We start from the raw sequence: 57,671 nt of genomic DNA, 5'->3' as shown, positions 1-57,671 counted from the left end.
AGCCTTTATCCGTGATAATACGTAATAAACCGATAGCAGCACGACGTAAAGCAAACGGGTCTTTATCACCTTTAGGTGCTTGACCAATACCAAAGATACCCACTAATGTATCTAGTTTATCAGCTAAAGATACGGCACAAGCAACTAATGAAGTTGGTAGTTTATCACCAGCAAAACGTGGTAAGTATTGTTCGTTTAATGCAACAGCAACATCTTCATGTTCACCATCAAAACGAGCGTAATACATTCCCATTACACCTTGAACGTCAGGGAATTCCATTACCATTTCAGACATTAAATCAGCTTTAGATAATAGACCTGCACGTTGTGCATGCTCAGCATTAGCATCAATTTTAGCCGCAACTTTTGCAGCAACTTGACTAATACGTTCAGATTTCTCTTTTAATGTACCCAGTTGTTTTTGGAATAATACAGTTGATAGAGAGTCTAAACGGCTTTCTAATGTTTTCTTTTTATCTGTTTCAAAGAAGAACTCAGCATCCGCTAAACGAGGGCGAACTACTTTCTCATTACCTGAAATAACCTGTTTAGGATCACGACTAACAATGTTTGAAACAAAGATAAAGCGAGGTAATAAATTGCCTTCTTTATCTAATACTGGGAAGTATTTTTGGTTGTCTTTCATTGTGTAGATAAGCGCTTCAGAAGGAACATCTAAGAATTTCTCTTCAAAAGAACCCACCAGTGTAACAGGCCATTCAACTAATGATGTTACTTCTTCTAGTAGCTCTTCATCTATTGCGGCAACGCCATTTTCATGCGCAGCAACGGCTTCTACTTGCTCACGGATAATAGCTTTACGACGCTCATAATCAACGATCACTTTACCTGAATCATCTAGTAGTGATTGGTAATTATCTGCATGGTTTAAAGTAAGCTCAGCTTCACCTAGGAAACGATGACCTCTGATTACTCTATCTGACGCAACACCCAATAGCTCACCTTGGATTAGTTTGCTACCAAATAGCATAGTTACCGTGTGTACAGGACGAATAAATTGCGTGCTTTCACTACCCCAACGCATTGGTTTAGGAATAGGCAACTTACTTAAAGCAGTAGCAGCGATCCCAGGGATTAATTCGCTGATTTCTTGACCTTTAACCGATGATTTAAACAATAACCATTCACCTTTATCAGTCACTAAACGTTCAGCTTGTTCAACGCTAATACCGTTAGAGCGTGCCCACCCCTGTGCAGCTTTAGTCGCTACACCAGCATCGTCAAAGGCAACATTCACAGCTGGACCACGTTTTTCTACGATCTTGTCGGCTTGAGCAGCTATTAAGTTAGTAACCTCTACGGCCAAACGTCTTGGAGAAGCTAACCATTCAACTTTATCAAAGGCCAGTTCAGCTTTAACTAATTCTGCTTCAACATTACTAGCAAATGATGCAGCAAGTTTACGAAGTGATTTCGGTGGTAACTCTTCAGTACCCAACTCAATCAATAAATTTTCATGTGACATTAAACTTGCCTCTATTTATCTAAATTTTTACAAAGTGGGAAACCAAGCGCTTCACGTGCACTGTAATAAGCTTCTGCAACTGCTTTTGAAAGTGAACGAACACGTAGAATGTAACGTTGGCGTTCTGTCACAGAGATAGCATGGCGTGCATCTAACAAGTTAAATACATGTGATGCTTTCATAACTTGCTCATAAGCTGGTAGTGGTAAACCTGCTTCAATTAACTTTTGGCTATCTTTTTCACATTGATCAAACTGTACAAAAAGCGCATCAACATCGGCATGTTCAAAGTTATAAGTTGATTGTTCAACTTCATTTTGGTGGAAAATATCACCGTAAGTCACTTTGCCCATTGGGCCATCAGTCCATACTAGGTCATAAATACTATCAACCCCTTGGATATACATAGCTAAACGCTCTAAACCGTAAGTAATTTCACCAGTAACAGGAGAACACTCAAGTCCACCTACTTGTTGGAAGTAAGTAAACTGTGTTACTTCCATACCGTTTAGCCAAATTTCCCAGCCTAAACCCCAAGCTCCTAACGTTGGTGATTCCCAGTTATCTTCTACAAAGCGAATATCGTGTATCGACGTATCGACACCAATCTCTTCTAGTGATTGTAAGTATAATTCTTGAATATTTTTCGGAGATGGTTTTAACACAACACTGGAACTGGTAGTAGTGTTGTAAGCGGTTAGGGTTTTCACCGTAACGGCCATCTGTAGGACGACGACATGGTTGAACATAAGCACTGCTCATTGGCTCAGGACCAATTGAACGTAAGAATGTTTGAGGGTGGAATGTGCCAGCCCCAACTTCCATATCGAGTGGTTGTACAATGGCACAACCTTGACGAGCCCAGAAGTCTTGCAAAGCAAGAATTAGCCCTTGGAATGTTTTTGTATCGAATTTTTGCATGATTTAGGCTTCGAGTTAATTAGAAAAAATAAAATTTATTATACCCATTTGGCGACAATTATACCAATGACAATCAATTACATCGCTTAACTTGGTAAGTCAATATAGAAAATAATCCAGGTCATAAAATATCCAAGAGAGATGTACTAAACATTTACATGCTAATAGGCTAAAAACAATAAATTATTATGTTATATTTTTACTATTAAACTCATTAATCTTAGCCAATTGGCCGATAAACATGCCCACTAAACTTCAAGAATCCGATCTTTATTTACCAATTAAACACTATTTAACAAATTTAGGTTATCAGGTGAAAGGGGAGATCAAAGATTGCGATATTGTTGCCATTCAAGATGATCAATTATTAATAATAGAGTTAAAACTAACATTGAATATCACACTGTTATTACAAGCAGTAGAGCGCTTTACCTTAGCTGATAATGTGTATATAGCGATCCCTAAACAAGCGACTATTTTTAAAAAGAAACAAAAACAGGTTAAAAAACTGATTGCACGACTAGGATTAGGTTTAATTGTGGTTGATATACAAAAATCACAACAGTATGTAGAGGTCATCAATGACCCTAAATATTACACGCCAAAAAAGAATACACGCAAACAAAAAGCCCTATTAAAAGAGTTCCATTCACGCCAGGGCGACACTCAAAAGGGTGGTTCGACGAATAGTAATGCAGGATTAACAGCATATAGACAACGTGCAATTCGAATCGCAGAATACCTATCAATATCCTCACCAAATTCAGGCTCTTCAATCAATAAAGCCATTGATGAACCACAAGCGACACAGTTTCTCTATAACAATCATTATGGCTGGTTTGATAAAGTACAGCGAGGTTTATATAGCTTATCTGAAAAGGGAAAAATAGAATTAACCGATTGGCAGAAAAAACAAAAATTACAATCAATTAAATGAGTAATAAAAATAAATTAATTATTTGATCGGAATTTTTTTGTGATATCTTGCGTCCAGTTGACAATACATTGATTGTTAATATACATATATAATATAAGGACTCATTATGAAATCTATCGCTAAATTCGCAGTTGCTGCTGTTGCCGTTGTTCTTCTTGCTGGTTGTACTGGTACTACTTACAACAGTGCTAAAGACTGTTCAATGGACTACTTACTAGTTCCACAACTATCTATTCCTGCTGCTATTGGCGCATGTGGTGAATAATACTTGATATCTCCCCGATATTAAAAGAAGCGTGGCTCTTTGAGTGCGCTTCGACTGCTCTAAACTTCAACTCCCCCATTAAACCTGACCACTATTAACAAACCAGTTAATCAACGACTCTTAGTCTCTTAATACCAATCAACTACTCTATTCGACTACTTCAAAGCTTAAATTACGCCTTAAACTAATACCAATCATAGTAAGTAACTGATCTATTTTACTTGTTAAAACAACTTATTTTTTCGTTGTAAGTTTCGTATAGGGAACAACCATTTACATCAACTTACGCCTCAAACTAAGCCATTTTTCCGGCGCAAAATTTAGATCAGTTATTTAATACAATTGGTATAAGTCATTTTCCCTGAGAGAAATTTAAATAACATTATTTGATGTAGTTGGTATAACCCCAAAAATAGCCAAAAAAAGGCGACCTATAGGCCGCCTTTTTAATGAAAGTGTAAATATCTATTTACGTGTTAACTTAATAGCACGTAACTGAGCAACCGCTTGCGCAAGTTGAGCCGTTACTAATGCAAAATCAATATCCTTATTAGGACTAGACATTTGCGCTTCAGCAGCACGCTTAGCTTCTTCTGCTTTCGCTTGGTCAAGATCTTGACCACGAATTGCAGTATCAGCTAAAACAGTAACGCCACCTGGCTGTACTTCAAGAAAACCGCCTGAGATATAAATGACTTCTTCGCCACCATCTTGTTTCACTAATTGAACCATTCCTGGTTTAATTGGCGTCAATAATGGTGTGTGACCATGCATAATGCCTAGTTCACCTTCTTGACCTGATACTGATAAATGCGAAACTAATCCTGTAAACAGTGATTTTTCTGCACTTACAACATCTAAATGTGTGGTCATTGCCTTAGCCATAGTTACCTCCAGCTATTACATTTTTTAGCGTTTTCGACAGCTTCTTCAATTGCACCTACGTATAGGAACGCTTGCTCAGGAATGTCGTCGTATTCACCAGCGATTAAACCTTTAAAGCCAGCTAATGTGTCTTTAAGTGGTACGTAAATACCTGGGTCACCTGTAAATACTTCTGCTACGTGGTAAGGCTGAGTTAAGAATTTCTCAACTTTACGTGCACGAGATACAATTTGCTTATCTTCTTCAGAAAGCTCATCCATACCTAAGATAGCAATGATATCTTTCAGCTCTTTATAACGCTGTAAAATACCTTGAACACCACGAGCAATATCGTAATGCTCTTGACCAACAACTAAAGGATCAAGTTGACGAGAAGTTGAATCTAACGGGTCAATCGCAGGGTAAAGACCCATAGATGCGATATTACGGTTAAGTACAACAGTTGCGTCTAAGTGAGCAAAGGTTGTTGCTGGAGATGGATCCGTTAAATCATCGGCAGGTACGTATACCGCTTGGATAGATGTAATAGAACCCACTTTAGTTGATGTAATACGCTCTTGTAATACACCCATCTCTTCAGCAAGTGTTGGTTGGTAACCAACGGCTGATGGCATACGACCTAATAGTGCTGATACTTCTGTTCCCGCTAGTGTGTAACGGTAGATGTTATCAACAAATAATAGTACGTCTTTACCTTCATCACGGAAACGCTCAGCCATAGTAAGACCAGTCAGGGCAACACGTAAACGGTTTCCTGGTGGCTCATTCATTTGACCGTAAACCATTGCTACTTTTGATTCTTCAGGTTTTTCAACGTTTACAACGCCTGCTTCCTGCATCTCATGGTAGAAATCGTTACCTTCACGAGTACGCTCACCAACACCAGCAAAAACAGACAAACCTGAATGTTTAAGTGCGATGTTATTGATAAGTTCCATCATGTTTACTGTTTTACCAACACCAGCACCACCGAATAGGCCGATTTTACCACCTTTTGCGAATGGACAAATTAAGTCGATAACTTTAATACCAACTTCTAGTGTTTCAGCTGATGCCGACTGCTCTTCATAAGAAGGTGCTGCACGGTGGATCTCGTATTGCTCATCAGAAACAACTGGACCACATTCATCAATTGGCTCACCCAATACGTTCATAATACGGCCTAGTGTAGCCGTACCAACAGGTACTGTGATTGCTTGTTTAGTATCAGTAACTTCTAAACCACGACTTAAACCTTCTGAAGCACCCATTGCGATACAACGTACAACGCCGCCGCCAATTTGTTGCTGTACTTCCATTGTAAGGTTCTTTTCAGTCACGATCAGTGCACTGTATATATTCGGTACGCTATCTTGTGGGAATTCAACATCCACAACAGCACCGATAATCTGTACGATTTTACCTGAACTCATTTCTGATCCTCTAAAATCTTTATTTTAAAATTATACCGCAGCCGCACCACCACAAATCTCAGAAAGCTCCTGAGTAATTGCAGCTTGACGTGCTTTATTGGCAACAAGTTGTAAATCATCAATCAAGTCACTTGCGTTATCTGTTGCAGCTTTCATTGCAACCATACGTGAAACTTGTTCACACGCTAAGTTTTCTACTACCGCTTGATACACTTGAGATTCAACATAACGAACTAATAATGAGTCTAAAATATCTTTAGCGTCACCTTCGTAAATGTAATCCCAGTGATGGGTAGCTACTTCATCATCGTTTTCTGCTTTTGGCAGAGGTAATAATTGACTGACAGTAGGTTCTTGTACCATGGTACTAACGAATTTATTGTTCACTATGTACAAGCGATCAAGTTTTCCTGCATCATAAGCGTCTAACATGATTTTTACCGAACCGATTAAATCATCAACGGTTGGTGCATCACCTAAGCTTGTTGCTTGTGCAACAATATTAGCGCCTAAGCCACCAAAGAAACTAGCTGCTTTAGAACCGATAACGGCTAAATCAACTTCAACACCAGCTTCGCTGTGTTTTTTCATTTCTTGGATAACCGGTTTAAACAAATTAATGTTTAAACCACCACATAAACCACGATCACTTGAAATGACAATGTAACCAACACGCTTAACTTCACGTTCTTGAAGATAAGGGTGGTGGTATTCCAAGTTACCTAGTGCGATATGACCGATCACTTTGCGCATAGTAGATGCATAAGAAAGACTGCTTTCCATGCGCTGTTGCGCACGACGCATCTTAGATGCAGCTACCATTTCCATCGCACCAGTGATCTTTTGAGTGTTTTTAACACTCGCGATCTTATTTCTAATTTCTTTATCGCCGGCCATTTCTTACTCCTAATTAATGCTTAATTAACAACTATTGTTGTTAATTAATTACCAGGTTTGCGTCGCAACGAAAGATTCCAAGATAGCCTTGAATTGTCCTTCGATTTCTTTGCTGTAAGCGCCAGTTTCATTAATTTGAGCATAGAACTCAGCATGCTCATTTTTAGCGTAAGAGATTAAAGATGCTTCAAAGTCTAATACTTTTTCAACATCGACATCATTTAAGAAGCCTTTCTCTGCAGCAAATAATGACAACGCTTGTTCAACAACTGACATTGGAGCATATTGTTTCTGCTTCATTAATTCAGTTACTTTTTTACCATGGTCAAGCTGTTTACGAGTTGCTTCATCTAGATCAGATGCGAACTGAGCAAACGCCGCTAATTCACGGTATTGCGCTAGTGCAGTACGGATACCACCAGAAAGTTTCTTAATGACTTTACACTGAGCAGAACCACCAACACGCGATACAGAGATACCTGGATCAACAGCTGGACGAACACCATTATTAAATAGTTCAGTTGTTAAGAAGATCTGACCATCGGTAATAGAAATTACGTTAGTCGGTACGAATGCAGATACATCGCCCGCTTGCGTTTCGATGATTGGTAATGCTGTTAATGAACCAGTTTTACCTTTCACTGCACCTTTAGTAAATGTTTCAACGTAGTGCTCGCTTACACGAGAAGCACGCTCAAGTAGACGTGAGTGAAGGTAGAAAACGTCACCAGGGTATGCTTCACGACCAGGTGGACGTTTAAGCAGTAGTGAAATTTGACGGTAAGCAACAGCTTGCTTAGAAAGATCATCATATACAATCAGTGCATCTTCACCGCGGTCACGGAAGTATTCACCCATTGAACAACCAGCATATGGTGCTAGGTATTGTAGTGCAGCAGCTTCAGAAGCAGATGCAACAACAACAATAGTGTTTTCTAATGCGCCGTGCTCTTCAAGTTTACGTACTACGTTAGCAATAGTTGACGCTTTTTGGCCAATTGCTACATAGATTGAGTATAAACCTGTTGATTTTTGGTTAATGATTGCATCGATTGCAATAGCAGTTTTACCTACTTGACGGTCACCGATGATAAGCTCACGTTGACCACGACCGATTGGAATCATTGAATCGATTGATTTCCAGCCCGTTTGAACTGGTTGATCAACTGATTTACGATCGATTACACCTGGTGCAATTACTTCGATTGGAGAGTAACCATCGTTTTCGATTGGTCCTTTTCCATCAATTGGCTCACCCATTGTGTTTACAACACGACCAAGAAGACCTTTACCTACTGGTACTTCAAGAATACGACCAGTTGATTTTACCTTTTCACCTTCTTTAAGGTCACGGTAAGGTCCCATTACTACCGCACCTACCGAGTCACGCTCAAGGTTAAGTGCCATAGCAAAGCTACCATTTGGTAGTTCGATCATCTCACCTTGCATACACTCAGCAAGGCCGTTGATGCGAATAATACCATCGCTTACAGAAACGATTGTACCTTCATTTCGCGCTTCGCTTACCGCTTCGAATTGTCCAATTCGTTGCTTGATAAGATCGCTAATTTCAGTGGAATTCAGTTGCATGCTAACTTCCCATTAAGATTGTAAAATATGTGATAAACGAGTTAGTTGACCGCTAGCTGTGCTATCAATCACTAAGTCTCCAGCAGTAACTACCATTCCGGCAATTAATGACTTATCAATACTACAATTTAGGTTTACTTTTCGTGCGAGACGTTTTTCTAGCGAAACACTTAATTCTTTTTGTTGTTCTTTAGAAAGGGCATAAGCAGAAACGACATCAGCGTCGACCTCTTTTTTATACTCGGTTTCTAAATCAGCAAAAAGTTGTGCAACGCGAGGCAAAACACTCAAACGTCCATTTTCAGCTAATACTTTAATCAAGTTTTGACCATTCTCATCGAGTTGATCGCCACAAACATTAATAAACAGTTCAGCTAACTCTTGTGGTGCTTTATCGCGTGTTAATACATTTGCCATTGTTGCATCTTGTGCAACTTCAGAGGCAAAGAACAGCATTGCAGACCAGGCTTCAATGTTGTTATTACTCACAGCAAATTCAAAAGCGGCTCTTGCATAAGGACGAGCTACAGTAGTCAATTCAGACATAAGCGAGCTCCTTATAGTTCAGCAACTAATTTATCAATAATGTCGCTGTTCGCTTCTTTATCGATAGAACGCTTAATGATTTTCTCAGCACCAGCTATCGCTAACGTAGCAACTTGTTGACGTAACTCTTCACGAGCACGGTTACGCTCAGCTTCCACTTCTGCTTCACCTTGAGCAATAATTTTACTGCGCTCAGCTTCACCTTCATTTTTAGCTTCTTCAACAATTTGTGTACGACGCTTATTAGCTTGATCAATTATTTCTGCCGCTTGTGCTTTAGCTTCTTTCAGCTTTTCAGCTGCTTTAGCTTGCGCAAGTTCTAGATCTTTTCCTGCACGCTCAGCTTGAGTTAAACCATCCGCAATTTTCTTTTGACGCGCTTCAATCGCATCTAAAAGTGGTGGCCACACGTACTTCATGCAGAACCAAACAAATATCGCAAATGCGATTGCTTGGCCAATTAGGGTTGCATTTATATTCATAACAGCTCCTTAGTTAATTAAGTTAATTAGGATCCGTTATTAGCCCGCTAGTTGAGCTACAAATGGGTTTGCAAAAGTGAAGAATAATGCAATACCAACACCGATCATCGCGATTGCATCGATAAGACCAGCAACGATGAACATTTTAACTTGTAACATAGGTGCCATTTCAGGTTGACGTGCAGCACCCTCTAGGAATTTACCACCTAAGATACCAAAACCGATAGCTGTACCAGCAGCGCCTAAACCAATTAGAAGTGCTACAGCGATTGCAGTAAAACCTAATACTGTTTCCATGAAAAATTCTCCAAAAATAAAATAAATTGTTTTAATGTTTAAAAGTAATTACTTAAAAAGTAAATATTAATGTTATACCCAAATTAATTAATGATCTTCATGCGCCATGCTGAGATATACAATCGTCAACATCATAAAGATGAAGGCTTGTAGAACAATAATTAAAATATGGAATACGGCCCACGGGAAGTACAGTGGTAATTGCCAGTAACCCAATAAAGCTATCAATATAAAGATTAACTCACCAGCATATAAGTTTCCGAACAAACGTAGACCTAATGAAACAGGTTTCGCTAATAGCGTTACGGCTTCAAGAAGGAAGTTTACTGGAATAAATGCCCAATGGTTAAATGGTTGCATAGTTAGTTCTTTAACAAAACCGCCTACACCTTTAACTTTGACAGTGTAATAAATGATTAAAGCGAACACACTCAATGACATACCAAGTGTAACGTTTAAATCAGTTGTAGGTACAACTTTAAGATAAGGTATCCCGATGGTTTGCGCAGCGTGAGGCAGTAAATCAACAGGAACTAAATCCATTAGGTTCATTAAGAAAACCCAAACAAAAATAGTCAATGCTAATGGAGCTATCAAGGCATTTTTGCCATGAAAAGTATCCTTTACATTCTCATCTACAAAATCGATAACCATTTCAATGAAACACTGTAACTTACCAGGTACACCGACAGTCGAACGTTTTGCAACACTACGAAACAACCAAAGAAATAATACACCGAGGCCTACTGCAATCAGTAGAGAATCGACGTGAAAAGTCCAAAAACCAGCATCATGTGCATTCCAACCACCATCAACACTCCAAGTAAGGTTTGTTAAATGATGTTGAATATAACTTGATGATGTTAGAGCTTCACCTTGACCAGCCATGTTTTATCCCATCGTTGTTATAAAAAAGAAAGGCGCTAACCACTGCGACACTACTAATAATGCAAATGAGATATAATAAGCGGTTAAAGATAACGCTCCATATTTCAAAAACACCACAAGTAACAACACAGTTAAAAAGAGTTTTATAGCCTCCCCTGCGTAAAACCCCCTAAGCACCTTTTTAGCCTGCCTAGCGCCCGCGTGAGCGAATGCTAACAGAACAAAAATAAGATTAGGAAGTAAAAAAGTGATTCCTCCAAATAATGCTGAATAGCCTGCTTTATTCGAAAAAAACACTGTTGAAATCAATGCAAAAAATAGCACTAATAAAAATTGAAAAGCCACCAGTTTCAATCCAGAAACCTGACTTTTTTTGCTAGTTTATCAACCACTTTGATTTCCCTTTACTAGCTAACTTGAAGTATAGAAAAATGATTTATTCAACCAGACTTTTCCTACAAGCTAAAACCTGCGCAAATTATACCGACAAAGCCATTCAATGCAATATAACCATTGAATTAGAAGACAACAGGTCTGCTAGTTTATTAGGTTATATTACTAGTAAATGACTCAATTCGAATTTGATTCAGATTAATAATGACTCAGATCTATTAACTTTTTCAATTAATGTGATCAATGCATCTAAGTCTGTAATAGAAGTGTAATCTATAACCAACTTGCCACGTCCATTTTGACTATTTTTAGCCGTAGCTTTGAGACCAAATTTATTTTCTAAAGTTGTAACTAATGACTCAGTTTTAGAACAAACTGGAGGAGATATTTTTTGTTTTTCTGGCTTGTGCGCTTGTTTCACTAATTTTTCAGTATCACGGACGCTTAATGCTTTGCTCACAACAATACTGGCTAACTCAGATTGTAGTTCACCTTCACAGGCTAATAATGCTCTGGCATGCCCCATTTCTAGGTCACCATGCTCTAACAGTACCTGTACATCTGAATTAAGATGGTTTAAGCGCAATAAGTTACTCACTGCTGTACGAGACTTACCTACCGCTTTCGCCACTTCTTGATGGGTCAGTTCAAACTCATCAACGATTCGCTTTAAAGCAATCGCTTCTTCCATGGCATTTAGGTTTTCACGTTGAATATTTTCAATTAATGCAATCGCAATAGCCGCATCATCTTCAACGTTTTTGATTAAACAAGGGATTGAAGTTAAGCCAACAATTTTAGCTGCACGCCAACGTCTCTCACCGGCAATAATCTCATATTTTTGATGACCGGTCTCACGAACTACTAAAGGTTGAATAATCCCTTGCGCATGAATCGAATTAGCAAGTTCTTGTAATGCATCTGATGCCATATCACGACGAGGCTGGTATTTGCCCACTTGTAACTGATTGATATTAAGATCCTGTAACGCACCTTGTTCATCACTTACCAGTTGTTGTGTTTTTTGGGCATGGATATCATGTGACACTTGTTTATTACGTGTAACAGTACTGCTACTTAACAAAGAATCTAATCCTTTACCTAAGCCTCTTTTTTTACTTAGCATCTTCAATGACTTCCTGATCTGTACTAATAGATTGCTCTTCTCGTCTTAATATTTCACCTGCTAAAGATAGGTAAGCTCTTGCTCCAGTTGAACTTTTATCATAAAACATCACTGGTTTACTAAAACTTGGAGCTTCAGCAAGACGAATATTACGAGGGATGATTGTTCTGTAAACTTTATCGCCAAAATGTTTCTTAAGCTGATCTGATACATCACTTGATAAGCGATTACGAGGATCGTACATGGTACGTAAGATCCCTTCGACTTTAAGATCCGCATTAACCACGGCGGTTAATTTACTGATCGTATCAATCAGCGCCGTTAAACCTTCTAAAGCGTAGTATTCACATTGCATAGGTACTAACACTGAATCAGCGGCAGTCATCGCATTCACTGTTAACATATTCAACGAAGGAGGGCAGTCTATGAAAATATAATCATAAACGTCTCTAGCACCTTCTAAAGCGGTTCTTAAACGAGTTTCACGGGCGAAAAAAGTCATTAACTTAACTTCAGCTGCCGTTACATCACTATTTGCAGCTACCAAGTGAAAACCACCACTGGTTTCAGTTTCAACTACATCAGCTAAAGGCAGTTCGTCGATCAATAGATCATAAGCAGTATGGGCAACTTCATATTTATCGATACCACTACCCATGGTTGCATTACCTTGCGGGTCTAGGTCGATAATCAATACTTTACGTTTAGTCGCCGCCATTGAGGCAGCTAAATTGACGCACGTAGTTGTTTTACCTACGCCACCTTTTTGATTTGCAATTGCAATTATTTTACCCACAAATACCTACCTAAAAAATTATAGTCACTACGATACACGCTTAACTTTCACTAAACAGCGTTCACCATCTAATTGTGGGACTTGTAAGGTAACTGACTCTATAAATTCAAATTTAGAATCTAAATGAGTGATCTCAGATTCAGGGTATTGTCCTTTTAGCGCTAAAAAATGCCCATTTTCATTGGGTAAATGATGGCACCAAGACAACATATCTTCTAATGATGCAAAAGCACGACTTAACACACAGTCAAACCCTTTCTCAGGTTGAAACTCTTCAACTCGACTTTGCACTATCTCAACATTTTTAAGACCTAAGCTTAATATAGCTTGTCTTATAAAACGCAATCTTTTTCCTAAACTATCTAACAACACAAACTGTTTATCTGGATTTAAAATAGCCAAAGGTAGACCGGTAAACCTGGGCCAGTTCCAACATCAATAAAACTATTACCCGATAAATGCGGAGATACGACAATGCTATCCATAATATGTTTCACCAACATTTGTGAAGGATCACGTACAGACGTTAGATTATAAGCCTTATTCCACTTGGTCAATAACTCAACGAGTTCAACTAATTGTAATGTTTGTTGCTCAGTGATATTTAAACTTGTTTGTGCTAATAAAGCATCTAATTCAGAACGTAAACTCATTAAACTGCCTTACGACGCACGCCGCTCTTTTTCAAATGAATCAAGAGTATTGAGATAGCAGCCGGTGTAATACCTGACACTCGTGACGCCTGACCGATACTTTCAGGTTTAATATCATTTAACTTAGTAGTTACTTCATTCGATAAGCCTTTGATCTCTGAATAATCAAGATCGCGCGGTAATACCGTATCTTCATGACGCTTCAGTTTAGCAATTTCATCTAACTGGCGATCAATATAACCTTGATATTTGATCTTAATTTCAACTTGTTCAGCAGCGATTGGATCTTCGATAGCAGGACCAAGACCCTCTACTTTCATTAATGTTTCATAATCCACTTCAGGACGACGTATCATAGCTTCTAACGTACTTTCACGTTGCATTGGTGTCTTCAAAAGTGAGTTAATCTGCTCTGCATTGGTTGAACCTGGGTTTACCCAATGAGTTTTTAAACGTTGTAACTCTTTTTCTACCGATTCTTGCTTTTCACTGAATGCTTTCCAACGAACGTCATCAACCAGCCCTAATTCACGGCCTTTTTCAGTTAAACGCGTATCAGCATTATCTTCACGTAACAATAAACGGTATTCAGCACGGCTAGTGAACATACGGTAAGGTTCTTTTGTGCCTAAGGTAGATAGATCATCAACTAAAACACCCATATATGCTTGGTCACGACGCGGAGCCCATGCTTCTTTATCTTGTACTTGTAAACCAGCATTCATACCAGCTAATAAACCTTGTGCACCGGCTTCTTCATAACCAGTTGTACCATTGATTTGACCAGCAAAGAACAAACCATCGATATATTTGCTTTCTAATGTTGATTTAAGATCGCGAGGATCGAAGTAATCATACTCAATGGCATAACCAGGTCGTGTAACAAAAGCATTTTCAAAACCTTTCATCGACTGGATAAACTTAAGCTGAACATCAAAAGGTAAACTAGTAGAAATACCATTTGGATAAACTTCATGCGTTGTTAAACCTTCTGGCTCAACAAAAATTTGATGCGAATTTTTATCTGCAAAACGCATGATTTTATCTTCAATCGAAGGGCAGTATCGTGGTCCTACACCTTCAATAACACCCGAATACATAGGGCTTCTATCTAGGTTTTCACGAATGATATCGTGAGTTTTCTCATTGGTATGAGTGATATAACAAGGAATTTGGCGTGGATGTTGTTCTCGATTACCTAAGAAAGAAAATACAGGTGTTGGATTATCACCATGTTGTACTTCTAAACCAGAAAAATCGATACTACGAGCATCAATACGTGCAGGTGTACCCGTTTTAAGACGGCCCATTCTCAAAGGCATCTCTTTTAAACGGTCTGATAAAGTAACAGAAGCTGGATCACCAGCGCGACCGCCACTGTAATTTTTCATTCCGATATGAATTAAACCATTTAAGAATGTACCTACAGTTAACACCACTGTTTTAGCAGAAAAGCGCACACCCATTTTGGTAATGACACCAGTCACTCGATCATTTTCAATGATCAAATCTTCCACTTCTTGTTGGAAAATCTTCAAATTTTCTTGGTTTTCTAGTTTTTCTCGTATAGCTGCTTTGTATAATAAACGATCTGCTTGTGCTCGTGTTGCACGTACAGCAGGACCTTTACTTGAGTTCAACGTTCTAAATTGAATACCACCCTGATCAATAGCGTTAGCCATTAAACCACCTAAAGCATCAATCTCTTTTACAAGATGTCCTTTACCAATACCACCAATGGCAGGGTTACATGACATCTGACCTAACGTCTCAATATTGTGAGTCAATAATAGGGTTTTTAATCCCATTCGAGCAGGTGCAGCAGCAGCTTCAGTACCAGCATGGCCACCGCCAACTACGATAACGTCAAAATGTTCATGGTAAATCATAATAATCCAAATACAGCTATATAAAATTAAAGCTGGATTTTACCCTTTTAAAAAATAAAGGAAAGCGAGAAGCTAATTTTATAGCAAAAGAATAGTATTAGTATTATATATAGATCTTTAAAGATCTTTTATTACTACACTTATTAAGCACGCCAAGATCTGTGTAAAACACTTATATCTAATTAAAGATCAGGATCTTAAAAGAGATCCGATCGTGTGCATAATAGGGGATCTTAATGCGATCAACCTGAGTATAGAAAAAGCCTTTATACACAGGGCTTTTTATACACATTATTATAAAACAATTACACAAAACTAATTCAAGAGTTATAAATGGATTATGCACAGAACCTTGTGGGTAACTTGCAAATTAATTTGTTAGTTTTTTAAGATCTTCTATCCAAGTAGGGATCCAATCTGTAACTGCATCTTCAGGAATAGGAGAACTCACTACATCAATAGTAAATAGATCCCCTATACGATTTGCTCCTTTCTCACTAAGTAGAAGATCCAATTTCTTTGCAGCAAAGCAAAAGGTATCGTAATTTGAATCACCAATGCCGACGATACCAAAACGTAAATTCGATAACTGTTGAACATCAAGTTCTGAAAGCTGCTCTGCGAATACTTTAAAGTTATCTGGGTAATCACCAGCTCCGTGTGTCGATACACAAATTAGCCATAATTGTTCAGAGGCCAAATCTAAGTCATCTATATTAGGAGTAAAATGTATTTTAGTTGTAAACCCAGCTTCCTCAATAAAAGGTTGTGTTGCTTCTGCTACATATTCAGTTGCACCTAATGTACTACCTACTAATATTTCAATATTACTCACTATATAAGTCTCCACTATATAAACAAAAATAAGGGTGTTAATGAAAGAGCATCATTATAAACAGTTAAAAAGCATAAAAACCGTTAAATTAGTATGAAAATCCCCCAAGTTGTTCGCTAAATAATCATTCAAACTTAAATTCAAAAAAAACGTTAATAAACGCTTGCTTACCTTTTCAAGATCCCTATAATGCGCATCCACAGACACGGGACGGAACGCAAGTTACCCAGCGAGTTTGAGAACAAAATAAGCGCGTTAACTTCTTCTTAACTAAGTTAAAAAGAAAATTAAAATAAGACGTTGACATTGTTCGAAAGGCGCGTAATATACGCCGCCTAGCCGAAAGGCACGCTCTTTAACAATTTAATCAAACAATCTGTGTGAGCACTTATTGTTGATGTGATTTCAAATTAGAAATCCTAACTTAGTTAGGTAACATCAATATTTAGTGACACACGAATTAATTCATTAATAGGTTAGGAAAACGTAGTTTTCTTAATAATTAACGTAGCGAATGAACTTGTTCAATCGCAGTTAATTCAGAATAACATTGTACTTCGGTACATAGTTTTAGTCAGTAATATTGAGTCGCAACTTAGGTTGCAAATTAAACTTTAAATTGAAGAGTTTGATCATGGCTCAGATTGAACGCTGGCGGCAGGCTTAACACATGCAAGTCGAACGGTAACAGAGAGTAGCTTGCTACTTTGCTGACGAGTGGCGGACGGGTGAGTAATGCTTGGGAATATGCCTTATGGTGGGGGACAACAGTTGGAAACGACTGCTAATACCGCATAACATCTCCGGATCAAAGTGGGGGACCTTCGGGCCTCACGCCATAAGAGTAGCCCAAGTGGGATTAGCTAGTTGGTAAGGTAATGGCTTACCAAGGCGACGATCCCTAGTTGGTCTTAGAGGATGACCAGCCACACTGGAACTGAGACACGGTCCAGACTCCTACGGGAGGCAGCAGTGGGGAATATTGCACAATGGGCGCAAGCCTGATGCAGCCATGCCGCGTGTGTGAAGAAGGCTTTCGGGTTGTAAAGCACTTTCAGCGAGGAGGAAAGGTTGTACTTTAATAGAGTGCAGCTGTGACGTTACTCGCAGAAGAAGCACCGGCTAACTCCGTGCCAGCAGCCGCGGTAATACGGAGGGTGCGAGCGTTAATCGGAATTACTGGGCGTAAAGCGCGCGTAGGCGGTTAATTAAGTCAGATGTGAAATCCCAGGGCTCAACCTTGGAACTGCATTTGAAACTGGTTAACTAGAGTTTTGTAGAGGGTGGTAGAATTTCAGGTGTAGCGGTGAAATGCGTAGAGATCTGAAGGAATACCAGTGGCGAAGGCGGCCACCTGGACAAAGACTGACGCTGAGGCGCGAAGGCGTGGGGAGCAAACGGGATTAGATACCCGGTAGTCCACGCAGTAAACGATGTCTATTAGAATTTTGTGGCTATATGCTGTGGGATTCAAAGCTAACGCATTAAATAGACCGCCTGGGGAGTACGGCCGCAAGGTTAAAACTCAAATGAATTGACGGGGGCCCGCACAAGCGGTGGAGCATGTGGTTTAATTCGATGCAACGCGAAGAACCTTACCATCCCTTGACATCCAGAGAATCTGTTAGAGATAGTAGAGTGCCTTCGGGAGCTCTGAGACAGGTGCTGCATGGCTGTCGTCAGCTCGTGTTGTGAAATGTTGGGTTAAGTCCCGCAACGAGCGCAACCCTTATCCTTATTTGCCAGCGGGTTATGCCGGGAACTCTAGGGACACTGCCGGTGATAAACCGGAGGAAGGTGGGGACGACGTCAAGTCATCATGGCCCTTACGGGATGGGCTACACACGTGCTACAATGGCAAATACAAAGGGCAGCTAACCAGCGATGGTATGCGAATCTCCTAAAGTTTGTCGTAGTCCGGATCGGAGTCTGCAACTCGACTCCGTGAAGTTGGAATCGCTAGTAATCGTGGATCAGAATGCCACGGTGAATACGTTCCAGGGCCTTGTACACACCGCCCGTCACACCATGGGAGTGGGCTGCACCAGAAGTCATTAGCTTAACCTTCGGGATGGCGATGACCACGGTGTGGTTCATGACTGGGGTGAAGTCGTAACAAGGTAGCCCTAGGGGAACCTGGGGCTGGATCACCTCCTTACGTAAAGAAACACACAACAAGCTTTTTATAAGCCTTTATTTCTACTTGTAGAAATGATGTGAGTGCCCACACAGATTGTTTGATTAGAAAGTAAAGAGACGTATAGATAGACTCTAGATGGGTCTGTAGCTCAGTTGGTTAGAGCGCACCCCTGATAAGGGTGAGGTCGGCAGTTCGAATCTGCCCAGACCCACCAATTTCTTGTATTGAAATTGGATTGCTATTTATACAAACCATGTTGGGGCTATAGCTCAGCTGGGAGAGCGCCTGCCTTGCACGCAGGAGGTCTGCGGTTCGATCCCGCATAGCTCCACCACTTCATTTAAACGAAGTGACCAACATGTGAGAAGCCTTAGATAAACAACACATTTTATCTAAGGCTTTTTTTAACGAAAAAGTCTGCTCTTTAACAATTAGGAAAGCTGATAAATGTTCTTATTTATCGCACAAAAACAATGAGTTACTTGTAACTTGATTGGTGTGATAAATAAAACGAAATGTTTAATTCATTAACGTGAATTAAACGAGTTCTCAATATTAAAACTCAGGTTTTAGTATTGTAATCAAGCAAATAGTTCATTTTTACGAAGTAAATGTGAACACAAATGCACATTACATGCAAATGTAATGAGTACGTATCTACACACTCTTAGAGTGTTAGGTGCACGAAAAACGTAAACGTTTTTTATATGTAAATATGAGAATCGCAAGCGTCTTGGAAACAACATACACATTTAGACACTGTTTAGGTGTTGTATGGTTAAGTGAATAAGCGTGCACGGTGGATGCCTAGGCAATTAGAGGCGATGAAGGACGTGGTAATCTGCGATAAGTCCGAGGAGTTGATAACAAGCGTTATATCCTGGAATTTCCGAATGGGGCAACCCGGCACTTAGTGTCATCGTTATGTGAATACATAGCATAGCGAAGCAAACGAGGGGAACTGAAACATCTAAGTACCCTTAGGAAAAGAAATCAACCGAGATTCCGACAGTAGCGGCGAGCGAAATCGGAACAGCCCTTAAGCTGTTTAAAAGTTAGTGGAAGGCTCTGGAAAGTGCCACGGTACAGGGTGATAGTCCCGTACACAAAAACTTCTTTACAGTGAAAACGAGTAAGTCGGGACACGAGAAATCCTGATTGAATATGGGGGGACCATCCTCCAAGGCTAAATACTCCTAATTGACCGATAGTGAACCAGTACCGTGAGGGAAAGGCGAAAAGAACCCCTGTGAGGGGAGTGAAATAGAACCTGAAACCGTGTACGTACAAGCAGTAGGAGCGGATTTATTCCGTGACTGCGTACCTTTTGTATAATGGGTCAACGACTTAATTTCAGTAGCAAGGTTAACCATTTAGGGGAGCCGTAGGGAAACCGAGTCTTAACTGGGCGAATAGTTGCTGGGATTAGACCCGAAACTTGGTGATCTAGCCATGAGCAGGTTGAAGATTGAGTAACATCAATTGGAGGACCGAACCCACTAATGTTGAAAAATTAGGGGATGACTTGTGGCTGGGGGTGAAAGGCCAATCAAACCAAGAGATAGCTGGTTCTCCTCGAAAGCTATTTAGGTAGCGCCTCATGTATCACTGTTGGGGGTAGAGCACTGTTAAGGCTAGGGGGTCATCCCGACTTACCAACCCTTTGCAAACTCCGAATACCAACAAGTGCAATCATGGGAGACACACGGCGGGTGCTAACGTCCGTCGTGGAAAGGGAAACAACCCAGACCGCCAGCTAAGGTCCCAAAGTATATGTTAAGTGGGAAACGATGTGGGAAGGCTTAGACAGCTAGGAAGTTGGCTTAGAAGCAGCCATCTTTTAAAGAAAGCGTAATAGCTCACTAGTCGAGTCGGCCTGCGCGGAAGATTTAACGGGGCTAAACATATCACCGAAGCTGCGGACGCGTATTTATACGCGTGGTAGAGGAGCGTTCTGTAAGCCGTCGAAGGGAAAGGTGTAAACCATCCCGGAGGTATCAGAAGTGCGAATGTTGACATGAGTAACGATAAGGGGGTGAAAAACCTCCCCGCCGGAAGACCAAGGGTTCCTGTCCAACGTTAATCGGGGCAGGGTGAGTCGACCCCTAAGGCGAGGCCGAAAGGCGTAGTCGATGGGAAACGGGTTAATATTCCCGTACCCTTATATTTTGCGATGGGAGGACGGAGAAGGCTAGGTGGGCCTGGCGATGGTTGTCCAGGTTCAAGCGTGTAGGTAGGTGACTTAGGTAAATCCGGGTTGCTATATACTGAGACGCGATGTCGAGCTACTAAGGTAGTGAAGTCATTGATGCCATACTTCCAGGAAAAGTCTCTAAGCTTCAGAAATATGAGGATCGTACCCCAAACCGACACAGGTGGTCAGGTAGAGAATACCAAGGCGCTTGAGAGAACTCGGGTGAAGGAACTAGGCAAAATGGTACCGTAACTTCGGGAGAAGGTACGCCCTTGACGGTGATGAGACTTGCTCTCTAAGCTGTTGGGGGCCGAAGATACCAGATGGCTGCAACTGTTTATTAAAAACACAGCACTCTGCTAAATCGTAAGATGACGTATAGGGTGTGACGCCTGCCCGGTGCCGGAAGGTTAATTGATGTGGTTAGACTTAGGTCGAAGCTATTGATCGAAGCCCGGTAAACGGCGGCCGTAACTATAACGGTCCTAAGGTAGCGAAATTCCTTGTCGGGTAAGTTCCGACCTGCACGAATGGCGTAATGATGGCCATGCTGTCTCCACCCGAGACTCAGTGAAGTTGAAATCGCAGTGAAGATGCTGTGTACCCGCGGCTAGACGGAAAGACCCCGTGAACCTTTACTATAGCTTAGCAGTGAACTTAGAGCCTACATGTGTAGGATAGGTGGGAGGCTTTGAAACCGCGTCGCCAGATGCGGTGGAGCCGACCTTGAAATACCACCCTTGTATGTTTTGAGTTCTAACCATGGCCCCTGAATCGGGGTTTGGGACACTGTTTGGTGGGTAGTTTGACTGGGGCGGTCTCCTCCCAAAGAGTAACGGAGGAGTACGAAGGTTGGCTAATCACGGTCGGACATCGTGAGGTTAGTACAATGGTATAAGCCAGCTTAACTGCGAGACAGACACGTCGAGCAGGTACGAAAGTAGGTCATAGTGATCCGGTGGTTCTGAATGGAAGGGCCATCGCTCAACGGATAAAAGGTACTCCGGGGATAACAGGCTGATACCGCCCAAGAGTTCATATCGACGGCGGTGTTTGGCACCTCGATGTCGGCTCATCACATCCTGGGGCTGAAGTCGGTCCCAAGGGTATGGCTGTTCGCCATTTAAAGTGGTACGCGAGCTGGGTTTAGAACGTCGTGAGACAGTTCGGTCCCTATCTGCCGTGGGCGTTTGAGAATTGAGAGGAGCTGCTCCTAGTACGAGAGGACCGGAGTGGACGAACCGCTGGTGTTCGGGTTGTTATGCCAATAGCATTGCCCGGTAGCTACGTTCGGAATCGATAACCGCTGAAAGCATCTAAGCGGGAAGCGAGCCTCAAGATGAGTTCTCACTGGAACTTTAAGTTCCCTAAAGGGCCGTTGGAGACTACAACGTTGATAGGCAAGGTGTGTAAGTGCGGCAACGTATTGAGCTAACTTGTACTAATTACCCGTGAGGCTTAACCATACAACACCTAAGTAGTGTTGTTATGTGACCAAGATAGTCAAAGAAGACGTTAAAATATAAGCGCTTGTGATAGCGTATTTACATAGAGCTGATTAAACAGAACAACAACAAAAAAGAACATTAGAATGTCACTTTCCTAATTACAATTTATGCTTGGCGGCCATAGCGCTGTGGTACCACCTGATCCCATGCCGAACTCAGAAGTGAAACGCAACTGCGCCGATGATAGTGTGGGTCTCCCCATGTGAAAGTAGGTCATCGCCAAGCGCCTAATACGAATAATCCCTGTTGACTATGTCAGCAGGGATTTTTTCGTTATGGCTGTTGGTTTATGCTGACATACTTGAACATGGGATAAACAAAAGTAGCGACGCAGTCGCCATCCTGATGTGTGATAGTAGGGCGAATATCGCGATAGCGATGGGTCATGAGCAATGTTCACCCATCGCCAAGCGCCTCATTAAATGAACCCTGTTGACTCACGTCGACAGGTTTTTTTATGTCTGCTGATTTATGCTGAGCGACTTGAGCATGGGATAAATAAGTGCCACGTAGTGGCCAACCTTATGTGTGATAGCTAGGGGCGAATGATAGCAACCCTTTTAATTAAGTGGTCAGTTTTATCCAGTCTCTACGGCACATTTTCATGACTCTATTTTTATCACCAATAAAGTCATTCCTAGTATTACAGGCAGTTTCTACTATTGTGTTATATCCTTTCAAACATCTATTCGCTAAATGATGTTGGGGTAACCAACTCCAGACTTGTTCAATTTGATTCAACTTTGGGAAATATGGTGGGTCTTTATGACGGTAAGATTATTGAACTCTGTCTCGAGATCATCTGTATGTCACCTCGCTGCATCCATTAATATAACAGTATGCTTATCATTTTCTGTATTAATAGATATTTGTTGGTAAATGCTGTGTCATGACTTCTTTATTAACATAAAGCATCACTAAGGCTTTTGAGTTTCCATTGGTAATACAGACTGAGCACAAATAGATGTGCATACTCAAATTGTTGCTACTTTACAGCCCTTGGCCGACTACCTGTTTCTGCCCATAATCGTGTTGTTGTGTTTTGCTGGCCAAATCTCGCTTCATTTTGAAGCCATATATTTACTAGGTCTAGTGGTATATGAGCTGGGATATTAGAGATCGTTTTTATTTGGAATTTTTAAAATATTTTTGGATGACCTGAGATTGTTTAGGGTACTTAGATCGAGAAGTTATCCATGAAAAACCAAGCTTATTCAATAATTTGTAAACGATTGCCAAGTGATAATCAAAACCAAACTCTGTTTGAATAAAAGTCTGTATATCAGTACCTATTAATCGCCCGCCTGCGTCGCTTTTAGCTTGGTTAGAAACGTAATCTTTAAGTTTGTTACGTTATTGCTCAGATAGCCTAAAAGGTCTGCCTATTGTTATCTTATCATTCAATGCATCAATTCCACCTTGATGATACTGAGTGATCCATTTATTAACACTTGTTCTGCTTACTTTTAAGCTCTTTGCAATTTGATAGCGCGAATGACCTTCGTAAAAATGTGCTAAGGCTAAAAGTCGGATTCTCATACGAGTACTTTTCTGCCTTTTAGCTAATAAACTGAAATCAGGGTTTTCCATAATCATTAAATAACATTAGGTGATGAGAGCAATAGTTATATTCGTCCATATAATTAAGCGGATTGGTATAACTGCATGGTTTTACAAATCTTTAATAGATCTTGATTTTATATTTTTATCTCGTTGTATTTTTTACATTACTAAATGAGTAGATATTAAAAGTAATAGGTACTAGTCTGTATTTATATATATTGATTATCGTTTAAATGAAATCCTTTATCTTGGAAATATAACAATGAACTTCTATATTAAATTAACCCTGTGTTGTTCTTTTATTGTATCTACATTGAGTTTTGCAGATACAAACATAAATTTTGATATCGATGAGAATGGTTTATATGAGGATCAAGAACGGAAGGCATTATTAAACTATCTCCAGCAGCAATACCCAGAACTATCTGCTAACTATGATACAAATGATGATGGTGGTGTTCTCAATATTGGAACAGACTGATGGACGCTTACCTTTATCATTACGTATCTCTAGAGATGAAGTGACCAGTAATGAAGAAAAAGTGCCATGGGCTTTAAATCTCTTTCCTGAATGGATCATGACAGCTTATTTTCAAGATGATGTAGAGGTGGGTGAAGTAGCCAGTCATAGTGCAAGAGGTAATAGTGTTCGTAACGCAACACAATCAACAATTAGTTTACGACCCGAAAAAGAAACTGAATATGGTGGTATTGAATTTAAAGAAAATTCTGGTGAGTTTCTAACCATGAGTGGACAGCGTGAAGCTCGATGGGCTTATCGTTGGACTATTTTTACATTTCGTATTGATGCTGAGTCGGGTGATGATGATACAACAGTGATGGTTGATATAAACCAAGGTAATGCCTCAAACAAATCTTCTCCTAAAATTTGGTATAACAAAACCACTGGACTAAATATCCAATTCCTTGGGCGAAACGAGAATGGATTGGATAAACGATTAATGACAACTAAAACGGCAGTGGTTGCTGATGGAGAAACTTGGAATGTTGTTGTTACTGGTATTCGCTATGGGCAAATGTTTGCTTCTGTGAATGGAGTTAGCCTTTCTACCGAGTCAGCTCAACCTGAACGTTATGCTAATTCAGAAATTGGAAATGATACTTCATCTTACATAGGGGATGATAGTGATGGAAATATGGCTTGGGCATACGATACTTTAGCTTTTGGTTTAACTGAACCAACCGAAGCAATGGTAAGAAAAATGACAGGGTGGGCAGCGCACCGTTTAGACGATGGTAATAGCGCAATTATTTTACCCAACAGCCATATTTACAAATCAAATAACCCAGTCATGGATAAAGAAGACTTTCCTACTCGTTATATTCACGATAATGAACAATGGACTGCATGGGGAACAAGTATTAATAGTACTGACGTTAAGGTAAATGGAGGTGGTTCTCCAGTGGAAGTTGAAGGGTTTGAACGTGTTTTTTATGATGATTTTAGAAATGATCGTGTAAAAGCCAGTTATAGTGGTGAATCAGACCTTTGGTCTGCGCCTGGTTTTAACACAGCTGTTGGTGCTTCAGCGACCTTAATTGCTCCCAACGATACAACGAATGTTTATGAATTCGATGAATCTGAACAAAAGCAGTCTCTCTCTTTATTAAAAGTTAATGACAGATGGAAAGCTGCGGCTTTTTATAGTGTTAATGACTTGGGTTATGGTTATACATGGGAAGGACCAAAAGTATTTCGTATTCGAATGATGTTCCCAGAAGTTGCTCAAGCAGACTTAGCTGGCGGATTATTCCCTGCTTTTTGGTCATATGACCCTGACTTTTTATTTTGGCGAACCGCTAATAGAATTGAAGTGGATTGGTTTGAATTTGATGGTAAGAATGGCACCTGGTTAAATGGGCTGGCCTCTCATTATCATTATGCTGCCGTGGATAATATTTTTGCTAAAAGTGCAGAAAGCTATAAGAGTTATAAAGCCTATAGTGGTCAAATGACAGAAGCAAAAGTAAAATTGCAGGTGGTATGGAGTTTTGGGATGGTGAATACCATACTTGGGAATTTGTTGTTGATGATGATATTACTTATATCAATGTGACTATACAAGATAGCGATGGCAATGATCAATGGGTTGAAGTAGGCAGAGTTTCGACACCACCAACTTATCTTGAAAGGTTAGACTTACAATTAGACTATGCACTAAGGTCATCGGATGGAGAGCCGAGTTCAGACCGTGAAGATTTTACAATTGATTCTATCGAGGTTTTACAAAAAACTAGTAATATCATGGAGCTCCCAGATATATTTAGTAGTAGACCAGTTATTACTGGCGATAAAACAGAAGGAAGCACCATTACCTGTCAGGCAAATATAGTAGGCATTACTGATATACGTTATTACTGGTATGCGAATGCCTACCCATTAACTTACACTGCAAGCAATGAATACCAAATTACAGCAGATGACGCCGGTAAGAATATGAGATGTATGGTAAAGGCTGTTGGTGCATTAGACAGTCCGGAAGCTTGGACAGAGTCTGTTCGAATTCCTGCTGTTCAAACTCCTATCGCACCTGGTGAGATCAAGTTACAAAAGTCAATTTAAGCAATAACTTGTCCTTATAAGGCAGCAGATAAATGTTGCCTTGTTCTTTTATTCCTATGTTTGATATTTGTTATGTAGAGTCCCTAAATTAGTTGTTCTATTTTAAGGGTAAATTAACCCACTAATTTTAATTATTGAAACAATTACTTATCTAATACCAATCATACTAATTAACTGATCTACTTTACTTGTTAAAATAACTTATTTCTTCGTTGTAAATTTAGTAAAGGGAACAGCCATTAAGGAATGAATATCTTTTCGTTCACTCTCCGACAGATGATTAACGAAGTTAACCATCGATAGGCTCTATTCACGTCTTAAACTGAGTCATTTTTTCTCCGCAAAATTTAGATCACTTATTTAATATAATTGGTATAAAACCACTCTCAAACTAATTCGACCTTCCTATATTAAAAGGCTCCTTATTACATTTTTATTGTTCTATTTTGTTTTTATGATGTTCATATACCTGTCACATAATCGCAGTAATATCTTCACGAATTTATCAAAATAATTAAATAAATTAAAATTAATGTTAATAAAATCAGTTGTTTAGTTTATTTGTTTTTTAAAGTTTAATGTTAGGAGTTTTTGTATGAAACGAGTTCTTAGTTTAGTGGCTGCTTCTGTACTATCTATTAATACTGCTTCTGCAGCATTTTCATTGGATAGTCGTTATACAGATAATGATAATGATTTAGTGGCAGATATCCCTACCGATAAATCTAAATTAAAAGATCCAAGTACGTTAATATTTGCTTATACTCCGGTTGAAGACCCTGCGGTTTATGCTGATGTTTGGTCTGGTTTTTTAGAACATATGGAGAAAGTGACTGGTAAAAAAGTAAGATTTTTCCCCGTTCAATCCAACGCAGCACAAATAGAAGCTATGCGTGCTGGTCGTTTACATGTTGCTGGTTTTAACACTGGCTCTAACCCATTAGCGGTTGCTTGTGCTGGTTTCCGTCCCTTTACTATGATGGCAGCAAAAGATGGCTCTTTTGGTTATGAGATGGAAATTATCACTTATCCAAATTCAGGCATTGATACTCCAAGTGATATTAAAGGCAATAAATTAGCCTTTACTTCACAAACTTCTAATTCAGGTTTTAAAGCACCTTCTGCTATTTTAAAAGCAGATTTCGATTTAATTGCTGATCGTGATTTTGAACCTGTTTTTTCAGGCAAACATGATAACTCTATTCTAGGCGTTGCGCATAAAGATTATCCTGCAGCGGCAGTGGCTAACTCTGTATTGAAACGAATGATTTCTCGCGATGTTATCAATCAGTCGCAAATCAAATCTATCTATAAATCTCAGACTTTCCCTACTACGGGTTATGGTGTTGCAAATAACTTAACTCCTGAGTTACAAGCAAAAATTAAAGAAGCCTTTTTCACTTTTAATTGGGAAGGCAGCAAACTGCAAAAAGAGTTTAGTAAAGAAGGACAATTCTTACCTATTACTTTCAAAAGCGAGTGGGAAGTTATTCGCAAAATCGATACAGCAAACGGTGTATCTTACACCTGTCAATAGGAAAGCTTGTGCTTAAAATTGAACACTTAAAAAACAATATAAAAAAGGGCCCTTGGTATTAAACGATATTAACCTTGAAATTCCAGAGGGGCAGATTGTAGGGCTTATTGGACCAAGTGGCGCTGGTAAGTCGACCTTAATTCGCTGCATTAATCGTTTGATTAAGCCCTCTTCGGGGAGTATCTCCTTAGATGGCACAAACCTTAGTGAGGCATCTCCTAAAAAAATTCGTCAGCAAAGACGCTACATTGGCATGATTTTCCAAGAATATGCATTAGTTGAAAGATTAAGTGTGATGGAAAACGTACTGTCGGGGCGTCTTGGTTATTTGTCTTTTGGCAATCCTTTACCCGCCGTTACCCGCAAAAAGATATTGATAATGCATTCGATTATTTACAACGCGTTGGTTTGATTGATCATGCTAATAAACGTGCGGATGAATTATCGGGAGGGCAGCGTCAACGGGTAGGTATTGCGCGAGCGTTAGCACAAGATCCTCGTTTATTATTAGTGGACGAACCAACAGCGAGCTTAGATCCTAAAACTTCACGTCAGATCATGCGCTTGATCCAGTCTATTTGTCGTGAAAAAGGTTTACCTGCGATTATTAATATCCACGATGTGCCATTAGCGATGCAGTTTGTTGACCGAATCATTGGTTTACAAGGTGGTGAGATCGTATTCGATGGTCAGGCAAGTGAGTTAAATGAACAGGTATTAACTCGCATTTATGGTGATGAAGATTGGCAACCTGCAGATGAGCAACAAGATAAAGGGGATGATTGATGCGTCACTGGGAAAGGCCACATTATATTGTTGCCAGTAAGTTTTGGCGCTTATCACTTTGGTTGTTGTTTTTTGTTTATCTAGTGATAGGTATTGGTAGTATCGATGTTAACTGGACACGAGTCTATGAAGGCTTAGAAAGGGGATCGAACTTTTTATCAGCCTTTTTACATCCAGACTTTATCACTCGATCTAATGATATTTATGCTGGAATATTAGAGAGTTTAACGATTACCGTTACCTCAACGGTTGCTGGGATATTGTTATCAATACCATTTGGTATTGGGGCTGCTCGTAATATATCAATTAAGCCTATTTACTTATTTTGTCGTGCTTTCATTGCAGTATCCCGCTCAATGCAAGAGGTGATTGTTGCTATTTTCCTCGTTGCGCTATTTGGTTTTGGTGCTTTTGCTGGGTTTTTAACATTAACCTACGCAACCATTGGCTTTTTGGGGAAATTACTTGCCGAAGAGATTGAAGGGATTGACCGTAAACAATTAGAGGCGATCAAATCTACAGGCGCTTCATGGTTACAAAGCATCCATATGGCTATTTGGCCACAGGTTATGCCACGTATGGTTGGCTTATCTTTTTATCGTTTTGATATTAACTTTCGAGAATCTGCGGTGATTGGGATTGTTGGAGCAGGTGGTATTGGGGCTACATTAAATACAGCCATTGATCGCTATGAGTATGATTCAGCAGGTGCAATTCTATTGTTGATTATCATTATAGTGATGATTTGCGAATACCTTTCAGGGTGGATTAGAAAATGGATCAGTTAACACAACATACATTATGGCAGTCGAATATTCGACGCAAAAACTGGCTTGTATGGGGTACTTGTTTTGTCTTAGCATTGTTAACCGTTTATTGCTGGTCAATCATGAATGAAGATACTATTTGGGAGTTTGTTTATGATGCGCCAGAACAAGGGGCAGATTTGGTTAGTCGCATGTTCCCACCTGATTGGTTTTATATTAATAAGCTGTATAAAGCGTTATGGGATACCATTAATATTGCTACCTTAGGGACTTTATTAGGGTTAATCATAGCTTTACCTGTGGCATTTTTAGCGGCGCGCAATACCACACCCTCGGTATTATTTGTTAGACCTATAGCCTTATTTATTATTGCGGCATCACGCTCTATTAACTCGCTAATCTGGGCGCTGTTATTAGTTATGATATTAGGCCCTGGCATTCTTGCTGGAGTATTAGCGATAGGGTTAAGGTCAGTTGGTTTTATTGCCAAACTCTTTTATGAAAGTATTGAAGAGATCAATGCCACTAGTGTGGAAGCGATTGAGTCTACTGGTGCCTCACGCTTTCAAGTGATTAACTACGCGATTATTCCGCAAGTGTTACCGGCTTTCTTAGGGGTAATTATTTTCAGATGGGATATTAATATTCGAGAATCAACGATTCTAGGGTTAGTGGGAGCAGGCGGTATTGGTCTATTCCTCTCATCATCTTTAAATGTATTAGCTTGGCCACAGGTAACGTTAATTATAGTGGTTATACTCGCCACTGTGATTGTGTCTGAGTTTTTATCTGCCAAGGTAAGGGCATTATTAATTGGTTAACTAATTAGCCGCCTAGTTTATTTATTTCATATCCATGACGACTAGACGGCTTTTTCACTCCTGACATCCACTTTTCAATTTTTCAGATTACTGTTTATTTTCTTCTGTTATTGGTTTTTATTAGTCATATTGGATAGAAATTTTATGTCATAAAAATGTAATGAAGTCAGTAGCTGAAAGGGGTTAATAAGTTATTGTGATTTGTATTTTCTGTTAAATGTTACGTTTTGTAACCAGTCAAATTACCTGTAATAAAATTACAAGTTTAAGAATTCAGTGAAAATAAAGAGATCTACATCACTCTAATTAATTGTAATCGGATTTATTGCATAATTTAATGAGACATACGTCTCTTTTGTGATATTTTCCCCGCATGCTAAACGTGATTAAAATCACTGTTTTTAGTGCGTGAATTTTTATATTTACAATTTGTAACAATAGTACACCCAATTTAAGTGACTTATGTATCAAAAGTAGGGCAGTTGCCGAGCTTTTAGTGATCATCTTCACAGCAATTGTGTGGCTATTCTATATTTCTTTTTATGTGCTAAATTAATTGTATCAAACCTAAATACCGCAGTTTTAACGGACTGTTAATTAACATTATTAATAACAAAATGAACGGGGAAATGAAATGATATCATCCGAAGCTAAAATCAGAGTACAGAACTTTGGTAGGTTCCTATCAAATATGGTTATGCCAAACATTGGTGCGTTTATCGCGTGGGGTTTTATTACTGCACTCTTTATTCCTACAGGTTGGTTCCCTAATGAGCAATTGTCTCAATTAGTAGGTCCAATGATTAAGTTCCTACTTCCTTTATTAATTGGTTATACAGGTGGTAAATTAATCGGTGGTGATCGTGGTGCGGTTGTTGGTGCTATCACTACTATGGGTGTTATCGTTGGTACTGAAATTCCAATGTTCCTAGGTGCGATGATTGTTGGTCCTCTAGGTGGTTACGCAATTAGCAAATTCGATAAAGCGGTTCACGGTAAAGTGAAAAGCGGTTTTGAAATGCTAGTAAACAACTTCTCTTCAGGTATTATCGGTATGATCTTAGCGATCATCTCTTACTACTTGATTGGTCCAGCTGTAAACGTTCTTTCTGAAGGTCTAGCTGCAGGCGTTAACTTCCTAGTTGAAGCTGGTCTATTACCACTGACTTCAATCTTCGTTGAACCAGCTAAAATCCTATTCTTAAACAATGCGATTAACCACGGTATCTTCTCGCCACTTGGTATTCAGCAGTCTACAGAACTAGGTCAATCAATCTTCTTCCTTATCGAAGCAAACCCAGGTCCTGGTCTAGGTCTATTACTTGCTTACATGGTATTTGGTAAAGGTACTGCTAAACAAACTGCAAGTGGTGCATCTATCATTCACTTCTTCGGTGGTATCCATGAGATTTACTTCCCATACGTGTTAATGAACCCACGTTTAATCCTTGCTGTTATCGCAGGTGGTATGACTGGTGTATTCACGCTAACACTATTCAATGCGGGTCTATTATCTCCAGCATCTCCAGGTTCTATCTTCGCAATCTTACTATTAACACCTAAAGCATCGCTAATTGGTGTTGTGTTATCAGTAGTTGCATCTGCCGCTGTATCTTTCCTTGTTGCTTCAGTATTAATGAAAACACAAAAAGATTTAGGTGAAGATGAAGGTGATAAACTTGCTGAAGCTTCTAACCAAATGAAAAACATGAAAAACGCTCCAGCTGCTGCTGCACAAGGCGGTGCTGACGTTGACATGGGTAAAGTAAACAAAATTATTGTTGCTTGTGATGCAGGTATGGGTTCTAGTGCAATGGGCGCAAGCTTATTAGCGAAGAAAGTTAAATCTGCAGGTCTAGATATTAGTGTAACTAACTGTGCGATTAACAACCTGCCAGGTGATGTTGATATCGTTATTACACATAAAGACTTAACGCCTCGTGCAATTAAGCATGCTGGTCAAGCTAAGCACTTATCACTAACTAACTTCTTAGACAGCACGTTATATGATGGATTAGTATCTGAAATCATCGCGTCATCTGATACGCCTGTTGCTGCACCTGCTGCTGCGCCAGTTGTTGAAGAAGCGTCTACAGAGAAGCCAGTGTTTGAGCTAACAGCTGAAAACATCCACCTTGGCCTTAAAGCTGAAAACAAAGAGCAAGCTATCCAGTTCGCCGGTGAGCAACTAGTTAAACTAGGTTATGCAGAACCAGCTTACATCGAAGGTATGTTTGAGCGTGAAAAATTAGTTACAACTTACCTAGGTGAATCAATTGCGGTTCCACACGGTACAATTGAAGCTAAAGAAAGCGTAATCAAAACGGGTATCGTTGTATGTCAATACTCTGAAGGTGTACTGTTCGGTGATGACGAAGATGACATTGCTAAACTAGTTATCGGTATCGCGGCTAAAAATGATGAGCACATTAGTGTTATCACAACCATCACTAATGCATTAGATGATGAAGAAGCTATCGAAACATTGATCAATAGTAATGATGTTCAAAAAGTATTAAGTATATTAAGTTAGTCAGCTCTGGCTTAAATTAAAACGCTGGTCTTTACCGGCGTTTTTTCGTTAAATATTCTTAAAAAGAAGGAAAAAACAATGAAATCAATTCATTTTGGCGCGGGTAACATTGGTCGTGGCTTTATTGGCAAACTATTAGCAGATGCAGGAATCAAAGTAACATTTGCAGATGTTGATGAGAAAGTGATCAACTTACTAAACTCATTGAATACATACAATGTGAAAGTAGTAGGCGCAGAATGTAAAACAGAAGTTGTTTCAGGCGTAAACGCAATCAACTCTACTAGCGATGACCTAGTAGGCTTAATTAGCGAAACAGACCTTATCACAACAGCGGTAGGTCCAAACGTATTAGTTATTATTGCAAGCAAGTTAGCAGAAGGCCTAGCGATGCGTTTTGAAGCAAACAATGAAGCATTCTTAAATATCATTGCTTGTGAAAATATGATTCGTGGTACTAGCTTCTTAAAAGCTGAAGTATTCAAACATTTAGATGAAAAATATCATGCACAAGCAGAACGTTTAGTTGGTTTTGTTGATTCAGCGGTAGACCGTATTGTCCCACCTTCAGAATCAGATGATCCGCTAGAAGTGACAGTAGAAAGCTTCAGTGAGTGGATTGTTGATGAACAACAGTTCCGTGGTGAAGTTCCTGTGATTGAAGGTATGCAAAAAACTGACAATCTAATGGCATTTATTGAGCGTAAATTATTTACCTTAAATACTGGTCATATCATGACTGCATACTTAGGTGCATTAGCTGATTACGCAACAGTAAAAGATGCGATTGATGATGAAGCTATCTGTGCGCAAGTTAAACAAGCGATGCAAGAAAGTGGTGAAGTACTGATCAACCGTTACGGTTTTGAGCGCGAAGCACATAACGCTTACATTGAAAAAATCATTGGTCGTTTTGCTAACCCATTCTTACATGATGAAATTGACCGCGTAGGTCGTCAACCAATCCGTAAGTTAGGTGAGAACGATCGTCTAGTTAAACCGCTATTAGGCACCATTGAGTACGCGACAGCGAATGATATGTTGTTAAAAGGTATTGCTGCTGCATTTAAATATACAAACAGCGATGACCCACAAGCAATCGAGCTACAAGCGTCTCTGCAAGAGATTGGATTCTTAGCAACATTGTCTAAATACACTGGTTTAGCAGAAGATAGTGCTGAAGCAATCAAGATTGAGAAGCTATTTCTAGCAATGGCTTAATAAAACAGTTGTGTGGGGCAATTGTCCCACATAACCCTAATTAGCTGAGCTTATGTCGAAACAACTACAAGAAAATGAAATACTAGAATGTTTAAATGAAAGTGCGACAGCTCGCGGCTTTTTTATCTCTACTGTTGATATTTTTGAACAGCTTATACAAGCATTAATTGAACGTATTTTTTTAAAAGATGATTTTGCTGTGCAATCTGTTGTTGGCCCATTATTAACTAATTCTGGTCCACTTGGTGAGTTATCAGTTCGTTTAAAGTTATTATTCGGGTTAGGGGCGATCCCCATCTTGTTTATCAAGATATAGAGAGCCTTATTAAGCTGAAAAACTTACTGAGTAACGATAGCGCTGATTACCACTTTACTGATGCCCCTATCGCAGAAGCGATTAAGTCATTACATCTATCTAAAAATATGAATCTAGCGATTTTTGATGCAGTCAAAGCAACGCAAGATGATGTAGATTTAATCTTTCATAAAATGCAATTAGAGAGACAACAACAGGTGATTAAATCCTCCTTAGCGTTGGAAATTATCTCGCTTTGTGAAACCTTAAATAAAGAAAGCCCGTTTTAAACGAAGATCATAGTATTTCTTATCTGATAGTAAAAAGCCCCTAATAACTAAGTTATTAGGGGCTTTTTTATAACTTAATACTTAATTAAGTTATAGTTGGTCTTTATAGGATGTAACGTGTTAAATCTTCATCCTGAACCACTTCATCAAGCATATTGGCAACGTAGGCTTCATCAATGGTAATCGACTCTCCTGAACGCTCTGTGGCTTCATATGAAAGTTCATCCATAATATGTTCCATCAAGGTATGTAAACGACGTGCACCGATGTTTTCAGTGGTCTCATTTACTTGCCATGCAGATTTAGCAATCTTGTTAATGCCGCTTTCAGTAAAGTTGATGCTAACCCCTTCTGTTGCAAGTAACGCCTGATATTGCTCACTCAGTGATGCTTTTGGCTCTGTTAGGATACGCGCTAAATCTTCTTCACGTAGCGCTTCTAACTCAACACGAATAGGTAGACGACCTTGTAACTCAGGGATCAAGTCAGAAGGTTTAGCTACTTGGAACGCACCAGAAGCGATAAATAACATATGGTCAGTTTTCACCATACCGTGTTTAGTTTGTACTGTTGAGCCTTCAATTAATGGTAATAAGTCACGTTGTACACCTTCACGTGATACATCTGGACCGGATGACTCACCACGTTTACAGATTTTATCGATCTCATCGATGAAGATGATACCGTTATTTTCTGCTGCGTAGATCGCTTTCTCTTTTAAGTCTTCTTGGTTAAGCAGTTTTGATGCTTCAGATTCAACTAAGGCTTTTAACGCATCTTTAATTTTCATCATACGTTTCTTAGACTCTACTTTGTTACCTAGGTTTTGGAACATACCTTGTAGCTGGTTAGTCATCTCTTCCATACCAGGAGGAGCCATAATCTCAACACCAATTTGTGGTGCAGGCACATCAATCTCTACTTCTTTATCGTCTAATTTCCCTTCACGTAATTTTTTACGAAAAGATTGTCTAGCTGGGCCTTCTTCAGCAACTTCAGAGCTATTTACGTCCCATTCTGTTGCTGTTTTAGCTGGTGGAATAAGAATATCTAATATGCGATCTTCCGCTAAGTCTTCCGCTTTAGCTGTTACTTTTGCTAATTCTTGCTCTTTAGTGATTTTGATTGCAGCTTCAACAAGATCTTTAACGATACTTTCTACTTCTTTACCAACGTAACCAACTTCCGTAAATTTAGTCGCTTCTACCTTGATAAAAGGGGCATTAGCCAGTTTTGCTAAACGGCGAGCAATCTCAGTTTTACCCACACCTGTTGGACCGATCATCAAAATGTTTTTAGGCGTTACTTCATGACGAATATCTTCGCTCAACTGCATACGGCGCCAGCGATTACGTAATGCGATAGCGACTGCACGTTTTGCTTTACTTTGGCCAATGATGTGGCGATCCAATTCCTGCGCGATTTGTTGTGGAGTCATATTGTTAGTCATCATAAATCCTATTTTGTAGTAGCTACGTCGGTATCTGTATCAATACATTCGATAGTTTGGTTTGAATTGGTAAATACACAAATGTTACCGGCAATTGTTAATGATTTTTCAACAATATCTTGTGCAGATAATTCAGTATTTTCTAGTAAAGCCATTGCAGCTGATTGTGCAAAGTTACCGCCAGAGCCAATGGCAATTAAGTCATTTTCAGGTCTTACTACATCACCGTTACCAGTAATAATGTAAGAGTGCTTTTTATCAGCCACCGCCAGTAATGCTTCTAATTTCCTTAGCATACGATCCGTTCGCCAGTCTTTTGCTAGTTCAACCGCTGCGCGTTCTAAGTTACCTTGGTGAGCTTGTAGTTTTGCTTCAAAGCGCTCTAATAGAGTGAAGGCGTCCGCAGTACCGCCAGCAAAGCCAGCAATGACTTGATTGTTGTACAGGCGGTGTACTTTACGTGCATTACCTTTCATTACCGTGTTACCAAGTGATACCTGACCATCACCACCGATAACCACTTGATTACCGCGACGTACAGAAACAATAGTAGTCATATTGATACCTTTTGTTGTTTATTAAATAAATGAAGATGCCATTTTTGCAGGCTTGATATCTATAAGGTGGGGCAGATTTTATTGAATTCAAGGGAAATAGATAAAGAAAAGGAGAACCTAAGTTCTCCTTTTTTGATGTTTAACGCCAAAACCAGATTTGGCAGCCATTAATTTTTGCGCGCTGTAATTGGTGACGTTGTTTTTCAGCCAGACGTTTACGCTCGTATGGCCCTAAAATAACGCGGTACCAGTTACCAGTTTTTTCACTATGCTGTTTAAACCTTGGAAAGCAATTTTGGCTTTCAGCGACTCAGCATCACTCTGATTTCTGAATGAACCACATTGCATTTGATAAGGTCGAGTTGGTTTTTCTTCAACCGGAATATCAACCTTCACTTCTTTGGTTTTTAAAATATCAACATAGTCCCACTTAGGTTGTGGCATCTCCGGCAGTGTTTCTTCGGTTTTTGCCGTACTTTTAGTGGTCTGTTTTTGTACAACGGGTGGTTTATCAACCGCAAATACAAAGTAGCTAATAAACGCGATCAATAAAATGGCAATAAAGCAGGCAATATAAGGAAACCCTTGTTTAGTTTGCTTACGCGTATTACCTCTTTTAGTTGCGCCCCGTTTAGCGGGTTTTCTACGTGTGACTCTTGGCATTCTTACATGCGTTCCAATGTGTTAATGCCTAGTAATGCGAGGCCTTGTTGTAAGGTTTTTGCTGTTAACCCTGCTAGTTTTAAACGGCTTTGTTTTTGTGTTTCGTTTTCGGCGATTAGAATCGGGCAAGCTTCGTAAAAACTTGAGAATAAACCTGCTAATTCAAATAAGTAAGCACATAGGTAATGCGGCATACCTTGTTTACCTACTTGATTAATGATTTCATTAAATTGCATTAATTTATTAGCGAGGTCTTTCTCTTTTTCTTCAGTGAACGTCACGTCAGCGGTAATACTATCAATCGCGATACCTGCTTTATTAAAGATGCTCGCGACACGCGTGTAAGCATATAGTAGGTACGGTGCTGTATTACCTTCAAAACTCAACATGCTATCGAAACTAAAGGTGTAATCACTGGTACGGTTTTTAGAAAGGTCGGCATACTTAACCGATGAAATACCCACTACAGAGGCAATATGACGTAACTCTTGCTCTGCCATATCTTGGTTTTTCTCTTTCACTAACTCGTAAGCACGTTCTTCAGCTTCTGTTAATAAATCAGCTAATTTAGGTGTTGAACCCGCACGTGTTTTGAATGGTTTGCCATCTTCTCCCATTACTGTACCAAAAGGCATATGTTCAAGAGAAGTGCCCACTTTTACAAAGTCAGCTAAACGAGCAACTTCAAATACTTGTTGGAAGTGTAAACCTTGACGTGCATCTACAAAATATAATACGCGATCAGCATTTAACGCTGATTGACGGTAACGGATAGCAGCTAAGTCAGAAGTGGCGTATAAGAAACCACCATCTTTTTTCTTGATAATAACTGGTAATGGTTCCCCTTCTTTATTCTTAAAGTTATCTAGGAAAACACATTTTGCACCTTGGCTTTCTTGCAATAAACCTTTGCTATCTAAATCTGCTACGACTTGTGCTAGGTCATCGTTATAAGCACTTTCACCACGAACATCATCTAAACCTAAGCTCACACCCATGCGCTCGTAGGCTTCTTGACAGTGAGAAATACTGATCTCTTTAAACTCTTTCCATAGTGCTAAACATTCCGAGTCACCGCTTTGCAACGCAACCACTAGGTCACGTGCACGATCAGCAAACTCTTCTGATTCGTCAAAACGACCTTTAGCTGCACGGTAGAATACTTCCAGATTGGCTAGATTTTTGTTGATCTCTTCACCCTTAGCACGTAACTCTTCCATGTAAGCGAGCAACATACCAAACTGCGTTCCCCAGTCCCCTACATGGTTTTGACGAACCACTTTATGTCCTTGAAATTCTAAGGTACGGGTTACTGAGTCACCGATGATGGTTGAACGTAAATGACCAACATGCATCTCTTTTGCTAAGTTAGGTGAAGAGTAATCGATGACCACCGTTTGTGGCGTTTCTGTTAATTCAACGTTTAAACGTGAATCAGAAAACGCGCTATCTACTTGTTTTTCTAAATAGTTAGGGTTGATGAAAAAATTGATAAAACCAGGGCCAGCGATTTCAGTTTTAATCACTAACTCAGAAGCTGGTAAGTTTTTTACTATTAACTCAGCTAATGCACGTGGGTTTTGTTTAGCTGGTTTTGCTAGCATCAATGCAAGGTTGTTAGCAAAGTCACCGTGTGATTTGTCTTTAGTGCGATCAATAGCGATACGAGGTTGAACATCGGCAGGTAAAAGTTGTTGTGCTTGTAAAGAAGCCACTGCTTGTTCAAGTAGGTTTTGGATTAATGCTTTCATGTATAACTCACTAATTGATTCGGACAAATAAAGTAGTGAGATTCTACCGTTTATCTAAGGTGAAGACTAGGAAGTTAATTCAGTTCAACACCTTAAAAGTTAAAATAATGATTAAATTTACAACGCTTTTAAATATATTCAAACTCATGGCTGGCCATCACTACCTGATACAGCATCTCTTCCTCTTGTGAGGTTAATCCTTCTAATGCACTTTCTGCTTCAGGTGTACTGCTATTGATAGCGGCAGCTTGCATCGCATCAATGAGTTGCATATCTAATTGAATGGCTAGCGTGACAACATCTTCTAAGGCTAATTCAGGTTGAAACTTAAGTTCTTTACAGCGCTGTGGGAAGCTTTGGTCGAATATGTCTTCTAACCAGGCATTTAATAAACTCAATGGCGCTTGTTGGACATATTGGTGTAGGTGGCAGTATGAGAGTTGTTCTTTATTTTTCATATATTCTAGTAAGAGCTTTACCTTTTCATCGTTCGCCTCAAGGCTTAACCTTTGGTAAAGCTCGGCTAATGCTTTATGACAATCTTCAATGTATAGTAAAAAATCTTTGATCAGTTTCACGCGCATAACAACCTCCTGAATTTTACTCCTTGTTCTGTTCAAAAAACAAACAGAACTTGCTTATCATAGCGAGTTTTAAGGATTAAGCGAGAAGTTATATTGGATATGTGATGTGTTATGCTTTTTATAAACAGGGTAAGTAACTAAAAGGTTTTCTTAACTAAAGAAAACCTTATCAATCTAGATATGTTGGTATTTTTTGCTGATGGAAATTAAATGACTTCTAAACGGGCATAAGTCGTCATTAACCATTTGCTACCCACACCCATAAAGTGTACTTGTAAACGGCTGTTCTCTCCGCTACCTTCTTGCGCGGTGATAGTTCCTTCACCAAACTTAGCATGTCTTACTTGTTGGCCTAACTTAAAGCCTTGAATATCTTGTGTTATAGAGAGTTTAGATTGTTGGACTTTAGGCTCAGCTCGACGTACTTGAGTTTTCATACGCACATAATCTACATTTTCATCGGGTAACTCACTAATGAAACGTGATGGAGCATGAAACTTCTCTTGTCCGTATAAACGTCTACTTTCAGCATGGCACAAAGTTAATTTAATCATAGCGCGCGTCAAACCGACGTAACATAGGCGGCGTTCTTCTGCCATACGTGTTTCATCGGTTGCTGATTGTTGGCTGGGAACATGCCTTCTTCAACACCAACAATAAATACCTGTGGGAACTCTAAACCTTTAGCTGCGTGCATCGTCATTAATTGCACTGCATCTTCAAACTCATCAGCTTGGTTGTCGCCTGACTCTAAGGCTGCATAAGCAAGGAAGGCTGTAAGTTCTTCCATTTCTTGCTCTTCTTCAGGAATAACAAAAGCTTTAGTAGCAGAAACGAGCTCTTGTAAATTTTCAATTCGACTACGTGACTTTTCACCTTTTTCAGCTTCAAACATAGCCACTAAACCGGAATGTTGAGTGACGTGATCTACTATTTGGAAAAGTGGTAATTCTGACGTTTCTTCTTTAAAACGATTTATTAAGGTTAAGAAACCGTTTAATGATGATTTTGCAGCGGCGCTGAGTAAGTTATTTTCTATTAAGTGCTGACTCGCCTGCCATAGTGTATAACCTTGCTCACGAGCACAAATTCGTATTTTATCTAAGCTGGTATTACCAATTTTTCGCTTTGGTTTGTTAACAATACGTTCGAAGGCGGCATCATCTTGATGGTTATTCATTAAACGTAAGTAAGCAATGCTGTCTTTAATTTCTAAACGGTCAAAGAAGCGTTGTCCGCCATAGATATGGTAAGGGATCTGCTGCGCCATTAACTGTTCTTCAAATAAGCGAGATTGTGCATTACTGCGGTATAAAATGGCACATTCACTTAATTTATTACCAGCGTTTTTCCAGGTTTGTAGTTGGCTCGTCACATAACGTACTTCATCGTAGTCATTAAACGCACTGTAAATGGAAATGGGTTCACCATCTTCACCGCTGGTCCAAAGCTCTTTACCTAATCGATCACTGTTATTTTGGATCAACTGGTTAGAGGCTTTTAGGATATGACCCGTTGAACGGTAATTTTGCTCTAAACGAATGGTAACCGGTGAATTTTTCTCTTTTAAGAAACGTTGGATGTTTTCAATATCAGCGCCACGCCAGCCATAGATAGATTGATCATCATCACCAACAATGGTTAAGTAATTGCCATTGTCTGTTAATAGCGTTAACCAAGCATATTGTAATTTATTGGTATCTTGGAATTCGTCTACTAATACGTGCTGAAAGCGTTGTTGGTAATGTAATAACAGGGCTGAGTTATGTAACAATAATTCATGTGCGCGTAATAATAGCTCTGCAAAATCTACTAATCCTGCTAAGTCACAGGCAGCTTCATAGGCTTGATAAACCTGTAAACGTTGTTTCTCTTGTAAACTAAACCCAGGATCGATATGTTTCGCGCGTAAACCTTCATCTTTTTTATCGTTGATGTACCACTGTAGCTCTTTAGGCGGGTAGTACTTTTCATCAAGATCTAGGCTTTTTATGATACGTTTGATCATCTTTTGCTGATCGTCACTATCAATAATTTGAAAGTGCTCTGGTAATTTTGCTTCTTGATAATGCAAGCGTAATAAACGATGTGCTATTCCGTGGAAGGTGCCGATCCACATACTACCAATCTGTTGTGGGCAAATATCAGCGATACGTCCACGCATCTCTTTGGCTGCTTTGTTGGTAAAGGTTACCGCTAAAATGCCGTAAGTTGGAATCTGGTTTACTTGCATTAACCAAGCTATTCTATGGGTTAATACTCGTGTTTTACCACTGCCTGCGCCTGCTAATACCAGCATGTTTTGTTCTGGTGCAGAAACCGCTGCGCGTTGATGATCATTTAAACCATCGATTAGGTAAGATACGTCCATAGAAAAGCCTGTTTATTTATTCAGTAGATAAGAACTATACCGAAACATAGATTAAATGTGAATGATCTATGTCGCGGCGTATATGTTGTGTGTCTTTATAATAACTTGAGGAGATCTTGGAGATCAGTCATTTCGATAGTCGGTAGCAGTTTTGCTCCATTTAGGGCAGACCCTTGAGGATTAAACCAAACCGCTTGAGCATCGTGCTGTTGCGCACCAAATACGTCACTATTTAGGTGATCACCAACATGTAATAAGTCGCTGATCTGAATACCTAATTGATCCGCAGCTTGTTGAAACAAGGCAATATCAGGTTTGCTTTTAAAACCATTACCCGCTTTTAAAACAAACTGGAATTTATCCTGTAGCCCTATTTTTTCAACATCAACATTGCCGTTGGTGATGGCTACTACAGGGTAGTGCTTAGCAAGTTGTTGTAATAGTTCGATGCTTTGATTCGGTACATTAACTTCACTGCGTAATGCTATGAAGATTTGTAATGCTGTTTCTGAGTAAGTAATAGCATGAACAGGTGCGATACCATGTACTATCATCACTCGTTGAATCGCAGCTCTTCGCCATGCAGTGACATCGTGCTTTAAGCTTGGATCTTCTTTAACCATTAATGCTTTATATAGATTCCATCTTCTTTCATCTAACTCAGCTAACTTTTCATAGGTGTTGTTAAGGTAGGCTAAAAATTGTTGTTCTGCTTTTTTGATGACCGGTTCGTTGTCATACAAAGTATCATCAAGGTCGAAGCTAATCGCTTTAAATGGACGGAGTGTTTTATAAAATATCATCGGTTATCCCATCTTATTTTTTACGTTTAGCGCGTGGGTGTGCTTTATCGTAAACTTCTGCTAAATGTTGAAAGTCTAAATGTGTATAAATTTGAGTGGTCGCCAAGTCAGCATGCCCTAATAGAGTTTGTACTGCTCTTAAATTGCCGCTCGACTCTAACATGTGCGTTGCAAAGGAGTGACGTAGCTTATGTGGATTCACATGGCTAGGTAAGGATTGCTCTAATCCCCATTTTTCCATACGCATCTGCACACTACGAGTAGAAATTCGCTTTTTCTGTTTTGATAAAAACAGTGCTTGCTCACCCGGCTCTGCAAAGTCGGGTCTGACTTTTAACCATAATTGCATGGTTTCAATTGCAGCTTTGGTGATCGGTAATAGTCTTTGTTTGCTGCCTTTACCGGTGACCATGATCTCTTTAGCGGAGAGCTTAATATCACCTAAATTGATATTCACTAATTCACTTAAGCGTAAACCAGATGAATACATCAACTCCATCATACAATGATCGCGTAGAGTGAGTGGGTCATCGCCATCAATATCTAATAGCTGATCCATATCATCTACGCTGATATTTTTAGGTAAAGGTTTATCTAACTTAGGCGCAGAAACCCCTTTGGCAGGGTTAAAGGTCAATAGACTGTTCTTTACCATATATTCAAGGAAAGAGCGTAAGGCAGAGAGTTTGGTTGCGATCGAGCGCGCTTTAATGCCGTTTTGGTTTAACTGTTTGGCTAATAGACGTACTTGGTGTGTATCTAAAACTTGCCAGCTTTTTATCTGTTGTTCGGTTAATAGATCGATAAATTCATTAAGATGGCGTTGATAGTTATTTATGGTGACCGGGCTTAACCCGCGTTGACTGGCAATGTGAGTTAAAAAGCGTTGTACGTCAGGTAATAATGGATTCATAGTAAACCCTAGGTTGAAGAAAAGTGCAGTATTGCTACTACACTTGAGCAAAGGTTATATTTGAATTTGTCCATCAAATACAAAGTCTGCAGGACCGCTCATGCGAACGCTTTGACCTGGTTGCCAGAAAAAGCGTAACTCGCCACCTGGTAACTCGATGCGACAATGTGTATCTAGTTTATTTTGTAATTGACCGACAACGGCAGCTGCACATGCGCCAGTACCGCAGGCAAGTGTTTCACCTACACCACGTTCCCAAACGCGTAATTTAGCAAACCCACGGTCAACCACTTGCATAAAGCCAACGTTTACCTTGTTCGGGAAACGTTCATGTACTTCTAGTAGTGGGCCTAAGGTTTCCACGGGCGCCGTATCAATATCATCAACTAACACTACGCAGTGCGGATTCCCCATAGACACAACACCACATAATACTGTGTGATCAGCAACGCGAAGAATGTAAGTCTTTTCCTCTTTTTGCGCTTCAAAAGGCACTTTAGCTGGTTCTAAAACAGGTTTCCCCATATCCACAATGATGTTGCCATCTTGCTCTATTTTGAGCTGAATTTTACCCTTTGCGGTACTCACGTTAATGACACGCTTTTGAGTTAACCCTTTTAACTTTACAAAGCGTGCAAAACAGCGTGCGCCGTTACCACATTGTTCAACTTCACTGCCGTCCGCATTAAAAATACGGTAATGGAAGTCTAAGTCTGGATCATAAGGAGGCTCAACCATTAACAGCTGGTCAAAACCAATACCAAAGTTACGGTCTGCTAGCTTAGCGATCGTTTCTTTAGATAAAAATACATTCTGCGTAACATTGTTAATGACCATAAAGTCATTACCCAAGCCATGCATTTTAGAAAACTCAATATTCATTATTTACCTTCAAAATAGGGGCATTACTCACCCCTAATGTATTGGGTCAATCTTTCACTAAGGTAAAACGTGCTCACCGCGCCATAAATCGATATGTTTTTCACGTTGGCGAACAACAAAGGCTTTATCACCATCAACCATGATTTCAGCAGGGCGACAACGAGAGTTATAGTTTGAACTCATTGTTGAGCCGTAAGCGCCTGCACTACGTACCGCCAAGTAATCACCTTCAGCAATGGCAAGTGAACGTTCTTTACCTAAGAAGTCACCTGTTTCACAAATTGGACCTACGATATCGTAAACACGTGTTGGACGTTTTTCAGGATCATCAAGTTTGTTATTTGTCGGAATGATATTTTGCCATGCACTGTATAGCGCAGGACGGATCAAATCATTCATTGCAGCATCAACAATAGCAAAGTTTTTGTAGTCATTAAGTTTTAAGAATTCAACTTTTGTGACTAAAATACCTGCATTAGCCATGATTGCACGACCTGGTTCAAAGATAAGTTTTAACTGGCGACCATTCATACGAGCGATTAATGCTTGCATGTATTGTGCTGGTTCTGGAGGTGTTTCACCGTTGTATGGTACACCTAGGCCGCCACCTAAATCTAAATGTTTAATGTTGATACCTTGTGTTGCTAGGTCATCAATCAGCATGAGCAGTTTATCTAAGGCTTCAATGAAAGGTTCAATCTCAGTTAATTGAGATCCAATGTGGCAATCCACACCTTTCACTTCTAAAAATGGTAGTTCATTAGCTAGGCCAAATACTGTTAACGCTTGCTCTATCTCGATACCGAATTTGTTTTCTTTTAAACCAGTCGAAATATAAGGGTGTGTACCAGCATCAATATTAGGATTAATACGAATAGAGATAGGTGCTTTAGTTTTCAAGCAACCCGCTACTTCATTGATACGGTATAACTCTGAGATCGACTCAACATTGAAACAGTAGATACCTGCTTGCAGTGCCGTAGAGATTTCAATTTCTGTTTTACCAACACCAGAGAAAACCACTTTTTTAGGGTCGCCACCGGCTTGAATAACACGTAGTAGCTCACCAACAGATACAATATCAAAGCCTGATCCTAAGCGAGCCATTAGATTTAATACACCTAAGTTTGAGTTCGCTTTTACGGCATAACAGATTAGGTGAGGGTGATCGCCCGCTGCTTGATCAAAGGCATTCCAGTGACGTTCAATAGTCGCACGAGAATAAACGTATGCAGGCGTTCCAGATTTTTTGATGATATCTTCAATTGCAGTATCTTCTACTAATAGACGGCCATCGCTATGGTAATTAAAATGATCCAATGTTAAATCCTTTTTTGTTCAGTTTGTTATCACTGCCTTTGAGCATACTTATTGTGAATTATTTAAGGCATCTGTAGTGGTGTCAGTTACGTTATTTTGTTGTGTTTCTGTTTCTTGTTGTTGTGGCGCTTCTTGATAAAGAGGCCCTTTCATACCACAACCAACTAAAAACTTGAAAAACACAGGACTATTAACGATAAATAAAGATTTTTCATACCTTATCCTAGTCAAATATTTTTAGCCCTCTATAATCGCATTTCATGGTTAAAAAGCAAAGGAGAAGTAAATGCCCGATGATGAATTTATCGAATTAGCTGACCCCTTGTTGTAAAAATTTGAAAAATACAGTGCTGATATTGATGATCGTCACCTTGTTCAAGGTTGATTTTATTTTTATTAGTGTTGATGGACCAACAATCTAGCGAAACAATGTGTTTCGATTTTAAGAGCACAAAACTATGTTCAAGTTATTTTTTTATATCCTTTTATCGCACTAGTATGCATTTGGCTAAGCAGTGATGTTGAGGTTGATACCTCTATTTATAAGCTAGATGATAATAGTGTCTCCATTGAATTCCCTAAAGCTCGTTTTAGAGAAACCGGATCTGAACCTTGGTTTACCTTTTACTGGCAAGTGGACCACGAAGCGCAATTCTCCGAAACATTAATCGAATTAGAATAGAGGGATACTAATGAAAACAGTTGTTTTTCCAGGGTCTTTTGATCCCGTCACTAATGGACACCTTGATCTTATTTCAAGAGCTAGCAATCTTGCAGATAAAGTGATTGTGGCTGTTGCAATGAATGACAGTAAAAATCCTTTTTTTAATCTAGAAGAGCGTTGTGCTTTGTTGAAACAAGCAACACAGCATATTGAAGGGATTGAAATTGTGCCATTCAGTGGTTTATTAGCTGAATTTGCGAAACAACATCAAGCAGAAGCACTTATCCGAGGTATCCGTGGTGGTACTGATGCTGATTACGAAATTCAGCTCTCACAGGTGAATTTCACCTTGTACCCGCAATTAGAAACTATCTTATTACCCGCTCACGCACGTACTGCTTTTATTTCATCAACTATTGTTAAGGAGGTGTTTAAACATCAAGGTGACATTAGCTTATTAGCACCGGAGTGTGTCCAACAAGCTTTTAAGAAAAACAATAAAAATAAAATCTTACTTTAAAGTCATGCCATAGGAATAATAATGAGAATAATAACAAAAACACTCTTACTTAGCGCACTTAGCTTTTCTTTGCTGGGATGTAGTACCGTTGTCGATAAAACCCGGGAACAGGATAAGGTTTACAATATCACTGTGCTTCATACTAATGACCATCATGGTCGTTTTTGGCAAAACCGCTATGGCGAGTACGGTATGGCGGCACGTAAAACCTTAATCGATAGCATTAGAAATGAAGTGGAAGATGCTGGTGGTAGTGTGTTGTTATTATCAGGTGGTGATATCAATACCGGTGTACCTGAGTCTGATTTACAAAATGCAGAGCCTGATTTTAAAGGCATGAGTTTAATTGGTTACGATGCGATGGCCATTGGTAACCACGAGTTTGATAATCCACTAGCGATTTTAAAACAGCAGGAAGAGTGGGCTAATTTCCCGTTATTATCAGCGAACATCTACGATAAAAAAACCAATACTCGTCTATTCCAGCCTTATCAGATGTTTGACCTAGGTGGTGTAAAAACCGCAGTGATAGGTTTAACAACAGAAGACACCGCTAAAGTGGGGAATCCTGAATATGTTGCAGGAATTGATTTTAAAGACCCAACCACTGAAGCGAGAAAAGTGATTGCTGAAGTTGAAAGAAATGAACATCCAGACCTTATATTTGCTGTGACACATATGGGTCACTACCAAAATGCATTTTATGGTGTCAATGCACCAGGTGATGTGACATTAGCACGTGCAGTTACCGGAAGGTGCGTTAGATATGATCGTAGGTGGTCATTCTCAGGAGCCAGTTTGTATGGAAGGGCCTAATGTCGTTGATACCGAGTTTAAACCGGGTGATGACTGTGTGCCTGATAAACAAAACGGCACTTACATTATGCAAGCGCATGAATGGGGTAAATATGTAGGACGTGCTGATTACCAATTTAAAAATGGTGTGTTAACACTGGTTAATTACCGTCTTATTCCTGTCAACCTAGTGAAAAAAGTGAAAGTAAACGGTGAATCAAAACGTGTACTAGTCGAAGATAAAATAGAGCAAGACCCAAGTCTATTAGCCTTCTTAACGCCTTTCCAAGAAAATGGTCAAGCTGAATTAGGCAATGCTGTCGCGGAAAGTGATGCGAAGTTAGAAGGGGATCGTAATAAGGTTCGTTTCCAACAAACTAACCTAGGTCGTTTAGTGGCTAAGGCCCAAAAAGAACGTGCTAAAGCAGACTTTGGTGTGGTTAACTCTGGCGGTGTGCGTGATTCTATTGAAGCAGGCACAATCACTTATAAAGATGTGTTGAAAGTACAACCTTTTGGTAATCAATTAACTTATGTTGATATGAGTGGTAAAGAGATCCTTGAGTACCTTAATGCAGTGGCGACTAAACCAGTTGATACCGGTGCTTATGCACAATTTTACGGTATTAGCATGACAGTGGGTAAAACGGCTGTTAGCAAGGTTAAAGTCAATGGTAAAAATCTTGATTTAACAGAGCAATACCGTTTCTCTATCCCAAGCTTTAATGCCGCTGGGGGTGATGGATACCCAAATATTACTGCACACCCAGGTTTTGTAAATACAGGTTTTGTGGATGCTGAAGTATTAAAAGAATACCTAGAGTCACACTCACCACTTAAGGTTGAAGAGTACCAGCCTGCAGGGGAAATGATTTATCAAAACTAATTTTGTTATTTAATAGCGGCTAGTAATCGTTATTGATTAATATTACCAAATAAAAGCCTAGTAACTGAGTTGTTACTAGGCTTTTTTGTTGGTATTGATCAGCGTTGACAGTTTGGGCAGTACACACTGTTTCGTGCAGCTAACTTAACTGAGGTTAATGGTGTTTCACAACTTGGGCATAATTCACCAGTTTTGCCATACACATGCAAGGTTTGCTGGAAGTAACCGGGTTTACCATCACCACCAACAAAGTCCTTCAATGTTGTGCCACCTTGTTTAATGGCTTCGGTTAATATCTCTTTAATCGCAGCAACTAAAACCTGATAGCGTTTTAAGCTGATATTGTTGGCTGCTCTTACAGGGCTGATACCCGCTTTAAATAAAGCTTCAGTAGCATAAATATTGCCTACACCCGTCACTACCTTTTGTTCCATAATGAACTGCTTAACGGGTAGTTTTCTATTTTTGCCTAACTCATAGAGTAATGCGGCACTAAATTCATCGGAAAGAGGTTCTGGCCCTAAGATACTGAGTAATGGACTCTCTTCAGGTTGTTCACCTAACCATAAAATAGCACCGAAGCGCCTCGGGTCTGTGTAACGTAATAGGCAATGTTCAAATTCAAAATCAACATGGTCATGTTTTTGTGGGGCAGTCCCTAACTCACAAATACGTAAATTACCGGACATGCCTAAATGAATTAATAAAGTACCAGTAGCAAAACGCAATAATAGATATTTCGCGCGGCGATCAACGGCTAACAAGGTTTTCTGCTCTAATAACGATGGTAATTCTTTTGGTATTGGCCAACGTAATTGATGGTGGCGTAGGGTTATCTTTTTAACCGTTTGCTTAACAATATGTGGGCTAATACCACGACGGCTAGTTTCTACCTCTGGTAACTCTGGCATGTTTATCTCTTCATTTATTTAATAGTCATCCACGCAACAATAGCTTACTAGGCTTAATTAGTTAACTGTGTTTTTCAGCAAAAGTTAGCTGGATAATAGATCATCTACCAATAAGCGCGGTGAGTTTATCAAGGGGCAAAGCTAAGTAAGTGTCTTCATTAACTTGTAAAATGTACTGGCCATCCTGTTGCTGGTGGAGTTGCACGATAATAGGCTGTTGTTGCTCAATAACAAAAAACTTTAAGATAAAGTTGGAGGGGGTAATGATTGGATATTTAACACGTCTAAGGGAAGCGCTTGCCAATTATCTACAATACTTTGTAGGTTTTCATTAGACAGGTTAATACTCGGCTCTCTTTTCCATTCTCGGCCTGTGCGTGTCATCACGAAGTCGGGTGTTTGTATTTCAACAATAGTGAAGTCAGGAGAGATAACAGGGCGTTGCTGCGTTGTATTTGAAAAATTAAGCTGTTGGCGGAAATTGAAAATGAAGATAATAAGTAATACGCCAAAGATAAGTACATTGTTCCAACCTTTTTTGGATAAGCGCATAAGCATTCCTTTTTCTTCAGGTATAAAAAAACCCAGTATAAACTGGGTTTTTTCAAGGTGAAATCAAAATTACTTGATTTTGCCTTCTTTGTAGATAACGTGTTTACGTACTACAGGATCAAACTTTTTGATCTCAAACTTTTCAGGCATGTTCTTTTTATTCTTATCAGTAGTATAAAAATGACCAGTACCAGCGCTTGAATTTAAACGAATTTTATCACGCATTTTTAAGCTCCTTAAACTTTAACGCCATTAGCACGGATATCAGTTAAAACTGAATCAATACCTTTTTTGTCGATGATGCGCATACCTTTAGTAGATAGGCGTAATTTAACAAAACGGTTCTCACTCTCAACCCAAAAACGGTGTGTTTGTAGGTTAGGTAAGAAACGACGTCGTGTACGGTTCTTTGCGTGTGATACATTGTTACCAACAGCTGGACGCTTGCCTGTAACTTGACATACTCTAGACATGTCGAAATTCTCCAAAAATATTAGTTTTACTCGAGCAAAATAGTCGAACACCTTTTTTAGCCGTCGCCAAAGGCGTCGAGGGCGCATTTTATACATCATTAAGATTAAAAGATCAACAAATGTGAAAATAAATGCCCTAAATCCACCCTTTTTCGGCAAATGAGGTGTATTTTCCATCACCAATGATGAAATGGTCTAATATTTTAACATCAATTAATTGCAGTGTATTCACAAGTTTTTCAGTAATATTTTTATCCGATTGACTGGCCGTTGGATCACCTGAAGGGTGATTATGGACAAGAATAATTGCAGCAGCATTTTCCTGTAATACTTTTTGTACAATAACTCTTGGATGAACATTTGCACTATTGATGGTGCCGAAGAAAAACTCGTGAAAGCGAATAACACGATGTTGGCTATCTAATAATAACCCAGCAAACACTTCATAAGGATAATCACGCATTTTTGCACTTAAAAATTGTTGTGTTTGTGCTGCACTGGTTAAAGGGTCTCCTTTCATTAATGGTTCTTGTAGGTAACGACGAGACATTTCTAACACGGCTTGCAATTGTACATATTTTGCTTGTCCCAAACCTCTGTGGGTACAAAACTCACTTTCACAGGCAGAGAAAAGTGATCGTAAAGAACCAAAGTCGGTTAATAGCTGTCGCGATAGGGTGACCACATCAACACCTTGACAGCCAGTGCGTAAGAAAATAGCCAATAATTCACTATCGGTTAGGCTACCAGCACCTTGCTGGATCAGTTTTTCTCGTGGTCTTTCTTGTTTTGGCCATTGCTTAATTGATACCAAAGCTGACCTCCTTGATCAATATACAGAGTCTTAAATCTAGTTGAACTTGTACTTATTGCGTAACCTTTTTATGGTATTGTTAGTTTCTTTTTTTATCTACTTTTCCGAGAATCTTATGTCGTCAATATTATCCCTTGCAGGGAAAAAATATTATTAGGTGTTTGTGGTGGTATTGCTGCTTACAAAAGTGCAGAGCTAACCCGTCGCTTAATGGAGCAAGGTGCAGAAGTACGTGTTGTGATGACGGCTTCTGCAAAGCAGTTTATTACCCCTTTAACCATGCAAGCTGTATCTGGCCATGTTATTTATGATGATCTCTTAGATCCACAAGCAGAAGCGGGAATGGGACATATTGAACTCGCTAAGTGGGCTGATTTAATTTTAATCGCGCCAGCAACTGCCAATGCCATTGCGCGCTTACGTGCGGGAATGGCCGATGAATTGTTAACCACGTTGTGTTTAGCAACACCTTCTCCTATTGCGATTGCACCTGCAATGAACCAACAAATGTATTTAGCGGCAGCAACACAGGAGAACTTAACTGTGTTAGCTGAACGTGGCGTATCGATATGGGGGCCAGGGCAAGGCATTCAGGCCTGCGGTGATATTGGTCCAGGTCGTTTATTAGATGTCCCTGATTTAGTTACATGCTGTTGTGATTTTTTTGCGCCTAAAGCGCAAACGTTAGCAGGTGTAAATGTAGTGATTACTGCTGGACCTACACAAGAAGCGATTGATCCTGTACGTTATATTAGTAACCATAGCTCTGGTAAAATGGGGTTTTCGCTAGCGAATGCGGCGCTTAATATGGGGGCTACAGTGACGGTGATTGCGGGGCCAGTTAATTTAACATTACCAAATAGTATTCACCGTATTGATGTTAAAAGTGCAATGGATATGCATCAGGCAGCCTTAGCGTCACTAGACTCAGCGGATATCTTTATTGCTTGTGCAGCAGTTGCAGATTATCGCACTGAAAATATTCATACAGAAAAGATGAAAAAACAAACTGACACTGATTCAATCACATTAACTTTAGTGAAAAACCCAGATATTATTGCCGATGTTGCGAGTGCTGCTAACCGACCTTTTTGTGTTGGGTTTGCCGCAGAAACTAATGATGTGGAAGCTTATGCAAAGGGTAAGTTACAGCGTAAAAACTTAGATCTTATTGCTGCAAATGATGTTTCTGTTGGGACACAAGGCTTTAATAGCGACAATAACGCATTAACGGTTTTTGCTAAAGATAAGCGTTTTGATATTGGCTTAACCAGTAAAAAAGAGGTTGCTAAGCAATTACTTACAATCATTGCAAAAGAGTATCAGCAGCGCTCATAAGATCATATGCATGACATAAATTAACAGTAGTATCTGCTCGCTAATTATTTAGCAATAGATAATACATGGTGAGTTTTTATAGCTACTTATTTTAAATTAATACTATTTATATTGAATCATTAACGCTCAGTGAGTGCTTAATCAGTGTTTTAGTATCACAACTGGAGACCAGCTTTGCGGACTCAGGAAAACAACAACGATAACAAAGGAAGTTATTAAGATGGTTGCAAAAAATAATAATAAAAAAGCCAATAGAAAGGATGATATTTTAAGTGCTTTAGCGATTATGTTAGAAGGAAAGCCAGGACAACGCATTACTACCGCAAAATTGGCTGCAGAAGTAGGTGTATCTGAAGCGGCTTTATATCGCCACTTTCCAAGTAAAGCGCGTATGTTCGAAGGGTTAATTGACTTCACAGAAACAACGGTTTTTACTCAGATCAATTTGATCAAAGAACAGCAAAAAGACACTTTTGTACGTATTGAACATATCGTCCATTTCTTATTAGGCTTTTCTGAAAGAAACCCTGGTATCACCCGCATTTTAAGTGGGGATGCTTTAGTCGGGGAAAATGAACGATTACAATTACGCATCGAACATGTTTTTTCTAAGTTGGAAACACAATTAAAACAAACATTACGTGAAAGGCCAACTTCTGATGGACAAAAGTTCACCACAGATGAAGGTATATTAGCGAACTTATTATTATCTTATGTAGAAGGGCGAATGAGTCAGTTTGTTCGTTCTCAATTCAAACAAAGACCAACACAACATTTTAAAAACCAATGGCAGTTTTTCTATAAACAGCTAACACAAAGTTAAGGAGTAATACAATGTCAGAAGAAAGTGGAGCGGTAAATGCTGTTGCCGAAGCTATCGAGAAAAACGTAGATATCCTCAGTAATAGTGTCACTTGGTTTGCGGATAACCAAGATCTTATTATTAGTTATGCGTTAAATATTATCTTTGCTGTTGTCACCCTGATTATAGGGATGATGGTGGCGCGTTTTGTTGCAGGTACATTGCATAAAATATTAGGTAAACGTGGTTTTGATAGCACCATAGTCGACTTTGTTACACGCATGGTGCGTTACATCATTGTTGCCTTTGTTATTATCGCCTCTCTCAGTAAATTAGGCGTAGAGACAACCTCATTTGTTGCCATCATTGGTGCTGCTGGTTTAGCGGTAGGTTTAGCATTACAAGGTTCACTATCTAACTTTGCTTCTGGTATCTTGATTATTGCATTACGTCCTTTCAAAGCCGGTGAATATATTGAAGCAGCTGGAACAGCTGGGGTGGTTGAGTCAGTTCAAATTTTCTCAACAACTTTAACTAGCCCAGATAATAAGTTTGTTGTTGTACCTAATTCTGCGATTTTAGGTGGTAACATTATCAATTACTCTCGTAAACCAACACGCCGTATCGATTTAGTGGTTGGGGTAAGCTACAACGCTGATTTAGCGCAAACTAAAGCGGTATTAGAATCTGTATTGAATAATACGAAAGGCATTTTATCGTCACCTGCACCAACGATAGCGGTCGCTGAATTAGCTGACTCAAGTGTTAACCTAGTGGTTCGTCCATGGGTAAATGGTGGTGATTATTGGCCAATTCGTTTTGAGTTAATGGAATCTATCAAAAATGCATTGGATGAAGCGGGTATAGAAATTCCATTCCCACAAATGGATGTACACATGGATAAATAGGTCTCGGCCTTGTTAGCTCAAGAAACCAGCCTTTGTGCTGGTTTTTTTGTTTTTATATGATCCTCATCCTATTAAAACCGGTTTTGAATTCAAAAAAGCCTTCCTAGCTCTCTATAAAAAAATATTTTATAATTTAAAATCATAAACATAAGTGATTGTTAATTGAGCTGTTAGTTGTTTGTATCTAAGCCCTTATAATTATCATATAATAGCGATTGATTTTGATATTTGAAGAGACATTATGCATAACCCATTCATACAAATTTCTGGTTCGAAGCGTAGTTTACATGTCCAAGTGGCGCGTGAGATTGCGAGAAAAATATTATCTGGTGAAGTTGCTCAGAATGAAATTATTCCTAGTGAAATGGTATTATGCGAGCAGTTTAGTGTAAGCCGAACCGCCTTACGTGAGGCGATTAAACTACTAACCTCAAAAGGTCTATTAGAATCTAAGCCTAAAGTTGGAACGCGTGTTAAAAGTCGTGATAACTGGAATTTCTTAGATGCGCAATTATTAGATTGGGTGATTGATTTAGGTGATAACGCATTTGTATACCAAGAGTTTCTTGCTCTGCGTAAAGCGATTGAGCCAGAAGCGGCGGCTTTAGCGGCACAGAATGCAACTGCTCAACAGCGTATTCTATTATCTGCTACTTTCCAACAAATGGATTACGTGTCTAAAAACTTCGATGCTAAACAATGGATGGAAGTGGATATGGAGTTTCACCGTTTAGTCTTCCTTTCAACGGGTAATAGCTTTTATCTGCCTTTTGCTAATGTGCTATGTACTATGTTTAAAAGCTTTATTAGTCATTCATCTGAAAAGGGTGGCACTTGTATTGGCGAACATAGAGCTATTTACTCAGCTATTATGGCTGGTGATGCGGAAAAAGCGCGTGAAGCCAATAAACGTTTATTAGATACAACAAATCATCGTTTACCCACGAGTAATTAATTTTTCTTAAGTAGTAAATGAAAAAGCCGCGCTCAGTGAAAACTTAGCGCGGCTTTTTGTTAGCGGTCATTCGAATTAGAGGATAGCCACAGGGCCTGTCCAAGTAATCTGCTCACCATTGATAGTCACGTTAGCATCAGTTGTAGCATTCACTCCAACTTGATTGTTTACACATACTGTTAGTTGTTTTTGGTTGCTTAAGTGAATCGCTACTACTGATGTATTATCATCACTTTGAAGTACTTCTACGGACTCCACTAACCCACGCGCATTTAAGCTTGCTTCAACAGCTTCGTTAAAATAACCGTGTGTTTCATAAACATTAGCAAATAAGTGGTTAGCGGCTTTCTGACGAAGAATAAATAGGGGTTCATTACGTAAGTTGAAATCAGGATCATTTGCGCCGGTACGCGCAAAGATAAACTCGCTATTTTCATTGGCACTACTGATCAATGAATAATAAGTGTTACCCATTAACCAGGTAGTTAAAGAAGATTTCTCTACTTTACCTTGTCCTAAGTTCCATAAATGCTGATAACCGAATGCGTCACCTAAAGTATTAAGGCTTTTATTCGCTTCATAATCAAAGTTATTGCGAATGATTTGCCCTTGGTAATGCACTGGGTAGTCGTAACTATGTTCTTCTTCACTGATTAAGCGGAAGAGGTCGATGATCAATGGTTTCTCAAAGCCTTCAATTTCAGCCATAATCACCGTTCGTTGTTGATCAACACCTGAATAGTAATCACGTGCATAAGCACTCATAGCTTGAAGTTGTTGGTCATCCAATAAGGTGAAGTGTTGTTCGCCAAAGTGCTGTTGGGCAATAGAAGTTGTCCCTTGGTTTTGGCTGACTTGGTCAACAACTACCGTGTTATGTGCAATGGTTTGCTTGCAGTAGCTAGTATTTTCGGGAATATAACGACCACCAAATTTAGGCTCGATATTTACCCAACGTCCGTAGCCATAATCATTAATGAACTCTTGGTTATTGTTAAATAGGCTAAGGTGTAATCCATCAAAGTGTCCATGGTCTAAAGCTGAGTGTAATTTGGCATCGCTACCGTGTTGACCGTACCAAAGTAAAGCCATGCTATCGTCGGCTTGTGTGTCTCGGTGACGCAAAATAGTCACACCACCACATTCACCTTCAGCACCATCACTTAAACTTAAGCTGCCCCAGTTAAAGTTAGGGACTTCAGTATTATCTTGTAGAGCATTAGATAAGGTTGCACCGGTATTATGCACCCAGACTTTACCTTGATGCTTCGCCATGGCTAATAAGGTTGCATTTTGCTCGTAACGATCGAAACAGATATTCGTCGCCAATAAAATACCTAGATCTTTGATATCCATGGTACGTGAGGAGTCATTTAGTGCAGGTAAGGTACCATTCGGGAAAGCTGTCGACATCACTGCATAGGCGGTGGTTTTGATCACTTCATCTTTTAATTGATAGATACCAATTTCAGGTTGGCGACGCTCAATGGTTTCAGCAAATAGGAAGATAGGACGCAGTGAAAAACGATGGTAATAAGGCCCTTCCATATAATAACCATCAGGTGAGAACAGTTGCGTTAATTGTGCAATAAAACCGCCAGAAACACTGTCGCCTTTTAAACCATAGATAGCTTTATCTACCGTTGCTTGATCGTTAATTGCGTATGCACAAATACCTGCACTCGCCACTGACCATAAACCATGATTATGAATAATATCAAAATTCTCAGCGTAGGTTTCAACAAACATTTCGAGCATTACTTTGAATAGATCATTTTCAATCAGTTGTTGTTGCCCTTCACTCAATTTGTGACGAATACAAGAGTAAGCGCAGGATGAATATAACATCCACATATTTTCATTGAGTGTTTGATGAAATAGACGACCAGGCTTGTTGGAGTCTCGGCTAATGTTTAGCTCTCGGTGCTTATAAACCTTTGCATATTCAATTAACATAGTGGTTGCGTAATCAAGGTAACGCTGATCTTCAGTGATCAGATACAAACGGCCTGCTAGGTCTAAATGAATATAGTTTTGTTTATGACGGTTATGTTCATAACCGCCAGCTTCACCGTGTCCTGGGATTTCTATACCAATAGGCATGTAATCTTCAAGCGCATCAATCTCTTCTTTAATAGATAGACCGATCAACGAGTCGCTACCGACATGTTGACGTAATTCTGCTGCTTGCTCATAGCTCATTAAAAGGGGTTGATAACTCA

Annotated in this window: 47 protein-coding genes, 2 tRNA genes, 3 rRNA genes and 6 pseudogenes (2 of these 58 running past the window's edge); 25 read left to right on the top strand and 33 right to left on the bottom strand. The window is 39.5% G+C overall.

Going from position 1 to position 57,671, the window contains the following annotated elements:
- Positions 1 to 1,486: the 5' portion of a glycine--tRNA ligase subunit beta gene (glyS, locus tag ACLKL2_RS12200; RefSeq protein ID WP_413691866.1), read on the bottom strand. 581 nt of this gene lie to the left of the window's left edge; the window shows 1,486 of its 2,067 coding nt (coding positions 1–1,486); it begins with the start codon at positions 1,484 to 1,486; its stop codon lies off the left edge, out of view.
- Between the two features lie 11 nt (positions 1,487 to 1,497).
- Positions 1,498 to 2,407: pseudogene (gene glyQ, locus ACLKL2_RS12195) on the bottom strand (glycine--tRNA ligase subunit alpha).
- Between the two features lie 241 nt (positions 2,408 to 2,648).
- Here glyQ and ACLKL2_RS12190 point away from each other — a divergent pair.
- Together ACLKL2_RS12190 and ACLKL2_RS12185 are read left to right on the top strand one after the other, a co-directional pair.
- Positions 2,649 to 3,344: a DUF2161 family putative PD-(D/E)XK-type phosphodiesterase gene (locus ACLKL2_RS12190; RefSeq protein WP_413691864.1), complete on the top strand. Its 696-nt coding sequence runs from the start codon at positions 2,649 to 2,651 to the stop codon at positions 3,342 to 3,344.
- A 106-nt stretch (positions 3,345 to 3,450) separates the two neighbouring features.
- A complete protein-coding gene (locus tag ACLKL2_RS12185; protein ID WP_113819609.1) occupies positions 3,451 to 3,609 on the top strand; it encodes a DUF4223 family protein in 159 nt (52 codons plus the stop codon).
- A 465-nt stretch (positions 3,610 to 4,074) separates the two neighbouring features.
- Here the strand turns inward: ACLKL2_RS12185 and ACLKL2_RS12180 are convergent, their stop codons facing one another.
- The 14 genes and pseudogenes from ACLKL2_RS12180 to mioC all read right to left on the bottom strand — a co-directional run bounded on the left by ACLKL2_RS12180 (position 4,075) and on the right by mioC (position 16,298).
- A complete protein-coding gene (locus ACLKL2_RS12180) occupies positions 4,075 to 4,494 on the bottom strand; it encodes a F0F1 ATP synthase subunit epsilon (RefSeq protein ID WP_113819608.1) in 420 nt (139 codons plus the stop codon).
- 2 nt (positions 4,495 to 4,496) lie between these two features.
- Entirely contained in the window at positions 4,497 to 5,906 is a 1,410-nt protein-coding gene (atpD, locus tag ACLKL2_RS12175; RefSeq protein WP_413691862.1) for a F0F1 ATP synthase subunit beta, read from the bottom strand.
- 30 nt (positions 5,907 to 5,936) lie between these two features.
- Complete coding sequence (gene atpG, locus ACLKL2_RS12170) at positions 5,937 to 6,803, bottom strand: F0F1 ATP synthase subunit gamma (protein ID WP_113819606.1); 867 nt, start codon at positions 6,801 to 6,803, stop codon at positions 5,937 to 5,939.
- Positions 6,804 to 6,851: 48 nt separating this feature from the next.
- Positions 6,852 to 8,393 (bottom strand): F0F1 ATP synthase subunit alpha, encoded by a 1,542-nt coding sequence (gene atpA, locus ACLKL2_RS12165; protein WP_113819605.1) that lies wholly within the window; start codon positions 8,391 to 8,393, stop codon positions 6,852 to 6,854.
- A gap of 12 nt (positions 8,394 to 8,405) precedes the next feature.
- Positions 8,406 to 8,939, bottom strand: a complete 534-nt coding sequence (gene atpH / locus ACLKL2_RS12160; RefSeq protein ID WP_413691859.1) for a F0F1 ATP synthase subunit delta — start codon at positions 8,937 to 8,939, stop codon at positions 8,406 to 8,408.
- Positions 8,940 to 8,950: 11 nt separating this feature from the next.
- Entirely contained in the window at positions 8,951 to 9,421 is a 471-nt protein-coding gene (gene atpF, locus ACLKL2_RS12155) for a F0F1 ATP synthase subunit B (protein WP_113819603.1), read from the bottom strand.
- A gap of 39 nt (positions 9,422 to 9,460) precedes the next feature.
- The gene (atpE, locus tag ACLKL2_RS12150) at positions 9,461 to 9,718 is read right to left on the bottom strand and encodes a F0F1 ATP synthase subunit C (RefSeq protein WP_025565310.1); all 258 of its coding nucleotides are present in this window, start codon (positions 9,716 to 9,718) and stop codon (positions 9,461 to 9,463) included.
- Between the two features lie 87 nt (positions 9,719 to 9,805).
- On the bottom strand, positions 9,806 to 10,606 hold the full coding sequence (gene atpB, locus ACLKL2_RS12145; protein ID WP_113819602.1) for a F0F1 ATP synthase subunit A: 801 nt from the start codon (positions 10,604 to 10,606) through the stop codon (positions 9,806 to 9,808).
- A gap of 3 nt (positions 10,607 to 10,609) precedes the next feature.
- A complete protein-coding gene (locus tag ACLKL2_RS12140; RefSeq protein ID WP_413694314.1) occupies positions 10,610 to 10,951 on the bottom strand; it encodes an ATP synthase subunit I in 342 nt (113 codons plus the stop codon).
- Positions 10,952 to 11,192: 241 nt separating this feature from the next.
- Positions 11,193 to 12,125 carry a ParB/RepB/Spo0J family partition protein gene (locus ACLKL2_RS12135; protein WP_413691856.1) on the bottom strand — a complete coding sequence of 311 codons (933 nt, stop codon included), beginning with the start codon at positions 12,123 to 12,125 and terminating at the stop codon, positions 11,193 to 11,195.
- Entirely contained in the window at positions 12,115 to 12,921 is an 807-nt protein-coding gene (locus ACLKL2_RS12130) for a ParA family protein (RefSeq protein ID WP_113819599.1), read from the bottom strand. The genes ACLKL2_RS12135 and ACLKL2_RS12130 overlap by 11 nt, the downstream gene beginning before the upstream one ends.
- A 27-nt stretch (positions 12,922 to 12,948) precedes the next feature.
- Positions 12,949 to 13,574: pseudogene (gene rsmG, locus ACLKL2_RS12125) on the bottom strand (16S rRNA (guanine(527)-N(7))-methyltransferase RsmG).
- A complete protein-coding gene (mnmG, locus tag ACLKL2_RS12120; protein ID WP_113819597.1) occupies positions 13,574 to 15,463 on the bottom strand; it encodes a tRNA uridine-5-carboxymethylaminomethyl(34) synthesis enzyme MnmG in 1,890 nt (629 codons plus the stop codon). The pseudogene rsmG and the gene mnmG overlap by 1 nt, the downstream one beginning before the upstream one ends.
- 370 nt (positions 15,464 to 15,833) lie before the next feature.
- A complete protein-coding gene (mioC, locus tag ACLKL2_RS12115) occupies positions 15,834 to 16,298 on the bottom strand; it encodes an FMN-binding protein MioC (RefSeq protein WP_413691854.1) in 465 nt (154 codons plus the stop codon).
- 616 nt (positions 16,299 to 16,914) lie between these two features.
- Here mioC and ACLKL2_RS12110 point away from each other — a divergent pair.
- The 5 genes from ACLKL2_RS12110 to rrf all read left to right on the top strand — a co-directional run bounded on the left by ACLKL2_RS12110 (position 16,915) and on the right by rrf (position 22,365).
- A 16S ribosomal RNA gene (locus ACLKL2_RS12110) occupies positions 16,915 to 18,456 on the top strand.
- A 119-nt stretch (positions 18,457 to 18,575) separates the two neighbouring features.
- A tRNA-Ile gene (locus ACLKL2_RS12105) sits at positions 18,576 to 18,652 on the top strand.
- Positions 18,653 to 18,696: 44 nt separating this feature from the next.
- A tRNA-Ala gene (locus ACLKL2_RS12100) sits at positions 18,697 to 18,772 on the top strand.
- Between the two features lie 442 nt (positions 18,773 to 19,214).
- Positions 19,215 to 22,098 (top strand): 23S ribosomal RNA (locus ACLKL2_RS12095).
- A 152-nt stretch (positions 22,099 to 22,250) separates the two neighbouring features.
- A 5S ribosomal RNA gene (rrf, locus tag ACLKL2_RS12090) occupies positions 22,251 to 22,365 on the top strand.
- The 16S, 23S and 5S rRNA genes sit together here with 2 tRNA genes alongside, the layout of an rRNA operon.
- A gap of 339 nt (positions 22,366 to 22,704) precedes the next feature.
- Here the strand turns inward: rrf and ACLKL2_RS12085 are convergent.
- Positions 22,705 to 23,730, bottom strand: a pseudogene (locus tag ACLKL2_RS12085) (IS630 family transposase).
- Positions 23,731 to 23,965: 235 nt separating this feature from the next.
- Here ACLKL2_RS12085 and ACLKL2_RS12080 point away from each other — a divergent pair.
- The 12 genes from ACLKL2_RS12080 to ACLKL2_RS12025 all read left to right on the top strand — a co-directional run bounded on the left by ACLKL2_RS12080 (position 23,966) and on the right by ACLKL2_RS12025 (position 34,537).
- Positions 23,966 to 24,184 (top strand): hypothetical protein, encoded by a 219-nt coding sequence (locus tag ACLKL2_RS12080; protein WP_413691852.1) that lies wholly within the window; start codon positions 23,966 to 23,968, stop codon positions 24,182 to 24,184.
- Positions 24,171 to 25,781, top strand: a complete 1,611-nt coding sequence (locus tag ACLKL2_RS12075) for a hypothetical protein (RefSeq protein ID WP_413691850.1) — start codon at positions 24,171 to 24,173, stop codon at positions 25,779 to 25,781. Before ACLKL2_RS12080 ends, ACLKL2_RS12075 begins: the two co-directional genes overlap by 14 nt.
- Complete coding sequence (locus ACLKL2_RS12070) at positions 25,709 to 26,287, top strand: hypothetical protein (protein WP_413691849.1); 579 nt, start codon at positions 25,709 to 25,711, stop codon at positions 26,285 to 26,287. The genes ACLKL2_RS12075 and ACLKL2_RS12070 overlap by 73 nt, the downstream gene beginning before the upstream one ends.
- 595 nt (positions 26,288 to 26,882) lie before the next feature.
- Entirely contained in the window at positions 26,883 to 27,824 is a 942-nt protein-coding gene (phnD, locus tag ACLKL2_RS12065; protein WP_113820067.1) for a phosphate/phosphite/phosphonate ABC transporter substrate-binding protein, read from the top strand.
- A gap of 52 nt (positions 27,825 to 27,876) precedes the next feature.
- On the top strand, positions 27,877 to 28,236 hold the full coding sequence (locus ACLKL2_RS12060; RefSeq protein ID WP_413691847.1) for an ATP-binding cassette domain-containing protein: 360 nt from the start codon (positions 27,877 to 27,879) through the stop codon (positions 28,234 to 28,236).
- Positions 28,233 to 28,610 carry an ATP-binding cassette domain-containing protein gene (locus ACLKL2_RS12055; protein ID WP_413691846.1) on the top strand — a complete coding sequence of 126 codons (378 nt, stop codon included), beginning with the start codon at positions 28,233 to 28,235 and terminating at the stop codon, positions 28,608 to 28,610. Before ACLKL2_RS12060 ends, ACLKL2_RS12055 begins: the two co-directional genes overlap by 4 nt.
- Entirely contained in the window at positions 28,610 to 29,398 is a 789-nt protein-coding gene (gene phnE, locus ACLKL2_RS12050; protein ID WP_113820069.1) for a phosphonate ABC transporter, permease protein PhnE, read from the top strand. The genes ACLKL2_RS12055 and phnE (ACLKL2_RS12050) overlap by 1 nt, the downstream gene beginning before the upstream one ends.
- Positions 29,386 to 30,198, top strand: coding sequence for a phosphonate ABC transporter, permease protein PhnE (gene phnE / locus ACLKL2_RS12045; RefSeq protein WP_413691845.1), 813 nt, complete (start codon positions 29,386 to 29,388; stop codon positions 30,196 to 30,198). The genes phnE (ACLKL2_RS12050) and phnE (ACLKL2_RS12045) overlap by 13 nt, the downstream gene beginning before the upstream one ends.
- Before the next feature lie 634 nt (positions 30,199 to 30,832).
- Positions 30,833 to 32,731, top strand: coding sequence for a PTS mannitol transporter subunit IICBA (locus ACLKL2_RS12040; RefSeq protein WP_113820071.1), 1,899 nt, complete (start codon positions 30,833 to 30,835; stop codon positions 32,729 to 32,731).
- 78 nt (positions 32,732 to 32,809) lie between these two features.
- A complete protein-coding gene (locus ACLKL2_RS12035) occupies positions 32,810 to 33,952 on the top strand; it encodes a mannitol-1-phosphate 5-dehydrogenase (RefSeq protein ID WP_113820072.1) in 1,143 nt (380 codons plus the stop codon).
- 52 nt (positions 33,953 to 34,004) lie between these two features.
- The gene (locus ACLKL2_RS12030; protein ID WP_413691843.1) at positions 34,005 to 34,268 is read left to right on the top strand and encodes an MltR family transcriptional regulator; all 264 of its coding nucleotides are present in this window, start codon (positions 34,005 to 34,007) and stop codon (positions 34,266 to 34,268) included.
- A complete protein-coding gene (locus tag ACLKL2_RS12025) occupies positions 34,205 to 34,537 on the top strand; it encodes an MltR family transcriptional regulator (RefSeq protein ID WP_413694313.1) in 333 nt (110 codons plus the stop codon). The genes ACLKL2_RS12030 and ACLKL2_RS12025 overlap by 64 nt, the downstream gene beginning before the upstream one ends.
- Positions 34,538 to 34,640: 103 nt before the next feature.
- Here ACLKL2_RS12025 and hslU read toward each other — a convergent pair whose 3' ends face one another.
- The 10 genes and pseudogenes from hslU to lysA form a co-directional block, all read right to left on the bottom strand.
- Positions 34,641 to 35,987: an ATP-dependent protease ATPase subunit HslU gene (hslU, locus tag ACLKL2_RS12020; protein ID WP_413694312.1), complete on the bottom strand. Its 1,347-nt coding sequence runs from the start codon at positions 35,985 to 35,987 to the stop codon at positions 34,641 to 34,643.
- Positions 35,988 to 35,995: 8 nt separating this feature from the next.
- Positions 35,996 to 36,544, bottom strand: a complete 549-nt coding sequence (gene hslV / locus ACLKL2_RS12015; RefSeq protein ID WP_113820075.1) for an ATP-dependent protease subunit HslV — start codon at positions 36,542 to 36,544, stop codon at positions 35,996 to 35,998.
- 139 nt (positions 36,545 to 36,683) lie between these two features.
- Positions 36,684 to 36,892: pseudogene (locus ACLKL2_RS12010) on the bottom strand (SPOR domain-containing protein).
- A gap of 317 nt (positions 36,893 to 37,209) precedes the next feature.
- On the bottom strand, positions 37,210 to 38,958 hold the full coding sequence (argS, locus tag ACLKL2_RS12005; RefSeq protein ID WP_413691842.1) for an arginine--tRNA ligase: 1,749 nt from the start codon (positions 38,956 to 38,958) through the stop codon (positions 37,210 to 37,212).
- A 128-nt stretch (positions 38,959 to 39,086) separates the two neighbouring features.
- Positions 39,087 to 39,542: a hypothetical protein gene (locus ACLKL2_RS12000; protein WP_113820078.1), complete on the bottom strand. Its 456-nt coding sequence runs from the start codon at positions 39,540 to 39,542 to the stop codon at positions 39,087 to 39,089.
- Positions 39,543 to 39,748: 206 nt separating this feature from the next.
- Positions 39,749 to 41,913: pseudogene (gene uvrD, locus ACLKL2_RS11995) on the bottom strand (DNA helicase II).
- A gap of 95 nt (positions 41,914 to 42,008) precedes the next feature.
- Complete coding sequence (locus tag ACLKL2_RS11990; RefSeq protein ID WP_113820080.1) at positions 42,009 to 42,716, bottom strand: HAD-IA family hydrolase; 708 nt, start codon at positions 42,714 to 42,716, stop codon at positions 42,009 to 42,011.
- A 13-nt stretch (positions 42,717 to 42,729) separates the two neighbouring features.
- On the bottom strand, positions 42,730 to 43,629 hold the full coding sequence (gene xerC / locus ACLKL2_RS11985; protein ID WP_413691841.1) for a tyrosine recombinase XerC: 900 nt from the start codon (positions 43,627 to 43,629) through the stop codon (positions 42,730 to 42,732).
- Between the two features lie 54 nt (positions 43,630 to 43,683).
- Positions 43,684 to 44,511, bottom strand: coding sequence for a diaminopimelate epimerase (dapF, locus tag ACLKL2_RS11980; RefSeq protein ID WP_413691839.1), 828 nt, complete (start codon positions 44,509 to 44,511; stop codon positions 43,684 to 43,686).
- 57 nt (positions 44,512 to 44,568) lie between these two features.
- Entirely contained in the window at positions 44,569 to 45,831 is a 1,263-nt protein-coding gene (lysA, locus tag ACLKL2_RS11975) for a diaminopimelate decarboxylase (RefSeq protein ID WP_413691837.1), read from the bottom strand.
- Positions 45,832 to 46,523: 692 nt separating this feature from the next.
- Here lysA and coaD point away from each other — a divergent pair.
- Together coaD and ushA are read left to right on the top strand one after the other, a co-directional pair.
- Positions 46,524 to 47,015, top strand: coding sequence for a pantetheine-phosphate adenylyltransferase (gene coaD, locus ACLKL2_RS11970; protein WP_413691836.1), 492 nt, complete (start codon positions 46,524 to 46,526; stop codon positions 47,013 to 47,015).
- 21 nt (positions 47,016 to 47,036) lie between these two features.
- Positions 47,037 to 48,696 (top strand): annotated as a pseudogene (gene ushA / locus ACLKL2_RS11965) (bifunctional UDP-sugar hydrolase/5'-nucleotidase UshA).
- A gap of 98 nt (positions 48,697 to 48,794) precedes the next feature.
- On the opposite strand, the gene mutM reads toward ushA, so the two are convergent.
- From mutM to radC, 5 genes are all read right to left on the bottom strand, one after another.
- Entirely contained in the window at positions 48,795 to 49,607 is an 813-nt protein-coding gene (gene mutM / locus ACLKL2_RS11960) for a bifunctional DNA-formamidopyrimidine glycosylase/DNA-(apurinic or apyrimidinic site) lyase (RefSeq protein WP_113820087.1), read from the bottom strand.
- 240 nt (positions 49,608 to 49,847) lie between these two features.
- Positions 49,848 to 50,159 (bottom strand): hypothetical protein, encoded by a 312-nt coding sequence (locus tag ACLKL2_RS11955; RefSeq protein WP_413691835.1) that lies wholly within the window; start codon positions 50,157 to 50,159, stop codon positions 49,848 to 49,850.
- Between the two features lie 69 nt (positions 50,160 to 50,228).
- Positions 50,229 to 50,384 carry a 50S ribosomal protein L33 gene (rpmG, locus tag ACLKL2_RS11950; RefSeq protein WP_025562982.1) on the bottom strand — a complete coding sequence of 52 codons (156 nt, stop codon included), beginning with the start codon at positions 50,382 to 50,384 and terminating at the stop codon, positions 50,229 to 50,231.
- An 11-nt stretch (positions 50,385 to 50,395) separates the two neighbouring features.
- The gene (gene rpmB / locus ACLKL2_RS11945) at positions 50,396 to 50,632 is read right to left on the bottom strand and encodes a 50S ribosomal protein L28 (protein WP_113820089.1); all 237 of its coding nucleotides are present in this window, start codon (positions 50,630 to 50,632) and stop codon (positions 50,396 to 50,398) included.
- Between the two features lie 136 nt (positions 50,633 to 50,768).
- Entirely contained in the window at positions 50,769 to 51,446 is a 678-nt protein-coding gene (gene radC, locus ACLKL2_RS11940; protein WP_113820090.1) for a RadC family protein, read from the bottom strand.
- Between the two features lie 126 nt (positions 51,447 to 51,572).
- Between radC and coaBC the strand changes: the two genes are divergently transcribed.
- The 4 genes from coaBC to ACLKL2_RS11920 all read left to right on the top strand — a co-directional run bounded on the left by coaBC (position 51,573) and on the right by ACLKL2_RS11920 (position 55,449).
- Positions 51,573 to 52,784 carry a bifunctional phosphopantothenoylcysteine decarboxylase/phosphopantothenate--cysteine ligase CoaBC gene (gene coaBC, locus ACLKL2_RS11935; protein WP_413694311.1) on the top strand — a complete coding sequence of 404 codons (1,212 nt, stop codon included), beginning with the start codon at positions 51,573 to 51,575 and terminating at the stop codon, positions 52,782 to 52,784.
- 220 nt (positions 52,785 to 53,004) lie between these two features.
- Positions 53,005 to 53,607 (top strand): nucleoid occlusion factor SlmA, encoded by a 603-nt coding sequence (slmA, locus tag ACLKL2_RS11930; protein ID WP_413691833.1) that lies wholly within the window; start codon positions 53,005 to 53,007, stop codon positions 53,605 to 53,607.
- A gap of 11 nt (positions 53,608 to 53,618) precedes the next feature.
- Positions 53,619 to 54,494 (top strand): mechanosensitive ion channel domain-containing protein, encoded by an 876-nt coding sequence (locus ACLKL2_RS11925; RefSeq protein WP_113820093.1) that lies wholly within the window; start codon positions 53,619 to 53,621, stop codon positions 54,492 to 54,494.
- Between the two features lie 241 nt (positions 54,495 to 54,735).
- Positions 54,736 to 55,449, top strand: coding sequence for a FadR/GntR family transcriptional regulator (locus ACLKL2_RS11920; protein WP_113820094.1), 714 nt, complete (start codon positions 54,736 to 54,738; stop codon positions 55,447 to 55,449).
- 75 nt (positions 55,450 to 55,524) lie between these two features.
- On the opposite strand, the gene ACLKL2_RS11915 is transcribed toward ACLKL2_RS11920, so the two are convergent.
- Positions 55,525 to 57,671, bottom strand: partial view of a heparinase II/III domain-containing protein gene (locus tag ACLKL2_RS11915; protein WP_413691832.1) — the 3' portion only. The gene runs 1 nt beyond the window's last position; 2,147 of the gene's 2,148 nt are visible here — the last part of the coding sequence; only part of the start codon is in view: it crosses the right edge, with 2 bases visible at positions 57,670 to 57,671; the stop codon is at positions 55,525 to 55,527.

The organism is Psychromonas sp. KJ10-2 (genome assembly GCF_047323255.1).
Taxonomy (GTDB): domain Bacteria; phylum Pseudomonadota; class Gammaproteobacteria; order Enterobacterales; family Psychromonadaceae; genus Psychromonas.
Note: the sequence above shows the minus strand (reverse complement) of the source record. Positions and strands in the feature narration are given on the sequence as shown.

Coding starts and splice junctions, on each gene's coding strand:
- ACLKL2_RS12190 (WP_413691864.1), top strand. CDS start 2,649: ATGCCCACTAAACTTCAAGAATCCGATCTTTATTTACCAATTAAACAC.
- ACLKL2_RS12185 (WP_113819609.1), top strand. CDS start 3,451: ATGAAATCTATCGCTAAATTCGCAGTTGCTGCTGTTGCCGTTGTTCTT.
- ACLKL2_RS12180 (WP_113819608.1), bottom strand. CDS start 4,494: ATGGCTAAGGCAATGACCACACATTTAGATGTTGTAAGTGCAGAAAAA.
- atpD (WP_413691862.1), bottom strand. CDS start 5,906: ATGAGTTCAGGTAAAATCGTACAGATTATCGGTGCTGTTGTGGATGTT.
- atpG (WP_113819606.1), bottom strand. CDS start 6,803: ATGGCCGGCGATAAAGAAATTAGAAATAAGATCGCGAGTGTTAAAAAC.
- atpA (WP_113819605.1), bottom strand. CDS start 8,393: ATGCAACTGAATTCCACTGAAATTAGCGATCTTATCAAGCAACGAATT.
- atpH (WP_413691859.1), bottom strand. CDS start 8,939: ATGTCTGAATTGACTACTGTAGCTCGTCCTTATGCAAGAGCCGCTTTT.
- atpF (WP_113819603.1), bottom strand. CDS start 9,421: ATGAATATAAATGCAACCCTAATTGGCCAAGCAATCGCATTTGCGATA.
- atpE (WP_025565310.1), bottom strand. CDS start 9,718: ATGGAAACAGTATTAGGTTTTACTGCAATCGCTGTAGCACTTCTAATT.
- atpB (WP_113819602.1), bottom strand. CDS start 10,606: ATGGCTGGTCAAGGTGAAGCTCTAACATCATCAAGTTATATTCAACAT.
- ACLKL2_RS12135 (WP_413691856.1), bottom strand. CDS start 12,125: ATGCTAAGTAAAAAAAGAGGCTTAGGTAAAGGATTAGATTCTTTGTTA.
- mnmG (WP_113819597.1), bottom strand. CDS start 15,463: ATGATTTACCATGAACATTTTGACGTTATCGTAGTTGGCGGTGGCCAT.
- ACLKL2_RS12080 (WP_413691852.1), top strand. CDS start 23,966: ATGAACTTCTATATTAAATTAACCCTGTGTTGTTCTTTTATTGTATCT.
- ACLKL2_RS12070 (WP_413691849.1), top strand. CDS start 25,709: ATGGAGTTTTGGGATGGTGAATACCATACTTGGGAATTTGTTGTTGAT.
- phnD (WP_113820067.1), top strand. CDS start 26,883: ATGAAACGAGTTCTTAGTTTAGTGGCTGCTTCTGTACTATCTATTAAT.
- phnE (WP_113820069.1), top strand. CDS start 28,610: ATGCGTCACTGGGAAAGGCCACATTATATTGTTGCCAGTAAGTTTTGG.
- phnE (WP_413691845.1), top strand. CDS start 29,386: ATGGATCAGTTAACACAACATACATTATGGCAGTCGAATATTCGACGC.
- ACLKL2_RS12040 (WP_113820071.1), top strand. CDS start 30,833: ATGATATCATCCGAAGCTAAAATCAGAGTACAGAACTTTGGTAGGTTC.
- ACLKL2_RS12035 (WP_113820072.1), top strand. CDS start 32,810: ATGAAATCAATTCATTTTGGCGCGGGTAACATTGGTCGTGGCTTTATT.
- ACLKL2_RS12030 (WP_413691843.1), top strand. CDS start 34,005: ATGTCGAAACAACTACAAGAAAATGAAATACTAGAATGTTTAAATGAA.
- hslU (WP_413694312.1), bottom strand. CDS start 35,987: ATGACTAACAATATGACTCCACAACAAATCGCGCAGGAATTGGATCGC.
- hslV (WP_113820075.1), bottom strand. CDS start 36,544: ATGACTACTATTGTTTCTGTACGTCGCGGTAATCAAGTGGTTATCGGT.
- argS (WP_413691842.1), bottom strand. CDS start 38,958: ATGAAAGCATTAATCCAAAACCTACTTGAACAAGCAGTGGCTTCTTTA.
- ACLKL2_RS12000 (WP_113820078.1), bottom strand. CDS start 39,542: ATGCGCGTGAAACTGATCAAAGATTTTTTACTATACATTGAAGATTGT.
- ACLKL2_RS11990 (WP_113820080.1), bottom strand. CDS start 42,716: ATGATATTTTATAAAACACTCCGTCCATTTAAAGCGATTAGCTTCGAC.
- xerC (WP_413691841.1), bottom strand. CDS start 43,629: ATGAATCCATTATTACCTGACGTACAACGCTTTTTAACTCACATTGCC.
- dapF (WP_413691839.1), bottom strand. CDS start 44,511: ATGAATATTGAGTTTTCTAAAATGCATGGCTTGGGTAATGACTTTATG.
- coaD (WP_413691836.1), top strand. CDS start 46,524: ATGAAAACAGTTGTTTTTCCAGGGTCTTTTGATCCCGTCACTAATGGA.
- mutM (WP_113820087.1), bottom strand. CDS start 49,607: ATGCCAGAGTTACCAGAGGTAGAAACTAGCCGTCGTGGTATTAGCCCA.
- ACLKL2_RS11955 (WP_413691835.1), bottom strand. CDS start 50,159: ATGCGCTTATCCAAAAAAGGTTGGAACAATGTACTTATCTTTGGCGTA.
- rpmG (WP_025562982.1), bottom strand. CDS start 50,384: ATGCGTGATAAAATTCGTTTAAATTCAAGCGCTGGTACTGGTCATTTT.
- rpmB (WP_113820089.1), bottom strand. CDS start 50,632: ATGTCTAGAGTATGTCAAGTTACAGGCAAGCGTCCAGCTGTTGGTAAC.
- slmA (WP_413691833.1), top strand. CDS start 53,005: ATGGTTGCAAAAAATAATAATAAAAAAGCCAATAGAAAGGATGATATT.
- ACLKL2_RS11925 (WP_113820093.1), top strand. CDS start 53,619: ATGTCAGAAGAAAGTGGAGCGGTAAATGCTGTTGCCGAAGCTATCGAG.
- ACLKL2_RS11920 (WP_113820094.1), top strand. CDS start 54,736: ATGCATAACCCATTCATACAAATTTCTGGTTCGAAGCGTAGTTTACAT.